The 57,671-nt window shown below is 41.7% G+C and carries 48 protein-coding genes (2 of these 48 running past the window's edge); 41 read left to right on the forward strand and 7 right to left on the reverse strand.

The window, feature by feature from the left end; translation table 11 throughout:
* Together ACP2AF_RS10020 and ACP2AF_RS10025 are read left to right on the forward strand one after the other, a co-directional pair.
* Nucleotides 1–227: the final stretch of a YkgJ family cysteine cluster protein gene (locus tag ACP2AF_RS10020; RefSeq protein ID WP_425236018.1), read on the forward strand. 274 nt of this gene lie to the left of the window's left edge; the window shows 227 of its 501 coding nt (coding positions 275–501); the start codon falls outside the window, past its left edge; it ends in the stop codon at nt 225–227.
* 111 nt (nt 228–338) lie between these two features.
* Entirely contained in the window at nt 339–3,608 is a 3,270-nt protein-coding gene (locus ACP2AF_RS10025; protein ID WP_425236019.1) for a S41 family peptidase, read from the forward strand.
* A 3-nt stretch (nt 3,609–3,611) separates the two neighbouring features.
* Here the strand turns inward: ACP2AF_RS10025 and ACP2AF_RS10030 are convergent, their stop codons facing one another.
* Nucleotides 3,612–4,865 carry an exo-beta-N-acetylmuramidase NamZ family protein gene (locus ACP2AF_RS10030; protein ID WP_425236020.1) on the reverse strand — a complete coding sequence of 418 codons (1,254 nt, stop codon included), beginning with the start codon at nt 4,863–4,865 and terminating at the stop codon, nt 3,612–3,614.
* A gap of 3 nt (nt 4,866–4,868) precedes the next feature.
* On the opposite strand from ACP2AF_RS10030, the gene ACP2AF_RS10035 reads away from it, so the two are divergent.
* The 8 genes from ACP2AF_RS10035 to ACP2AF_RS10070 all read left to right on the forward strand — a co-directional run bounded on the left by ACP2AF_RS10035 (nt 4,869) and on the right by ACP2AF_RS10070 (nt 12,445).
* On the forward strand, nt 4,869–6,110 hold the full coding sequence (locus ACP2AF_RS10035) for an ABC transporter permease (protein ID WP_425236021.1): 1,242 nt from the start codon (nt 4,869–4,871) through the stop codon (nt 6,108–6,110).
* Nucleotides 6,111–6,222: 112 nt separating this feature from the next.
* Nucleotides 6,223–7,203 carry a PLP-dependent cysteine synthase family protein gene (locus ACP2AF_RS10040; protein WP_425236022.1) on the forward strand — a complete coding sequence of 327 codons (981 nt, stop codon included), beginning with the start codon at nt 6,223–6,225 and terminating at the stop codon, nt 7,201–7,203.
* A gap of 30 nt (nt 7,204–7,233) precedes the next feature.
* The gene (locus ACP2AF_RS10045; RefSeq protein ID WP_425236023.1) at nt 7,234–8,532 is read left to right on the forward strand and encodes a M20/M25/M40 family metallo-hydrolase; all 1,299 of its coding nucleotides are present in this window, start codon (nt 7,234–7,236) and stop codon (nt 8,530–8,532) included.
* Between the two features lie 2 nt (nt 8,533–8,534).
* A complete protein-coding gene (locus tag ACP2AF_RS10050) occupies nt 8,535–9,311 on the forward strand; it encodes an aldose 1-epimerase (protein WP_425236024.1) in 777 nt (258 codons plus the stop codon).
* On the forward strand, nt 9,308–9,943 hold the full coding sequence (locus ACP2AF_RS10055; protein WP_425236025.1) for a Crp/Fnr family transcriptional regulator: 636 nt from the start codon (nt 9,308–9,310) through the stop codon (nt 9,941–9,943). The genes ACP2AF_RS10050 and ACP2AF_RS10055 overlap by 4 nt, the downstream gene beginning before the upstream one ends.
* A 194-nt stretch (nt 9,944–10,137) precedes the next feature.
* A complete protein-coding gene (locus tag ACP2AF_RS10060) occupies nt 10,138–10,728 on the forward strand; it encodes a DinB family protein (protein ID WP_425236026.1) in 591 nt (196 codons plus the stop codon).
* Between the two features lie 109 nt (nt 10,729–10,837).
* Nucleotides 10,838–11,176, forward strand: coding sequence for a YciI family protein (locus ACP2AF_RS10065; protein ID WP_425236027.1), 339 nt, complete (start codon nt 10,838–10,840; stop codon nt 11,174–11,176).
* A 3-nt stretch (nt 11,177–11,179) separates the two neighbouring features.
* Nucleotides 11,180–12,445: an RNA polymerase sigma factor gene (locus ACP2AF_RS10070; RefSeq protein ID WP_425236028.1), complete on the forward strand. Its 1,266-nt coding sequence runs from the start codon at nt 11,180–11,182 to the stop codon at nt 12,443–12,445.
* Nucleotides 12,446–12,466: 21 nt separating this feature from the next.
* On the opposite strand, the gene ACP2AF_RS10075 is transcribed toward ACP2AF_RS10070, so the two are convergent.
* Nucleotides 12,467–12,898, reverse strand: a complete 432-nt coding sequence (locus ACP2AF_RS10075; RefSeq protein ID WP_425236029.1) for an SRPBCC family protein — start codon at nt 12,896–12,898, stop codon at nt 12,467–12,469.
* A gap of 173 nt (nt 12,899–13,071) precedes the next feature.
* Between ACP2AF_RS10075 and ACP2AF_RS10080 the strand changes: the two genes are divergently transcribed.
* The 6 genes from ACP2AF_RS10080 (at nt 13,072) to ACP2AF_RS10105 (ending at nt 18,556) form a co-directional block, all read left to right on the forward strand.
* Nucleotides 13,072–14,262, forward strand: a complete 1,191-nt coding sequence (locus ACP2AF_RS10080; protein ID WP_425236030.1) for a cytochrome-c peroxidase — start codon at nt 13,072–13,074, stop codon at nt 14,260–14,262.
* A gap of 59 nt (nt 14,263–14,321) precedes the next feature.
* Nucleotides 14,322–16,052, forward strand: a complete 1,731-nt coding sequence (locus ACP2AF_RS10085; protein ID WP_425236031.1) for a SulP family inorganic anion transporter — start codon at nt 14,322–14,324, stop codon at nt 16,050–16,052.
* 98 nt (nt 16,053–16,150) lie between these two features.
* Nucleotides 16,151–17,560, forward strand: coding sequence for an MBL fold metallo-hydrolase (locus tag ACP2AF_RS10090; protein WP_425236032.1), 1,410 nt, complete (start codon nt 16,151–16,153; stop codon nt 17,558–17,560).
* 171 nt (nt 17,561–17,731) lie between these two features.
* The gene (locus ACP2AF_RS10095; RefSeq protein WP_425236033.1) at nt 17,732–17,938 is read left to right on the forward strand and encodes a YgaP family membrane protein; all 207 of its coding nucleotides are present in this window, start codon (nt 17,732–17,734) and stop codon (nt 17,936–17,938) included.
* A gap of 114 nt (nt 17,939–18,052) precedes the next feature.
* A complete protein-coding gene (locus ACP2AF_RS10100) occupies nt 18,053–18,190 on the forward strand; it encodes a hypothetical protein (RefSeq protein ID WP_425236034.1) in 138 nt (45 codons plus the stop codon).
* Between the two features lie 183 nt (nt 18,191–18,373).
* Nucleotides 18,374–18,556: a hypothetical protein gene (locus tag ACP2AF_RS10105; protein WP_425236035.1), complete on the forward strand. Its 183-nt coding sequence runs from the start codon at nt 18,374–18,376 to the stop codon at nt 18,554–18,556.
* Between the two features lie 91 nt (nt 18,557–18,647).
* Here the strand turns inward: ACP2AF_RS10105 and ACP2AF_RS10110 are convergent, their stop codons facing one another.
* Nucleotides 18,648–20,039: an exonuclease domain-containing protein gene (locus tag ACP2AF_RS10110; RefSeq protein ID WP_425236036.1), complete on the reverse strand. Its 1,392-nt coding sequence runs from the start codon at nt 20,037–20,039 to the stop codon at nt 18,648–18,650.
* Nucleotides 20,040–20,228: 189 nt separating this feature from the next.
* Between ACP2AF_RS10110 and ACP2AF_RS10115 the strand changes: the two genes are divergently transcribed.
* The 6 genes from ACP2AF_RS10115 to ACP2AF_RS10140 all read left to right on the forward strand — a co-directional run bounded on the left by ACP2AF_RS10115 (nt 20,229) and on the right by ACP2AF_RS10140 (nt 29,699).
* Entirely contained in the window at nt 20,229–21,335 is a 1,107-nt protein-coding gene (locus tag ACP2AF_RS10115; protein WP_425236037.1) for a helix-turn-helix domain-containing protein, read from the forward strand.
* Between the two features lie 118 nt (nt 21,336–21,453).
* Entirely contained in the window at nt 21,454–22,209 is a 756-nt protein-coding gene (locus tag ACP2AF_RS10120; RefSeq protein ID WP_425236038.1) for a lysostaphin resistance A-like protein, read from the forward strand.
* 53 nt (nt 22,210–22,262) lie between these two features.
* Complete coding sequence (locus ACP2AF_RS10125; protein WP_425236039.1) at nt 22,263–23,876, forward strand: sulfatase family protein; 1,614 nt, start codon at nt 22,263–22,265, stop codon at nt 23,874–23,876.
* A 25-nt stretch (nt 23,877–23,901) separates the two neighbouring features.
* The gene (locus tag ACP2AF_RS10130; protein ID WP_425236040.1) at nt 23,902–25,437 is read left to right on the forward strand and encodes a sulfatase; all 1,536 of its coding nucleotides are present in this window, start codon (nt 23,902–23,904) and stop codon (nt 25,435–25,437) included.
* 1 nt (nt 25,438) lies between these two features.
* Nucleotides 25,439–27,595, forward strand: coding sequence for an alpha-galactosidase (locus ACP2AF_RS10135; RefSeq protein ID WP_425236041.1), 2,157 nt, complete (start codon nt 25,439–25,441; stop codon nt 27,593–27,595).
* A 10-nt stretch (nt 27,596–27,605) separates the two neighbouring features.
* Nucleotides 27,606–29,699 carry an alpha-L-fucosidase gene (locus ACP2AF_RS10140; protein WP_425236042.1) on the forward strand — a complete coding sequence of 698 codons (2,094 nt, stop codon included), beginning with the start codon at nt 27,606–27,608 and terminating at the stop codon, nt 29,697–29,699.
* A 9-nt stretch (nt 29,700–29,708) separates the two neighbouring features.
* Here ACP2AF_RS10140 and ACP2AF_RS10145 read toward each other — a convergent pair whose 3' ends face one another.
* Nucleotides 29,709–30,728, reverse strand: a complete 1,020-nt coding sequence (locus ACP2AF_RS10145) for a cadherin repeat domain-containing protein (RefSeq protein ID WP_425236043.1) — start codon at nt 30,726–30,728, stop codon at nt 29,709–29,711.
* Between the two features lie 524 nt (nt 30,729–31,252).
* On the opposite strand from ACP2AF_RS10145, the gene ACP2AF_RS10150 reads away from it, so the two are divergent.
* From ACP2AF_RS10150 to ACP2AF_RS10220, 15 genes are all read left to right on the forward strand, one after another.
* Nucleotides 31,253–32,638 (forward strand): MraY family glycosyltransferase, encoded by a 1,386-nt coding sequence (locus ACP2AF_RS10150; protein ID WP_425236044.1) that lies wholly within the window; start codon nt 31,253–31,255, stop codon nt 32,636–32,638.
* A 58-nt stretch (nt 32,639–32,696) separates the two neighbouring features.
* On the forward strand, nt 32,697–33,572 hold the full coding sequence (gene rfbD / locus ACP2AF_RS10155; RefSeq protein WP_425236045.1) for a dTDP-4-dehydrorhamnose reductase: 876 nt from the start codon (nt 32,697–32,699) through the stop codon (nt 33,570–33,572).
* Nucleotides 33,569–34,684 carry a GDP-mannose 4,6-dehydratase gene (gmd, locus tag ACP2AF_RS10160; RefSeq protein ID WP_425236046.1) on the forward strand — a complete coding sequence of 372 codons (1,116 nt, stop codon included), beginning with the start codon at nt 33,569–33,571 and terminating at the stop codon, nt 34,682–34,684. The genes rfbD and gmd overlap by 4 nt, the downstream gene beginning before the upstream one ends.
* Nucleotides 34,685–35,632 (forward strand): GDP-L-fucose synthase family protein, encoded by a 948-nt coding sequence (locus tag ACP2AF_RS10165; RefSeq protein ID WP_425236047.1) that lies wholly within the window; start codon nt 34,685–34,687, stop codon nt 35,630–35,632.
* A 179-nt stretch (nt 35,633–35,811) separates the two neighbouring features.
* The gene (locus ACP2AF_RS10170) at nt 35,812–37,041 is read left to right on the forward strand and encodes a lipopolysaccharide biosynthesis protein (protein WP_425238027.1); all 1,230 of its coding nucleotides are present in this window, start codon (nt 35,812–35,814) and stop codon (nt 37,039–37,041) included.
* Nucleotides 37,042–37,052: 11 nt separating this feature from the next.
* The gene (locus ACP2AF_RS10175) at nt 37,053–38,237 is read left to right on the forward strand and encodes a glycosyltransferase family 4 protein (RefSeq protein ID WP_425236048.1); all 1,185 of its coding nucleotides are present in this window, start codon (nt 37,053–37,055) and stop codon (nt 38,235–38,237) included.
* Between the two features lie 141 nt (nt 38,238–38,378).
* Nucleotides 38,379–39,629, forward strand: coding sequence for an O-antigen ligase family protein (locus ACP2AF_RS10180; protein ID WP_425236049.1), 1,251 nt, complete (start codon nt 38,379–38,381; stop codon nt 39,627–39,629).
* Nucleotides 39,626–40,774 carry a glycosyltransferase family 4 protein gene (locus ACP2AF_RS10185; RefSeq protein WP_425236050.1) on the forward strand — a complete coding sequence of 383 codons (1,149 nt, stop codon included), beginning with the start codon at nt 39,626–39,628 and terminating at the stop codon, nt 40,772–40,774. Before ACP2AF_RS10180 ends, ACP2AF_RS10185 begins: the two co-directional genes overlap by 4 nt.
* A gap of 128 nt (nt 40,775–40,902) precedes the next feature.
* Nucleotides 40,903–41,664: an ATP-grasp fold amidoligase family protein gene (locus ACP2AF_RS10190; RefSeq protein WP_425236051.1), complete on the forward strand. Its 762-nt coding sequence runs from the start codon at nt 40,903–40,905 to the stop codon at nt 41,662–41,664.
* Nucleotides 41,661–42,842 (forward strand): glycosyltransferase family 4 protein, encoded by a 1,182-nt coding sequence (locus tag ACP2AF_RS10195; RefSeq protein ID WP_425236052.1) that lies wholly within the window; start codon nt 41,661–41,663, stop codon nt 42,840–42,842. The genes ACP2AF_RS10190 and ACP2AF_RS10195 overlap by 4 nt, the downstream gene beginning before the upstream one ends.
* A 174-nt stretch (nt 42,843–43,016) precedes the next feature.
* Nucleotides 43,017–43,736 carry a WecB/TagA/CpsF family glycosyltransferase gene (locus ACP2AF_RS10200; protein WP_425236053.1) on the forward strand — a complete coding sequence of 240 codons (720 nt, stop codon included), beginning with the start codon at nt 43,017–43,019 and terminating at the stop codon, nt 43,734–43,736.
* A gap of 29 nt (nt 43,737–43,765) precedes the next feature.
* Complete coding sequence (locus tag ACP2AF_RS10205) at nt 43,766–44,818, forward strand: sugar-transfer associated ATP-grasp domain-containing protein (RefSeq protein ID WP_425236054.1); 1,053 nt, start codon at nt 43,766–43,768, stop codon at nt 44,816–44,818.
* Between the two features lie 153 nt (nt 44,819–44,971).
* Entirely contained in the window at nt 44,972–46,426 is a 1,455-nt protein-coding gene (locus tag ACP2AF_RS10210; protein WP_425236055.1) for an MBOAT family O-acyltransferase, read from the forward strand.
* A gap of 5 nt (nt 46,427–46,431) precedes the next feature.
* Nucleotides 46,432–47,397 (forward strand): hypothetical protein, encoded by a 966-nt coding sequence (locus tag ACP2AF_RS10215; RefSeq protein ID WP_425236056.1) that lies wholly within the window; start codon nt 46,432–46,434, stop codon nt 47,395–47,397.
* Between the two features lie 238 nt (nt 47,398–47,635).
* Nucleotides 47,636–49,951: a GumC family protein gene (locus ACP2AF_RS10220; protein WP_425236057.1), complete on the forward strand. Its 2,316-nt coding sequence runs from the start codon at nt 47,636–47,638 to the stop codon at nt 49,949–49,951.
* 25 nt (nt 49,952–49,976) lie between these two features.
* Here the strand turns inward: ACP2AF_RS10220 and ACP2AF_RS10225 are convergent, their stop codons facing one another.
* On the reverse strand, nt 49,977–51,734 hold the full coding sequence (locus ACP2AF_RS10225) for a RagB/SusD family nutrient uptake outer membrane protein (protein WP_425236058.1): 1,758 nt from the start codon (nt 51,732–51,734) through the stop codon (nt 49,977–49,979).
* 285 nt (nt 51,735–52,019) lie between these two features.
* Between ACP2AF_RS10225 and ACP2AF_RS10230 the strand changes: the two genes are divergently transcribed.
* Nucleotides 52,020–53,189 carry a Gfo/Idh/MocA family protein gene (locus ACP2AF_RS10230; protein ID WP_425236059.1) on the forward strand — a complete coding sequence of 390 codons (1,170 nt, stop codon included), beginning with the start codon at nt 52,020–52,022 and terminating at the stop codon, nt 53,187–53,189.
* Between the two features lie 32 nt (nt 53,190–53,221).
* Here the strand turns inward: ACP2AF_RS10230 and ACP2AF_RS10235 are convergent, their stop codons facing one another.
* Nucleotides 53,222–53,506, reverse strand: coding sequence for a DUF2188 domain-containing protein (locus tag ACP2AF_RS10235; RefSeq protein WP_425236060.1), 285 nt, complete (start codon nt 53,504–53,506; stop codon nt 53,222–53,224).
* A gap of 633 nt (nt 53,507–54,139) precedes the next feature.
* Here ACP2AF_RS10235 and ACP2AF_RS10240 point away from each other — a divergent pair.
* Together ACP2AF_RS10240 and ACP2AF_RS10245 are read left to right on the forward strand one after the other, a co-directional pair.
* Entirely contained in the window at nt 54,140–55,315 is a 1,176-nt protein-coding gene (locus ACP2AF_RS10240) for a hypothetical protein (RefSeq protein WP_425236061.1), read from the forward strand.
* 57 nt (nt 55,316–55,372) lie between these two features.
* Entirely contained in the window at nt 55,373–56,422 is a 1,050-nt protein-coding gene (locus ACP2AF_RS10245; protein WP_425236062.1) for a GNAT family N-acetyltransferase, read from the forward strand.
* Between the two features lie 144 nt (nt 56,423–56,566).
* Here ACP2AF_RS10245 and ACP2AF_RS10250 read toward each other — a convergent pair whose 3' ends face one another.
* On the reverse strand, nt 56,567–56,812 hold the full coding sequence (locus ACP2AF_RS10250; protein WP_425236063.1) for a GIY-YIG nuclease family protein: 246 nt from the start codon (nt 56,810–56,812) through the stop codon (nt 56,567–56,569).
* 493 nt (nt 56,813–57,305) lie between these two features.
* Here ACP2AF_RS10250 and ACP2AF_RS10255 point away from each other — a divergent pair, with 493 nt between their 5' ends.
* Nucleotides 57,306–57,671 carry the beginning of a tyrosine-type recombinase/integrase gene (locus tag ACP2AF_RS10255; RefSeq protein ID WP_425236064.1) on the forward strand. The gene runs 870 nt beyond the window's last position, so only the first 366 of its 1,236 coding nucleotides appear in the window; its start codon is at nt 57,306–57,308; its stop codon lies off the right edge, out of view.

Here is a 57,671-nt window from a genome sequence, read left to right on the forward strand (position 1 = left end):
ATGAGGAGAACGATTATGTGTTGCAGCAGCTACCCTGTACTTTTTTGGGAGCGGACAACTATTGCTCCATTTATGAAGTACGGCCAAAGGCTTGTAAGGAGTTTCCGCATACAGACCGAAAAAAGTTTCATCAAATTAGCCATTTGACCCTAAAAAATGTGGCCATTTGCCCTGCAGCCTTTACTATTGTCGAGAAAATGAAGAAGTCAATGAAAAATGGATTATGACAAAGGTGTATTTCAAACATATTTCCTTACAAAACAAGACCACGGGTTTAACTTATATCCTAAACAATAACGAAAATCATTTTTTATAAACACTAAAACCAAAAGCACTCGATGAAGACAACACTACTTTTAGCATTCTTGTTTCTGTATGGAACCATAAATGCGCAGATCAATGGAAGTCTAATGCAGTATCCAGATGTCTCCGACTCCCAAATTACTTTTGTTTATGGCGATGATGTGTGGATAGTTTCAAAGTCGGGAGGTACGGCCAGTAGATTAAGTTCACCAAAAGGAATTGAGCGGTACCCAAAATTTTCACCAGATGGGACCATGATTGCATATACCGCCAATTATAACGGAAACAGCGATGTATATGTTATTGAAACAAAGGGTGGAATACCAAAACGGCTTACCTATCATGGTATGTTTGATCGCGTTTTGGGCTGGACCCCGGATGGAAAGGCCGTGTTGTTCTCCTCCTCAAGGGAAAGTGGGCGCCAGCGATACAGCCAGTTTTATACTGTTCCCGTGAATGGTGGATCGCCCAAAAAATTACCGGTACCCTATGGCGAATATGCCTCGTTTTCTCCAGATGGACAAAAGATTGCCTACACAGACAGGTCTCGGGTAAATAGAAACTGGAAACGATACCGTGGAGGAACCGCGCCCGATGTTCTTGTTTTCGATTTGAATTCCTTTCAGACCGAAAATATTACTAAAAATAACGCCAATGATGAACTACCCATGTGGAATGGGGAAACCATTTATTATATGTCCGATAATGGCCCTAATAAAAGAAACAATTTATGGCAATATGATATTGCCGGTAAGACCAACAAGCAGCTGACCAATTTTACGGATTTCGACATTACTTTTCCGGAAGTGGGCCCTTCGGATATCGTTTTTGAGGCCGGGGGCAAGCTTTATCTGTATAACCTTTCCTCAGGCAATACTTCCGAGGTCAACGTTAGGTTAATTTCAGATCAAAAAGGTCTTATCGCAAAACAAAAGAATGTCGCCTCGTTTATGCAATCCGCCACGCTTTCCCCGGATGGGAACAGGGTGGTGGTGCAGGCCAGGGGGGAATTGTTTGACCTTCCTGCAACAAAAGGTTTTGTAGCCAATTTAACATCCAGCCCTGGAACTGCGGAAAGAAAACCATCCTGGTCACCGGATGGAAAGTACCTCGCCTATTGGAGCGACGCTACAGGAGAGTACCAATTGACCTTACACAATATGATGGGTAATCAAAAGCCAAAGACGATTACTAATTTCAAAAATGGTTTCAATTATACCATTTACTGGTCCCCGGACAGCAAAAAAATAGCTTATGTAGATCAATCCATGGCCATAAACTATGTAGATATTGATACAGGCCAAATAGTGGAAATTGATCAGGGTAAATATATGTTTGAAGGTGGTCTGCGCAACTTCAGTGTTTCGTGGTCCCCGGATAGTAAGTGGCTTGCCTATAACCGAGGGACTGATAATCCTTCGACTTCTGCAATTTTTCTGTACAATATAGATGCCAAGAACGTATCACAACTTACCTCGGGCTTTTATTCCGATAGCTCCCCTACATTCAGTAAAGATGGTAAATACCTGTTTTTCAGTACCAATAGGACTTTCCAGCCTGTATATTCGGATTTGGACAATACGTTTATCTATCCCAATGCCACCATTTTAGCGGTGGGTACTTTAGACGGGTCGACGCCTTCCCTGTTGGAAGTAGAAAATGATGCCTTTGAAGCACCTAAGAAAGAAGAAGACAAGAACGGGGATAAAGACAAATCCAAAAAGAAGAAAAAGAATAAAAAAGATGAAGACCCCGAAGAAGAGGCCAAAACCATAATTAAGATCACGGGTTTTGAAAATCGCGTGGAATTGTTGGATGTGGCGCCGGGTAATTTAGATGACCTGACAACAGTTGATAATAAACTATTGTTTGTGCGCTTTCCCAATTCCGGTTCACCGGAAGGAGCATCTCCCTCGTTGGATTATTTTGATTTTGAGGAAAAGGAGGTCAATACCATTGTATCTGACGTATCCAATTATGAAGTTTCTGCGGATGGGCAAAAAGTGTTGGTTCTTCAAGGTGAAAAATTGGCCGTATTGAACATTGAGGCCGATCAAAAAGTAGATGAGACCGTTCCTACTAAAGATATGACCATGACCCTGGTTCCCAAAGAGGAATGGAAACAGATTTTTAACGATGTATGGCGATTTGAACGTGACTATTTCTATGACCCCAACATGCATGGGGTGGATTGGGCAGCCATGAAAACACGTTATGGGGCATTAGTAGATCAGGCCAACTCCCGAAATGACGTGAATATTATTATAGGTGATTTGATTGCCGAGCTAAATGCATCCCATACCTATACTGGTGGTGGTGATATTGACAATGCGGACAGAATAAGTGTCGGCTATTTAGGGGCGGATATTCATTTAGAAAATGGTCAATATCGTATCAAAAAAATCATTTCTGGGGCACCTTGGGATGCAGAAGTGCGATCCCCATTGTCAAAACCTGGTGTGGATATTAATGAGGAAGATTATATCCTGGCCGTAAACGGCGTTCCGTTGGACACCACCAAACCCTTATCCGCTGCCTTTCAAGGTTTGGCCGGGGCTACCGTGCAATTGACGGTAAACAAAACTCCATCTCCTAGCAATGCTAAAAAGGTACTCGTAGAGACCATGCGATCCGAGACAAGACTACGCCATTTGGCATGGATTGAAAACAACCGTCAACGTGTGGCCGAGGCTACCGATGGGCGGATCGGTTATATCTATGTAAGGAGTACCGGATTGGACGGGCAAAACGAACTGGTAAGACAGTTTTACGGACAGATGAGTAAAGAAGGCATGATTATAGATGAACGGTTCAATAGCGGTGGTCAAATACCGGATAGGTTCATCGAATTGTTAGATAGAAAGCCTTTGGCATTTTGGGCCGTAAGGGATGGAAAGGATTGGGCATGGCCTCCTTCCGGTAACTTTGGGCCCAAAGTAATGCTCATCAACGGGTTTAGTGGATCAGGTGGGGATGCCTTCCCGGATTATTTTAAAAAGAGAGGCCTGGGTCCACTGATAGGTACTCGTACCTGGGGTGGATTAATAGGCATCTCTGGCGCCCCTAACTTGATAGATAATGGCCGTATAACCGTGCCCACCTTTAGAATGTACAATCCTAAGGGTGGCTGGTTTAAGGAAGGCCATGGGGTTGATCCGGATATAGAGATTGTAGAGGATTTCCAAAAACTAGCCAATGGCACGGATGTTCAATTGGAAGCTGGTATAGAGGAGGTATTGAAGCTTATAAATAATGGTAAGAGTTTTAAAGCCCCGTCAAGGCCGGAATTCGAAATTCGAAATTAAGTTTTAATAAATCAGGTATTTTTTTCTGATTTTTTTGAACTTTTCCAAATCTGGTTGCCAACTTGCCTTTATTTCTTCCTCGGTGCTTCCGGCCTCGATTTGCTGTTGCAATTTTTCCGTGCCTGCATGTCTGGTAAAGCCGTTGGTGTTGAATACTTTGCTTTTATCTTCAGCGTTCATATAAGCGTCTAGTAACCATTGTAAGGAGACCTCGCTCATTTTAGGCTGTTGGGAGAGGTCTTTCCCGTAGCAAACTTCTCCATTTTCTTTAGGGTTTTTGGAACCGAAATTAGGTCGCGGCCAATATTTAAAACTGTATTGTGACTTGTCTAAAAAGGAAGCACCGTAGCGTTGAAATTGAAATTCCGTTCCCCTACCGGCGTTGATGTTGGTACCTTCAAAAAGCCCAAGACTGGGATAAAGATTAATGGCCGTATCATTGGGTAAATTGGGAGAAGGCCGGATGGGAAGACTATATGCCGTCTGATGGGTATAGTTTTCCAGAGGAATAACGGTAAGATCAGCCTGTATACTATCATTAAGCCATCCCTCTCCATTGATCATTTTTGAATATTCACCAATGCTCATACCGTAGACCAAAGGGATTTCGGTCATGCCCAAGAATCCGGTATGTGCTGCTTCCATAGTAGGTCCATCCACGTAATGTCCGTTGGGATTGGGTCTATCCAGTACGATTAGGGGAATACCATTCTCGGCGCAGGCTTCCATGACCAACTGTAACGTGGCAATGTAGGTATAGAATCGTACCCCCACGTCTTGAATGTCAAAAAGGATAACATCCAAGTTTTCAAGATGTTCCGGATAAGGTTTTCGGTTTTTGCCATAAAGCGAAATCAAGGGCAGTCCCGTTTTGGTATCCGTCCCGTCCTTTACCTTTTCTCCGGCATCGGCCTGGCCCCGAAAACCATGTTCTGGAGCAAAGACCTTTTGGATCTGTATTCCGAGCTTAAGTAAAGAATCTACCAAATGAACATGGGATTTCGTTGTTTCGTCTGCTGTTCCTTTAAACAGCACACTGGTCTGGTTGGCAACAACGGCCACTTTTTTTCCTTGTAACATTGGGAGGTATTTTTCCGTCCTGTTCGCTCCGACCACAACCGGAAGTATTTGATCGGATGCATTTTTCAAATCTGTTTCATCCGATGCGGGCTTCTGGGACTTGTCCACGTTTCCGCAGGCCGAGACAATCAAAAACCACAATAAAAATGTATTTTTGAGATTGGAGAAAATCACCATCTTTTGAATTTTGAATATTTCATTGCCAAAAGGCTCATTACCGGTAAGGAACATAAAGTTAGTATTTCCGCACCGATAATAAAAATAGCAATAGCCGCAATTGCTTTGGGCATCCTTATGATGCTGATCGCCATCGCTACAGGTCAGGGTCTTAAGGAAAAAATCCGTGAGAAAGTCTCTGCTTTTAACGGGCATGTCCAGATATATAACTACGACAATAACAACTCCGAGGTATCCGTTGTTCCTGTTTCCCTGGAACAGGATTTCTATCCCGAGTTTAAATCGGTAGAAGGAATTTCCCATATACAGGCCGTGGCCAGTAAAGGAGGAATCATACGTACAGAGGAAACTTTTGAAGGCATTATTGCCAAAGGGGTCGGCAAGGACTACAATTGGGATGTTTTTAAAGAATACCTGGTAGATGGGCAATTACCGGATTATACCGGCAAACTGAATGATGAGGTATTGCTTTCGCTCCGAATGGCCAGTCGATTGCGGTTTAAAGTAGGGGATTCTTTTTTTGCTTTTTTCTTAAAGGACGGGGATGCCTCCAAAACTCCAAATCAACGCAGGTTTAAGGTAACGGGCATTTACGACAGCGGTTTTGAGGAAATAGATAGTAAGTACATCTTTGTAGATATCCGCCATATTCAACGGATGAACAAATGGACAGAAAATCAAGTAGGGAATTTTGAGATTTTTCTGGATAGTTTTGACGATATTGACACAAAGGCCAATGAAATATACGGCAAGACGCTTTCGAATCTAGATACCCAGACCATCACCAGTAAATATTTTAAGATTTTTGAATGGATCGGTCTTTTCGATTTTAATATCGCCCTTATTATAGGTATTATGATCATTGTAGGTGGTATTAATATGATTACGGCACTATTGGTCTTAATTCTGGAACGTACCCAAATGATAGGTATTTTAAAGGCTTTGGGATCTCCAAACTGGAGTATACGAAAGGTTTTTCTTTACAATGCCGCCTATTTGATAGCAGTAGGTCTATTTTGGGGAAATGCCATTGGGTTGATTCTGTTATGGTTACAGCAGAAGTTTATGATTTTCAAGTTCCCCAATCCGGAAGAATACTACATAGAATACATACCAGTGTCTATAGATTTACCTACCATACTCATTTTGAATGTGGGAGTGTTGATATTGTGCCTTTTAATGCTTTTACTGCCCTCCTATGCCATTACAAGAATTACACCTGTGAAAGCGATACAGTTCGAATAGTTACGAGTTTTAAGGTTTGACCGGATACTGCTTTGAAATGACCTCTGAATTTGAGCTTGAACTTCACATTTGAGTTTGAGCTTGAATTGGTTCTGCTTATCTTTGGCCCCGCATGGAATACGCAAAAAATATACTAGATACCATAGGGAATACCCCTTTGGTAAAGATCAATAGACTTACCGCCGAACTACCTTGTCTGGTATTGGCCAAGTACGAAACTTTTAATCCCGGGAATTCCGTTAAAGATAGGATGGCCCTTAAAATGATAGAAGATGCGGAATCTAACGGACTCCTGAAACCGGGAGGTACCATTGTTGAAGGCACATCCGGCAATACCGGAATGGGGTTGGCTTTGGCCGCAACCGTTAAGGGATATAAGCTTATATGTGTTACTACGGACAAGCAGTCCAAAGAAAAAGTAGATATACTAAAGGCTATGGGAAGTGAAGTGCATGTCTGCCCCACGGATGTAGAACCGGATGACCCTAGAAGCTATTACTCAACAGCTAGAAGGTTGGCCCAGGAAATTCCCAATGCCTGGTATGTAAACCAATATGATAATCCGTCCAATAGCAAGGCACATTTTGAAAGTACCGGCCCGGAGATTTGGGAGCAGACCCAAGGAACGGTCACTCATTTTGTGGTGGGTGTAGGTACGGGAGGAACCATTTCCGGGGTGGGCAGATATCTAAAATCCAAAAATCCCGATATCAAGGTCTGGGGCGTGGATACCTACGGTTCTGTTTTTAAAAAATATCATGAAACCGGTATTTTCGATAAAAATGAGATCTATCCGTATATCACCGAAGGTATCGGCGAGGATATCTTACCTAAAAATGTAGATTTCAATATTATTAACGGCTTTACCAAGGTAACCGATAAGGATGCCGCGGTCTATACGCAACGCCTGGCCCGTGAAGAGGGCATGTTCTTAGGCAACTCGGCAGGTGCCGCCGTTAAGGGTGTCCTTCAGCTTAAGGAACATTTTAAGAAGGACGATGTGGTAGTAGTTCTTTTCCATGACCACGGAAGTCGATATGTAGCCAAAATGTTCAATGATGAATGGATGCGCAAGCAGGGGTTTCTGGATTAGTTTTGGTATCTTGAGTAACAAACCCATTGTATGAAAGTCAGAGGTTATCTTCCCATATTGGTGCTGGTTTTTTTGAGTCTTGCCCTACAATCCCAAAAGCTCAAAAGAACTGAAAAGAAGATTGCAGCCTCTGTAGAAAGCAACAATGCGGCTGCTATCGATTTTTTGGAAAAAGTGGTCAACATCAATAGTGGTACCCTAAATTTGGAAGGTGTACAAAGGGTAGGCGAGGTTTTTCAAAATGAATTTGATGCCCTAGGCTTTGAGACCACTTGGATTTCTATGCCCAAGGACATGAACCGTGCCGGACATTTGTTCGCGGAAACCTCAGGAAACAAGGGCAAAAAACTACTTTTAATAGGTCACTTGGATACCGTATTCGAGGAGGATAGTCCTTTTCAGCTGTTCAAAATGGTCAACGATAGCATTGCCCATGCACCGGGTGGTAATGATATGAAAGGAGGTAATGTTATTGTTCTTTATGCCCTTAAGGCTTTACAGGAGAATGGTTTGTTGAACGATGCCCAGATTATTGTGGCATTTACCGGTGATGAGGAAAGTACGGGAAAACCTTTAGAAATCAGTCGTAAGGATTTGATAGAGGCCGCAAAGCGCAGTGATATCGCCTTGGGATTTGAAACCTCCACGGGATTCAACTATGCAACGGTAGCCCGTAGAGGAGCTTCGGGATGGGAGTTGAAGACTACAGGTGCACGCGCCCATTCCTCAGGTGTTTTTAGTGAAAGGACCGGGGCGGGGGCCATTTTTGAAATGTCCCGTATCCTAAATGGATTTTATGAAGAAGTGAAAGGAGAACAGTACCTTACCTTTAATCCAGGTGTATTACTGGGCGGCACCTTTATCGATTACGATATAAAATCCGGAAAAGGTGAGGCGTTCGGTAAAACCAATGTAGTTCCGCAAACCGCATTGGTTAGAGGTGGGCTCCGATTTATGTCCGAGGAACAAAAGGAAAGGGCACGGAATAAAATGCGTGAAATCGTGGCGGACCACCTACCAAAAACTACGGCGGCAATTAGTTTTACCGATAGCTATCCGGCCATGGAACCTACCGAAGAGAATAAAAAGCTTTTGGAGCAGTTGAACCAAGTAAGCTTGGATTTGGGCCAAGGTGAAGTTTTGGCCTATGATCCCGGAAAGCGTGGCGCTGCCGATACCTCTTTTGTAGCCGAGTATGTAGATTGCCTGGATGGATTGGGTACCATGGGCTCCGGAGCACATACGCCTCAGGAAACGGTAAACCTCAATACGATCGAAGCCTTGACCAAACGTACCGCAATTTTAATATACAGATTAATAAATCAGTGAACATGATTCACCTACAACTCGAAAATCAAAGGGTCAAAATCGATGCTGGGGAACTCGTGGGCTATCAAGTGGACGGACATGAATTCATCCATCAAAAAGGAAGTCCCGGCTGGCGCAGTTCGGATACGGAAATGTTTCCGATAATCGGGCCAACTACCGAAGCAGAATTTAAAGTTGCTACTCCTAAGGGTGATGCAAGCCAAGATCAACACGGATTACTACGGGAAATGGGATATACACTTCAATCCCAATCCGATACCAAAGCGGTGTTCCAAAAGGAATACATAGCAGGTGCAACCATTAAGAATTCAAAATACCCGAAAAAATCTACGGAAGAGGAGTTGTCTTGGCCTTACAATTTCCAATTCATGAAGCATTTTGCGCTTACCAGCAATGGTTTGGAAATCACGTTTACAATCTCTGGTGATAAAGGGATGCCTTTTATGCTCGGCTATCACCCGGCTTTTAAATTGCACACAAAAAATCCGATGATCAATACAGGAGTTAAGGTCATTTCGCTACCGGAGATTCTGGCTGTAGGAAGTAGGGCATTACAAGTTCCTGATTGTAACGAAATCATGCTAAAGGACAAAAAGGAATTGCTTATTAAAACCAAAGGTTTTGGACATTTTATGCTATGGACGGAAGTCTCGAATATGGTGTGTGTCGAACCGATTACGTTTTACCCCTATGCCGTTGATCAGAGAAATTTACAACAAGGCTTTCAACAGTTGAATAGCGATAAAAAAGAATTCATCGTATCCATAATTCCCATATGATCAACGAAACTTTACAACAAAACTATGATTACCTTTTTGAGGCAGCATTGCTCCAAGAGATCAGCGACGTGGCCGTGTATAAGAAAGTAGAAGAAGGGGAACTTTTGATGGACATCGGCCAACCCATTACCCATATGCCTCTTCTGATCAATGGTGCCATTAAAATACTTCGGGAAGATGATAAGGGAGACGAATTGGTGCTCTATTATATTGAAAGAGGGGATACCTGTACCTTGACTTTTTCCTGTTGTATGGGTAAGAATACAAGCGAGATTCGTGCCGTGGCCGAAACGGATACAGAGCTTTTTATGATTCCCGTGGGTCAACTGGAAATCTGGATGGCCAAATACCAAAGTTGGCGGGAGTTTATCTTGGAGAGTTACCATATACGGGTCAAGGAGCTTCTCGAAACAGTGGATACCCTGGCTTTTATGCGAATGGACGAGCGACTACTAAAACATTTGCAGGACAAGGCCAAAGTAAACCATGATGAGGTTATCTCAACTACCCATCAGGAGATTGCTTATGACCTGAATACCTCCAGGGTGGTCATTTCCCGATTGTTGAAAAAGCTGGAAAAAGAAGGTAAGATTGAAATGCATCGCAATCAAATAAAGGTGTTGGAGCTTTAGTTTTGACTTGCCATAACTATGTGTCTTGCTCCTTCCCTTGTACAAGGGAAGGTGTCCTCCCGACAAGGGTTGGGAAGACGGAAGGGTTGGAAAATTGTATCCAGACTAACGCCCCCTCATGGTCAGGAAATAAAAATTGACATATTCTAAAACAATCTCTAAGTTTAGCTCCTGAAAAAACTATCACCTCTTGCATGAAAAAAAATTTGACTTTGCTTTTCGCTTTCATTTGCATCACTCTAAATGCCCAGAAGACCATGAATGATTCCCTTCCTTATGCGACAATCCCTAAGGCACCTGAAATAGTTACTCCTGGTACGGTAGTCTCCAGAATGATAGATGGTCTGGGCTTCCGCTATTATTGGGCCACAGAGGGACTTACCACAAACGAATTGGGCCATCGACCGGAAAATGGAGGTCGTACCATAGCGGAAACTATGGACCATGTGTACAGTCTTTCATTGACCATTTTACGCTCGGCCCAAAAACAACCGCGTGATTTCTCCGTAAAGCAACCGCAGATGGGTAATGCTGAAAAACGAAAAAAGACTTTGGAATACTTGTCCGAGGCGAGTACCCTTTTTAAAACAACGGAAGATTTAGACGAACATAAAGTCATTTTCATACGGTCCAAGGGTACTTCCGAATTTCCAATTTGGAACCTGATCAATGGACCTATCGAGGATGCTGTTTGGCATGCAGGACAGATAGCGACACTTCGCCGCATTGCGGGTAATCCGATGAATCCCAAAGTGAATGTCTTTTTAGGGAAGTCGAATGATTGATTTCAAAAAATCAAGAAAGTCGGATTGTTTCATAAAGTACTAAAGACAAATAATCAGAACAGATTCCCGTCCTAAAAATAATTCTTAGATTGTCATAAAGGAAAAGGACATGCAAGAATTCTTGTTGATACTAAAAGGTGATGGTATGAACCATCTCTCCCCAAACGAACTACAAGGTATTTTGGAGGACTACAAATCATGGGTGGATGAATTGGGGGAAAATTATTTGGGAGGTCAAAGGTTAGAAGAAAATGGCGCCTTGCTCCGATCCAAGGACGACGCGATTTTGACTGATGGCCCTTTTCTGGAATCCAAGGAAATTATTGCCGGATTTTTCCTGATTCAAGCCAAGAATCAGAAAGAGGCCAATGCAATTGCTCTTTCTTCTCCTCATCTCGGTCTATATTCCATTGAGGTACGGCCTATTGCCTTTCCCAAAATGAGCTAGGTTTTGGTCTACCGGAGCGAACAGATCGTAGAGCGCCTTTTTCGAACAGAGTATGGAAAACTTCTAGCGACCCTTACAAGACTCTTTGGTCCATCGCAAATACAATTGGCCGAAGATGTGGTCCAGGAAACATTGATTTCCGCCTTGAGTAGTTGGAGTACGGGACAGATACCTGCTAACCCAACAGGCTGGCTGGTACAAGTTGCCAAACGGAAGGCGTTGAATGAAATAAAACGCAAGCATATGATGCTAAGACATCATCATATCCACGTTTCGTCACACAATTCCGTAGAAGATATCGATGCCTTTTTTTTGGATGATGAAATAAAGGATAGTCAACTTCGGATGATCTTTACCTGTTGTCATCCCGCTTTGGATGCAAAATCACAGATTGCCCTGATATTGAAAACACTTTGCGGATTTGGTATAAAGGAAGTGGCGAAGGCCTTACTTTCAACGGAGTCTACAATGAACAAGCGCCTGTATCGCGCAAAGGAAAAAATTAGAAAAACAGAAACTCCATTTATTATTCCACAAGGGAACGAGCTTATGGAAAAATTGGATACCGTTGGTCTAAGCTTGTACCTATTGTTCAATGAGGGATACAATGCTACCGATGGAGAATCGGTTATTAAAAAGGAATTGTGCCTAGAGGCCATTCGATTGGCCAAATTATTGGTAGACCGTTACCAAGATGATCATAAACTGAATGCCCTACTTGCGCTAATGTGTCTCCATACGGCCAGGTTCGATGCCCGAATTGATGATAAGGGAACCATTATCCTATTTGAAGATCAAGATAGAGGTCTTTGGAACAAGGATTTGATTCATATTGGTATGGGATACCTCAAAAAATCACTTCATGATACTGGTATTTCGGCATATCATGTGGAAGCTCGCATTGCAGCGGAACATTGCCTGTCGGCCAGTTTTGAGGAAACCAATTGGCAGGTTATCCATGAGCACTACCTATTATTAGAAAAATTAAAACCCAACCCGATAATCCAACTAAACCTGGCTATCATTCAAAGCAAACTTCAAGGGGTGAAAAAATCACTCTCCCTCTTGGAGCATATTGCTAAAAATGACGATTTAAAAGAATACCACCTGTTGCCGGTAACTCAGGGCGTCTTTTATATGAAACTTCGGGACTATCAAAAAGCAAGGGTCTTTTTGAAAAAGTCGCTAGCCATGGGGCCTTCCCGTAAAGAGATTGTCTTTATACAGGATAAAATCAAGGAATGTGAAAAAATGCTCCCAAAGGATTGACCTGTTGGGAACTATATTTTCTTACCAGGGCTGGCCTTTACCTTTTTCACAAAAGGATACCAAACTGTCCATAAAATGATTCCAAGTTGCTTTGGTCTGCTCAAATGGTTCCTGCCCCTGCCACTTTTGATCAAAACCGGTATGGGAGAAAACAACATCGCAACCATTCGTGGATTCTCTTATTTCAGTATGTATCTTGGTACCTATCCATGCCGGATTGGGCATAGAAATGCATTCCCAAACGGCTTTTTTATGGGGTACAAGCTCCAAGGTTACAAAACCCATTTCGACCAGTGTCCCCTGTTTATCGAATTTCAACAAAGAGTTTTCCCCTTCGGATTCTCCCACGGAACAGTCTTTTGACCACCAACCGCAAATCCCGTCTTTTGTGGTAACAGCCAGATAGATTTTTTCCGGGTCGGCCTTAATGTGCAAATTGTGCGTAATGTCCATTGTATTTGATTTTGTATATACTTGTTTGACAAATGAACTTGTGGAAGTAGGACAGGATTGGATGGTTTGTAGACAAAAAAATAGGATTAAGACAGTGTTTTTAGACCTGATGGTCCTCAGGTTTTGTTCCGGTATTTTTAACTATTTTCGTTGGTAATGCTTCATTGATAAACGTGAGAAAAGCTGTTTTCAGTTTATTTTTTTTGATTTGGGTAATCCTTTTTTCGGGATGTAAGGACTCCAATGTAAAAAGGAAAAGGTCTCCAGAAAAGCCTACGGCAGTGGTTCGGTTTGCCGCCCTCCCGGAAACCATAAAATCGCCTAAGGACAATTCCACCACGCCCGAAAAGGTAGCATTGGGAAAACTACTGTTTTACGATCCCATTCTTTCGGGCAATAAGGATGTAGCCTGCGCCACTTGCCATCATCCAAATACAGGATATGCAGAATTTTTGGATATTTCCATGGGTGCCAATGCCCATGGGTTAGGCAGTAAACGCAGGTTTAATGTTCCCAATGACATCCCTTTTGTAAAGCGTAACGCCCAAACCATTATTAACACAGCTTTTAATGGTATGGACGTGTTCAATAGCTATACTCCGAAAAGTGCCACCATGTTTTGGGACGACCGCATAAAAAGTTTGGAAAACCAGGCATTGGAACCCATTAAAGCCCTTGAGGAAATGCGAGGCCATGGTTATTCCGAAGAAGGAATATTGGAGGTGGTTATGGAGCGCTTAAAACAAATACCGGAATATCAAAAGTTGTTTGCACTGGCCTTTGAGGAAAACGGTGCGATTACCGTGGAAAACTTGGGGAAGGCCATCGCTGCCTTTGAACGTAGCCTGGTCACCAACAATTCCCGTTTTGACCAATACATGCGGGGGGATAAGGAGGCCATTCTTATTTCCGAGCAAGAGGGTTTTGAACTGTTTCAAAAAGTGGGCTGTGCCAATTGCCATAGCGGTCCCATGTTCTCAGATTACAAACCCCATGTCCTTGGGGTTCCGGAAAACAAGAAATTATCCGTTCCTGATACGGGAATCGGGGACAGTTTTGCCTTTAGGACCCCTACCTTACGCAATCTTCGTTTTACCGCTCCCTATATGCACAATGGCAGTTTGAAGAGTTTACAACGTGTACTCGAGTTTTATGAGGACATTGCCAATGGGAAAGAACGAAATCCTCATGTGCCCAAGGAAGACTTTGATCCTTTTGTTCGCGAGCTGAAATTGAGCGTTAAGGAAATGTCGTTAATTATTTCCTTCTTGAACACCTTGAACACCTTGAACGATGATAATTTTGACAAGAAGATCCCCCGATCCGTACCGAGTGGCCTTCCCGTTGGTGGTAACATCCACTAAACAAATGCATCGGTAACATGGGTTACTGGGCATTGTTCTTTTATTGGTACATTTGATTCATGCAACGCTTCTTCCCGTTCTTGCAATGGTTTTCTGGTTACAGCAAGAGTTGGCTGGCCAAGGATTTGATGGCCGGACTTACGGTGGGTATTATTCTAATTCCTCAAGGTATGGCCTACGCCATGATCGCGGGCCTGCCACCGGTTTATGGACTCTATGCCTCCTTGGTACCAGTACTGGTATACGTCTTTTTGGGAACTTCGAGGAAATTGAGTGTCGGTCCGGTGGCCATGGATTCCCTATTGGTTGCCGCCGGTCTTGGTGCCCTTTCCATTAGCGGTCTGGAGAACTATATTGCCATGGCTATCTTTATGGCCTTTTTGGTAGGGACCATTCAATTGATTTTGGGGCTTTTGCGTATGGGTTTCTTGGTGAATTTTTTGTCCAAACCTGTAATTAGTGGTTTTACATCGGCCGCAGCTCTCATCATTATTTTTAGTCAATTGAAGCATCTTCTGGGCATTTCGGTTGAAAATAGTAGCCATTTTCATGAGTTGGTTGGCCGCATTCTGGAAAAAGTAATGGAGACCAATCCCTTGGACTTCACTATTGGTGGTCTTGGTATTGTGATTATCTTATTGCTTAAAAAATGGAACCCAAAAATACCTGGGATTCTCTTAGTAGTGGTACTGGGTATTTTAGCGGTCTTTGCACTGCAATTGGAGCCTTATGGGGTTCATATTGTTGGGCGTATTCCCAAAGGGCTGCCCAATTTTCAGATGCCACAGATTAATCTAAATAATCTCATGGACCTATGGCCTATTGCACTCACCCTGGCCTTGGTAGGTTACACGGAAACTATTTCCATTGGTAAATCCCTGGAGGGGAAAAGCGGGAGGGAAACTATGAACGCCAATCAAGAATTGGTGGCCTTGGGTTCCTCAAATATAGTAGCGTCATTTTTTCAGTCATATCCCATTGCGGCCAGCTTTTCACGCTCGGCGATAAATCAAGAGTCTGGGGCAAAAACCAACTTGGCATCCATGTTCAGTGTGGTTTTGGTTGTAATCGTCCTCCTTTTTTTAACGCCAATATTCTACTATCTACCCAACGCTGTGCTGGCCAGTATCATCATGGTCTCGGTTTTTGGTCTTATCAATGTATCGTATCCCAAAGAGCTTTGGACGTATCGCAGAGACGAGTTCATGGTTTTAATGGTAACTTTTTTGATTACACTTTTCATAGGTATTCCCCAAGGTATTTTGATCGGTGTATTGTTTTCACTGGTACTGATGGTCTATAAAAGTTCCAAACCTCATTTTGCGGTTTTGGGTAGAATCAAGGAATCCGATTATTACCGGAACATAGACCGATTTAGCAACGAAATTGAGGTGCGTGATGAACTGCTGATCGTTCGTTTTGATGCACAATTGTACTTTGGCAACAAGGACTACTTTAAAAAACAGTTGTTCAAACATATTGAGGCCAAGGGCCAAGGGCTAAAAGCCGTGATACTTAATGCTGAACCTATAAATTATATAGATTCCACAGCCACTCAAATGTTGGTACGGATAATTGATGAATTACACCAAAAAAATATTCAATTTTATATGGCACGGGCTACTGGGCCAACCCGGGATATTATTTTTAGCAGTGCCCTTATTGATGTACTTGGAAAGGAATTTCTCTTCGCGCGCACTACTGAGGCGGTCGATCACTTTGATCATATAAGGATCCCAACAGAACTTGAAGAGAGAGTAGCCTATCAAAATCTAACAAAGCGTAACTAAGGTTACGAAAGATTCGCGTAAATCGCCGTACTTTTATATCAAGGATTGTAAAAAATCAATTTCAATCCTTAAGAAACCAAGAATAGAAAATTGACACTATGAACATAGAACAGATTTACACCGGTTGTTTGGCCCAAGGCGCCTACTATATAGAAAGCGATGGTGAGGTTGCCATTGTGGATCCCCTCAGAGAGGTAGAACCTTATTTAAAAAGGGCGAAGGAAGACAATGCACAGATCAAATACGTTTTTGAGACCCATTTTCATGCCGATTTTGTAAGTGGCCATATTACCCTAGCCAAGGAGTCCGGTGCCTCCATTGTATACGGACCAACGGCCAAGCCATCGTTTGATGCCATAATAGCCGAGGACGGGCAAGAATTTCAAGTAGGAAAATTGACCATTGCCGTTTTGCATACCCCAGGCCACACCATGGAGAGTACAACTTATCTTTTAAAAGACGAAAAGGGGAGGAACCATGCCATTTTTTCCGGGGATACCTTGTTCCTAGGTGACGTGGGAAGGCCTGATCTTGCCCAAAAAGCAGCGCATATGACCCAAGAGCAACTGGCCGGATTGTTATATGACAGTCTTCGTGAAAAAATAATGCCATTGGCCGATGAAGTTATTGTATATCCGGCCCATGGTGCAGGATCGGCCTGTGGTAAGAACATGATGAAGGAAACCGTGGATACCTTGGGGAACCAAAAGAAAGTGAATTATGCACTCCGTTCGGATATGACCCGGGAGGAATTCATAGAGGAGGTAACCGAAGGACTACTTCCACCTCCAAAGTACTTTCCCCATAACGTTAAGATGAACAAGGAGGGGTATGAGGATATTGATGAGGTATTGGAGCGGGGGACCAAGGCGCTTTCACCGGAGGCCTTTGAGGCCACGGCCAATGAAACTGGGGCCATGGTCTTGGATGTACGTCATCAAGATGAATTTATAAAGGGGCATATCCCGCGATCTATATTTATAGGGTTAAATGGTGATTTTGCGCCTTGGGTAGGGGCTTTGATAGCGGATACGGCCCAACCTATTCTTTTGATAATACCGGAAGGAAAGGAGGAGGAAACCGTTACAAGATTATCCCGTGTGGGCTTTGATAAGACCTTGGGGTATTTGGATGGCGGTTTTGAAGCTTGGAAAAAGGCCGGAAAGGAATTTGATACCATCACTTCAGTATCTGCGGATATGGCAAAGAAAAATCTTGAGAATAACGAAACACCCGTTTTTGACGTCCGAAAGGAAAGCGAATATAAATCGGAACATGTGTTGAATGCGCAAAATGCACCCTTGGATTTTCTTAATGACCATATGGCTGAATTTCCCAATGAGGGGACATTTTATGTGCACTGCGCAGGCGGGTATCGTTCGGTAATTGCGGCATCGATTCTAAAAAGTAGGGGTATCCATAATTTAGTAGATATTGCGGGCGGATTTGGGGCGCTAAAAAAGGAAGGTGCGGAGGTAACGGAATATGTTTGCCCCACTACGCTTTAGAATAAGTTGGCTGTGGCATGATGCGCCTCATGGTATTCCTTGACCGGAATCTATAATTTGTGTTCATGAAATTAAACCAAGCTGGTAAAATTTTTTTGGTTTGCCTTATATGTGTTGGTATTGTTACCGCAACGGTATGGGTAGTTGAATCATTAACAAAAACAATTTGAGATGAAAAAAAATATGGGAGGTACCGATAAGGTCGTTCGTATTCTATTGGCCATAGCGGCCGGACTTTTGGTCTATTTTGAGGTGGTACAGGGAACATTTTCCTATATCCTATTGGCACTGGCGGCCATTTTTGTTTTGACCAGCCTTGTCAGCTTTTGCCCGTTGTACGGTATCTTTGGATTAAATACCTGTGGCCTTAAAAAGTAAATGATCAAAATGGGAAAGCTATATCGGGAGAAAATCTTGTTAGTTGATTTATATCATGTTTTAAGAAATTCTCCTGGTTTATTTTAGCCGGCAGAATAATCTAAACCTTTAAAGATGCAAACACTACTTCCTTTGGTGAACTGGAGCAACGGTATAGTTATGATAGGTGTCTTTGCCCTTGTGGTCATTGCTTTGATAGCTATTTTGGTAAGCCTTATGAATAGCGGTAAAAAAGATGAGGGCCAAACTTAAATCCTTCTTCATATCCGTTCATCTAAGCTTTCATTTTTTCAGCCCATTCTATTTCTTTTTATTGGAATGCATTAATTCATAATCCGTATCTTTCCGAATCCTCTAAATGTTAATAAAATCTTAATGTTATAAGGGAATCGCAGCAAACTAATACGTATCTTTAACAGGAATTACTTTACTTGAATGTTTAAAAATTTTATTGAGCGGGTAGGGGTGATGAATTGTATATTACTTCTTGTAGTACTTTCCATTATCGTTGTCTCGGAATATCTATTTCTAAGCGGAAAAAAATTGGATGCCATTTTTGTGGCATTCTGGGCACCGACCATATTGGGTTTTATGAATTATTTAAAGTATAAAAAGTAGTGGATTTTATTTTGATATATTCCATTTTTGTGGCCGTCATATTTATGATATGGCTCCTTTTTATAATTCGCATGTATCGGAAAATGGGAGACTAGACTCGGGTATTTTCGGTGAAGTAAGATTCCACCAACGTGTTTCCTTTCATTTTGTTTAAAAAAGATGTAAGGATGCCTTTAACTTCCAAGGTGTCTTTCTGGGGCAATAGAAAGGTTTCCAAATCCTCGAACGAGCTTATATCCATATCCTTTGCAACAAACCCATAACCTAGATAGGTATCGTTGCGCACTAAAACAAAGGCATCTTCCATAGGGGTTCTTCCTTTTTGCTTTATAATGAAGTCCGATTTTTTTGAACGAATATGCATCAGGGCCGCTTGTACTTTGTCATTATATTCGGATATAGATTCCGTTCCCCTACAGACTCCGTCACAGGATGTAACACGGTAGTGGGAACAGCTGTTTACATTTTCCTGCAAATGGCAGTACTTGGGACAAAGACCAAAGGTCTCGCATAACTCCTCCAAATACAATCTGCAGTCCGTTGGACTGTAAAAAGTGGACAGGGCATTGGGTACCATTTTCAGATGATTAAAGGCCAAATGTAGGATACCCTTTCTGTCCTCATAACTAAAAATGCCATAGGGGCGCAAATTTCTTTTTTGGGACCGATTGTACTCCGGAAAATGTTTTTTTATGGCGGCAGATTCCATAAGAAGCGCTAGAAGGTTACTACCGGAAAGTTCAAAATCGATATGGTTGGTCTCTTGGCACATTTGCACTTCCTTGTTGGCCTTGTCATAAAAATGGCTCAACACCCTTTTTTTGATATTTATGGCCTTCCCCACATAGATGATTTTTCCCTTGGCATTTTTAAAATAATAGATACCGGGTTGGGTAGGCAAATTTTCAAAAACATCTTTAGGTAGGGAAGGAGGTAAGGTAGCTTCTTGTGAACGGGCGTTGAGAAATGTTTTGAAAACCTTTTCCGCTCCATGGGCACGTAGTAATTTTTGAAACAATAAAACAGTGGCATGGGCATCTCCTCTTGCCCTATGCCTGTCTTTTAAGGGAATATTGAGCGAAGTACATAATTTTCCCAGACTGTAGGAATGGTAACCCGGGAACAGTTTTCTCGAAAGGCGTACCGTACATAGTTTTTTTCGGACAAAATCCAGACCAATTTCCTTAAACTCGTTTTTAAGGACATTATAATCAAAATTAACGCTATGGGCCACAAAAATGCAATCCTCCGTAAACTGTAAAATAGTTGAAGCCAAAGCTTCAAAAGTAGGTGCATCACGGACCATTTGATTATCAATTCCGGTTAGCCCGGTGATAAAATAGGGAATCTCACATTCCGGATTTACCAATGAGGTAAACTCGTCCACAATGGCATAACCGTCATACTTAAAAATGGAAATCTCGGTAACCTTGTTTCCCTTTATCCCGTTTCCGGTAGTCTCTATGTCTACTATGGTATACACTAATTGTTTTAAAAAATTCCCTATCACTGGGAGTTTTGGTGCTCAGTTTTCCAACTGTGGCCCCGCAGTTATCCTTGATGAATATCTCGCGGCGGGATTTAGTAGTTAAAAATAGTCCATTTTCCACATACCTACCCGAACACGGAAATCATTTTTTACATTTGTTTCATTACGAACCACTTTTCGGACATGGACCTAATCCTAGTGCTTACCGTCATTTCCGTTACCCTTTTCACAGTGCTGGGCCTCTTTCTTTTGGTCACCCAGAAAGGGAATAAACGGGCGAATAGACTTCTGGGCCTCTTCTTTTTTCTTTGGGCACTTGATTTTTTGGATGGTGTTTTACTACTTAAAGGGTTTTATCTCAACTATCCCAATTTTGCACTATGGGCCGAGCCTCTCATTTTATTATATGGTCCCCTGTTATATTTCTATACGCTACAGCTTACATCGCCCAAGAAACGACCAAATTATTTTCAACTTTTACACTTGATTCCCTTCGTTGTCGGGATTCTTGCAATGATTCTGGTCTACCATATACATCCCGTGGATCAGAAAATGCAAATATTGAAGGGCATCGTAGGTATGGAACAGGATTTTAGATCTCTACTGGGCTTCGCATTGGTCTATGTTCACCTTTTCTATTATATCCACATTTCCAAAAAAGAGATCAAGCGCGTAACCAAGAATGTGGAATGGTACTTTTCCCAACGCTATTTGGTTTGGTTGGATAAATTATTGAATGCCCTGGTCGTTGTCCTTCTGATTTCCATTGTGAACGGAATCCTGCAGTATAGTGCCCTAAAGTTTTATTTTGAAATAAGTCTGATTGTAATTCTGGTATTGGTCTGTCTGTTTATAGTTAGGCTAATCCTCAATGCCCTGGACGAACCTTTTATTATCCCCAAATTGGATGGGGTAAAAAGAAATTCTGGAATCCCACTGGATCTAAAGGAGTCTGAAGAGATTTTTACCAAAATTCAAGTTGCCCTAAAAGAGAAACGATTGTTCATGGAATCGGACTTGACCTTGGGCCATCTTTCCGAAGCAATTGGGTGTTCCAGTAGAAAAGTATCCCAGGTAATCAATGATAGCATGGGCCATAGTTTTTTTGACTTGATCAACACCTATCGCATAGCAGAGGCGCAAAAAATTTTCAAGGAACGGAAAGACCCTAAACTTACGGTCTTGGAAGTGATGTATGAGGTGGGCTACAATTCCAAGTCCTCTTTTAACACGCAATTCAAGAAAAAAACGGGTATTACCCCATCAGAGTTCTTAAAGTTGAATACCTAACGTTCAACTTTCTACATATACAAAATCGAACCCATAAAAAAGGGTTCGACTTCATTTAATCGGTCGCTAGATTTTATTGCATACTTGAAATTTGTGGTAAACCATAAAACAAGTATCCATGGAAAAAATATTCAATTTAAGCGAAGATCAGATTACTTTAAAAAGACAGTTGTGGTACCATTTTTATCCAGGTATAGCGATAACCTTGGTATACATTCTCATTAGCAAATACCTGGTAGATTTGGGCTATCCGGGATTGACCGCCCTTTTGTTTGTGGAAGTTTTTGTACTGGCTCCCATTGGTATGGCACATTTGGCACGTAAGGGATATCGATTGAACGGAAAATTCTCCCTGAAAAATGTCATTGCCTTCACACAAAGACTCTCAAGATGGCAGTACTTAAAATGGACATTTATCGGTATTTTGGGATGTACCCTAATTTATGTGCCCCTCTACCCTTTGGGATTATTTCTAAAGGATAATGTATTCCAATGGTTGCCACAATGGTATTTTGACCCCGGCTTTGGCACATCCGATATAGATCTGATCGCCAAGGTTTTCCTGTTCGGTATTTTTATTGACGGTATCGTGGGGCCGGTTGTTGAGGAGCTGTTCTTTAGGGGGTACCTTTTGCCCAGAATGGCCTATCTTAAAAAATGGGCCCCGGTCGTAAACGGCACTTTGTTCGGGCTTTACCACTTCTGGCAACCCCACAACTATTTGGCGATTGTTGGAGTTGGTATTGTAATCAGTTATGTGGTATGGAAAAAGAAAAATGTATATCTCGGGATAACCATTCACTGTACGCTTAACATTTTGGGGGCCTTGGCCGGTTACCTTGCTGCGAGTGGGGGTGAACTAATTGTACGTTAGAAAAATGGAATGATAGGGAAGGATTATGTATTTTTAGGCCAAATCCAACACAGATGAATTTAAAAAAGTATGGTATTCTTAGGTTGGGGTGCCTTGGTTTGCTGTTCTATTCCATCTCATGTAAGGAGAAACCGGAACCTAGGGTCGAAAACCCGGAAACTCCACCGAATATCATTTATATTCTTGCGGACGATTTGGGATATGGTGATATAGGGGCCTTCAATCCGGATGGAAAGATAAAGACCCCGAATATTGACAAATTAGCTCAAGCCGGAATGAAATTTACGGATGCCCATAGTCCCTCCGCAGTTTGCACACCCACCCGTTATGGAGTCCTTACCGGGCGTTACAGTTGGCGTAGCCCGCTTAAACAAGGTGTATTGACCGGAAAATCCAACGCTCTAATCCCAAAAAACAGGACCTCGGTGGCATCACTCCTAAAAAAGGGAGGCTATGAAACCGCTTTTATCGGAAAATGGCATTTGGGTTGGAACTGGGCAGTAAAGGATTCCAATGTCATTGAAGGTGACGGTTGGAACCCGGAGGATTTTGACAACCTGGATTTCACCAAGCGGGTGACCCACACACCTAACGATCTCGGCTTTGATTATGCCTATGGCCATTCAGGCTCTTTGGATATGGCACCGTATGTATATGTTGAGAATGGGAAGATTACCTCAAAAGTCGATTCTATCACTGAAGATACCGGAAAATATACCTGGTGGCGCAAGGGACCCACGGCCTCCGATTTTGTACATGAACAGGTAACACCCAATTTTTTCCAAAGATCTATTGACTACGTAAAAAACAGGTCCGGGAATGATGATTCTTTTTTCCTCTATTTGGCCCTGCCTTCCCCACACACCCCAATTTTGCCCACTGAGGAATGGTTGGGAAAGAGCGGATTGAATCCTTATGCCGACTTTGTGATGATGATCGACGACTATGTAGGAAAGCTAATGCAGACACTTGCCGAATCTGGAATTGAAGACAATACCTTGATTGTTTTTACGAGTGATAATGGCTGTTCGCCACAGGCGGATTATGAGATTCTGGCAGAATTCGGACACGACCCAAGTTACATATATCGCGGTCATAAAGCCGATATTTTTGAAGGAGGCCATCGGGTGCCCTTTATCGTAAAATGGCCGGGACATGTTGCTCCGGGTTCCGTTTCGGACAAAACAATTTGCCATACGGATTTATTGGCAACCTGTGCGGATTTGATTCAACTGCCTCTACAAGGTGATGAAGGAGAGGATAGTTATTCATTGATTCCTTTGCTGAAGTCTCATGAAAATGAATATACCCGAGAGGCTACCGTACATCATTCCGTAAATGGAAGTTTTGCGATTCGAAAGGGGGATTGGAAGCTCATTTTTTGTCCCGGATCGGGAGGGTGGAGCGACCCAAAACCCAATTCGGAAGGAATTAATGACCTACCCAAGTTTCAATTATATAACCTTGCCGAAGATGCTGCTGAACAGAAAAACCGATATCTTGATAATCCTGGAAAGGCAGAAGAACTGCAGAAGCTTATGATATCCTATATAGGGCGTGGTAGGAGCACACCTGGGGAAAAACAACTCAACGCACCCCATGATTTAAAAGGTAAGCCATGGAACCCGTTGTCCGTGGATACCAAGTTTGGGATTCCCGAGCCATAAGATTTAAGGCGATAAAAACAAAAGAATGATTCGTAAAGTAGTACTGTGTTTAGGTGGTCTGTCCATGCTCTTGGTTTCTTGTAAATCCGAAGAGTTAGCTGAAACCCCTCCAAATATCGTATTATTCCTGGTAGATGATATGGGTTGGCAGGATACCTCGGTTCCATTTTGGACGCAAAGCACCCCGTTCAATGCCCGTTACAAAACTCCTTCTATGGAACGTTTGGCACGGGATGGGATGAAGTTTACTCAGGCCTATGCCACCCCGGTCTGTTCACCTACCCGTATTAGTTTAATGACCGGGATGAACGCTGCGAGGCACCGAGTGACCAACTGGACATTGGAAAAGGATTCCATAAAGCGAATGGAAAAAAATCATCCCGACTTAGTTTTTCCTTATTGGAATGTGAATGGCATGAGCCCGGTTTCCGGTGATAGTCTTGCCGTACATGCCATGCCCCTGCCCCGAGCTTTGCACGACAAGGGATATTTTACAATTCACGCGGGCAAGGCGCATTTGGGAGCTATCGGGACACCGGGAGAAGAACCCTTGAATTTGGGGTTTGATGTAAATATTGCCGGCCATGCCGCCGGTGCTCCTGAAAGTTATTGGGGCACCGAAAATTTTGGCAACGGGAAGGAAGGCAAGGAAGTTTGGGCGGTTCCCGGTCTGGAAGCCTATCATGGCAAGAATATCCATTTAACAGAAGCCATAACCCTTGAAGCTTTGAAAGCTATTGATTCCGTTGCGACCACTCAACAACCTTTCTTCCTCTACATGTCCCATTATGCAGTACATACCCCCATAATGGCCGATGACCGCTTTATACAGAAGTATTTGGAAAAAGGATTGGATTCCACCGAGGCCAAATATGCCTCCATGGTCGAGGGCATGGACAAAAGCTTGGGCGACATCATGGATTATTTGGAGCTTAAGGGACTCGAGGAAAATACCATAGTCTTGTTTATGTCGGACAACGGCGGATTGAGCGCACATGCACGTGGCGGGGAGCCCCATACCCATAACAGACCTCTGGCCAGTGGCAAAGGCTCTATGTATGAAGGGGGAATCCGAGAACCCATGTTAGTGAAATGGCCGGGAATAACAAAGCCTGGATCAATGACCGATTATCAAGTAATCATTGAGGATTTTTATCCCACTATTCTGGAAATGGCCCAAATTGATAGCCTACAAACGGTACAGAAAATAGACGGGGAAAGCTTCGTAGAAGTATTGAACGGGGAATGGGAATATGAGGAGATCCGTCCCCTGTATTGGCATTACCCCAACGAATGGGGTCCGGACGGTCCAGGTATTGGCGCAGCCAGTGCGGTGCGCAAGGGGGATTGGAAATTTGTCTATTTCCACGCGGATAGGCGCATGGAATTGTTCAACTTGAAAGAAGATATCGGAGAAACCAAAAACGTGTTCGGTGAGAATCCCGAAAAGGTCAGGGAATTGGCAGAGACCTTAACCAATCACCTAAAATCGGTTCAGGCCCAAATGCCCATTGACAAAAAAACAGGGGAACAAGTAGAATATCCGATCGAACTGCTATAGTATGAGTAAAACTTGTCTTCTGTTACTTGGAATGTTCTGGGTCATTTCTTTGGCCGGCTACGGCCAGGATGAATTAAAATCCAAGGATTGGCTTATCGAAAATGCGGTTTATACCGCCGAAGTCGTTAAAAAAGGGGACCGTATTATTTTGGACAATGGGCTGGTACGGCGTGAAATTAAAGTAACACCGAATGCGGCCACGGTGGAATTCAAAAATTTAACTACAGGTGAAACCCTACTCAGAAGCCTACAACCGGAAGCTGAGGTTACCCTAAATGGGAAAACATACGCCATTGGCGGATTACATGGCCTAAAGGAACATGGCTATCTTTTGGAGGAATGGTTGGAGAATTTGAATTCGGATGCGGATGCCTTTCAGTATCAAAACCACACGATTCAATCAATAAGACCCAAGTTAAAATGGAGCGGCCAAAAACGCCTTCATATGGCCGAAAAAATTGTTCCGACCGGAAAAGAGCTGATTTTGAGGTTTCAACATGCTTCTCCGGAATTGGAAGGGGTAGTTGTTGATGTGCATTATGAGCTGTACGATGCTATTCCCTTGGTTTCAAAATGGATTGTGGTCAAGAATATTTCTTTGGAAACTTTAAGCTTGGATAGCTTTAAAAGTGAGCTTTTAGCCAATCCGGAAGTGGAAAACCCGGTAGAAACCCCAAATACATGGAAACGCCCGAACCTTCATGTTGAAAGCGACTATGCTTTTGGAGGGTTTACTTCGGGAGAATCCAATGTAACCACCTTTTGGGAAACGGATTCCACCTATACCTCTCAGGTCAATTGGAAAATGGAGACCCCTTGTTTGCTAATAAGTAGATTACCCGTTGGGCCGAATATCGATTTAAAAAAAGGTGCCACCTTTGAAAGTTTTCGTACTTACGAACTTCTATTGGAAGGAACCGATCGTGAGCGAAACACCTTGGCCATGCGAAAAATGTATCGCCTACTGGCACCGTGGTCTACGGAGAACCCCATTTTTATGCACTTGACCACTACGGATGAGGATAAGGTCAAAAATGCCATAGACCAATGCGAGGAAACGGGTTACGAAATGGTGATATTAAGTTTTGGCAGTGGCCTTAATATGGAGGACAACAGCCCGGAGAATATTGCAAAATTCAAGGCTCTGGCAGATTATGCCCATGGCAAGGGCATTGAATTGGGCGGGTATTCGTTGTTCTCCAGTAGAAAAATTGCGGATTCCATTGATGTAATCGATAAGGAAACGGGTAAGCCCGGTGGAGCCAAATTTGGAAATGCACCTTGCCTGGCCTCTGAATGGGGGTACGATTATTTGGAGAAAATCAAGTATTTTTTGGAACGTACTGGCTTTGACCTTTTAGAGCATGATGGCCCTTATCCTGGAGATTACTGTGCTTCCACTACCCACAAGTATCACAAAGGATATGAGGATTCCCAATGGCAACAATGGAGCATGACTCAGGAATTCTATCATTGGCTACGCGAAAGGGATATTTACCTAAATGCCCCGGACTTTTACTTCCTACAGGGATCCAACAAATGTGGTATCGGATATCGTGAGGTCAATTGGTCCTTACCCCGGTCGCAACAGCTGGTTTTGGGAAGACAGAACATCTATGACGGCACTTGGGAAAAAGCGCCTTCGATGGCATGGACCTTTGTTCCGCTCACCGAATATCACGGGGGCGGTGCGGCCGCTACTTTGGAACCTTTAAAAGATCATTTGTCCGCCTATCAGGCCCACATGATCCAGAATTATGGGTCTGGAGTGCAGGCCTGTTATCGTGGCCCTAGGCTTTATGATACCGAGGCTACCAAGGCACTAGTAGTAGAACAGATCCAGCATTATAAGAAGTATCGTAAGATTCTCAATGCAGATCTTATCCATTTGAGGAGGCCCAATGGTCGATCATGGGACGGTTTTATGCACGTTGACCCAAAAGGGGAGCATAAAGGGTTTGTGTTATTGTTCAATCCTACCCAAAATGATATTCAAGAAAAAATAAAGATTCCCTTGTATTACACGGGCTTAACGGATTATGCCACTGTATCGGATGAAGATGGAAAAGAAAAAAAATATGAATTGGGTAGAAATTTTGAGATTACTATGGAAGTTACAATTCCAGCGGCAACATCTACTTGGTTTGTGGTACGCTAAAAAGATGAATATGAGGATACATCGATTTTTATTATTGTTTGTGTTTATCGGGACTATTTCATGCTCCCGGGTACAGCCACCGACACCTATTGGTCCCACTCCTTCCGCACGGCAATTGGCTTGGCAAAATTTGGAGTACTATGCCTTCATCCATTTCAACATGAATACCTTTACGGATATGGAATGGGGTACGGGCGGAGAATCCCCAGCTCAGTTCAATCCTTCGGAACTGGATGCCATGCAATGGGCCAAAGTGGCCAAGGAAGCCGGTATGCGCGGGATTATTATTACGGCCAAACATCATGACGGCTTTTGTCTGTGGCCTACCAAGACCACTGAACATTCTGTTGTGAATTCCCCTTGGAAAAATGGTCAGGGCGATTTGTTAAAAGACCTTTCCGAGGCCTGTAAGGCCTATGGACTTAAGTTTGGGGTATACCTTTCCCCATGGGACAGAAACCATAAAGATTATGGCAAACCGGAATATGTAAAAGTTTTCCATGAGCAGTTACGGGAATTATTAACCAATTATGGACCGATTTTCGAAGTCTGGTTCGATGGTGCCAACGGAGGCTCAGGTTTTTACGGTGGAGCCAATGAAACCCGAAAAATTGATAATAAAACGTATTACCAATGGGACAAGGCCGTGGCCTTAGTAAGGGAGCTGCAGCCAGACGCCGTTATTTTTAGCGATGGCGGTCCCGATATCCGTTGGGTGGGCAATGAGGAAGGTTGGGCGAATACGACCAATTGGAGTATCATGCGCCGAGATGAGATTTATCCCGGATGGCCCAGGTACAAGGAATTGCGTTCCGGTCATGAGGACGGAACACATTGGTTACCGGCAGAGGCCGATGTTTCCATCCGTCCGGGTTGGTACTATCATCCAAGGGAAGACCATCAGGTGAAGAGTTTGCCCCATTTGCTGGATATATACTACAAATCGGTCGGGAGAAATGCGTCCCTATTACTGAACCTTCCCGTGGACTATAGAGGTCTTGTCCATGAGACAGATGTTCAGCAATTAATGGCCCTTCGCACCCAATTGGACAAGGACTTTGCGACTGAACTTGCAGAGGGCCAACAAATATTGGCTACGGATGAACGCGAAAATAGCTCCGAGTTTTCGGTAGAAAAAACCATTGATGGCAACCCGGATACCTATTGGTCTACCAACGATGGTGTTACCGGTGCATCAATAACCATTGGTTTTGATAAACCGACCGAAGTGAACCGCATTTTGCTCCAAGAATACATTGCCCTAGGCCAGCGTGTACAAAATTTTAGCCTGGAGGCCGAGGTAGATGGAACGTGGATGGAGATTGATCGACAGACGACGATAGGGTACAAACGTATCTTGCGATTTAAAACGGTGGAGGCAACGGGGATTCGAATTAATTTCTTAGAGGTAAAGGGACCACTGGCCATCGCTAATCTGGAATTGTATCGCGCGCCGAATCTTTTGGTGCCGCCCCAAATTAAAAGGAACAAGAACGGCTTGGTGACACTTGAAGTCCCGGACGATGCCGTTGAAATTCGGTATACCTTGGATGGAAGCGAACCCTCCAAAACTTCCACAAAATATTCAGGTCCATTTCTTCTCAGTACCCCCGCTTCTGTCAAGGCAATAACAGTTGACCCCAACATCGGGGACCATTCTGCGGTTGGGACAAAGCATTTTGACATTGCCAAAAAGGATTGGAAGGTACTACATGTCTCATCCGGAGATTTAAGCCGGGCCAGTACTAGTATAGACGATGACTCCGATACATTTTGGGCTACTGAGGAAGGAAGTAGCACTCCTCAAGAAATTGTTATCGATTTGGGGAAAGTATATGACCTAACCGGCTTTACCTATTGGCCCATTCAGGAGCGTTACCCCTTTGGTATTGTTACGGTCTATGAATTTTCTACAAGTAGGAACAGTGTAGATTGGAAAACCACTGCTACGGGAGAATTTGGCAATGTGGTCAACAATCGTATTGAGCAACGGGTGGATTTTACCCCTGCAAAGGCAAGATATATTAAGTTAAAGGGAGTCCAAGTGGATGGTCCTGATTTTAGGACTTCTTTTGGTGAGATAGGGGTTTTGACGGTAGAATAAGCATCTATTCTATCTGTTCGCAAGAATTATTTCCGTAAGCCGCTCTTCCACCAGGTTTCCGTCAAGTTCATTCGGCATATCCGGGTGGTAATAGTAACTAATAAGCTTTCGGTCCACTTCTGTAAAATCACGACCTGCCAAGCCAACGCCTCCGCACATAATGCTGTTATTACTACCGAAAGCACATTGACTTTGGGGAGAGTGCGCCAGCCCGATCATATGACCCATTTCGTGCTTTAACGTGGGCGCATTATGGGCATAATCGGCAATCCAGATTTGATCACCGCCCGCAATACCCCCAAGTCCGGGATTGTCCAGGGCAAGCTCATAGAATTCTGGCCATTTATCGGCCAAATCCTCCACACTACTGGAATAGAGTTGTACGTTGGCAGCTAGGGAGTCCGTTGTAATGCCTATTTCAAAACCATCCGAAAACATAGCGTTGTATTCGTTAACGCTGGTCTGTGTAATATTTTCCAAAATAGGGGTTACCGAACCGGACAAAAAGATTTCCGCTTTTTCCGTCCGTTTGAACAATGGAAATTCCGTATCATCGAACAATATTTGAACTATAAAACTTTCCACGATGGCTTTTTCCGTATTGGTAAGGGGCCCATCATCCGTATCCTCGATTACCAAGGTAATCTTCGCCATCCTATTGGTTCTGCCATCGCTTACCGTAACATTGAATTCGAATTCTACATTGGTCTCATAATCGGCGATGGGGCTAAATGCTGAGAAACTTAATTCCCCGGTAGCTAAATTAAGTTCCAGGCCTGGGATGTCCGGATTTAAAAATTGAAGTGCATCACCGTCCGGATCAGAGGCCACTAGTGTGCCAATAACCGTACCGGATCCCGTATTTTCCGTAACAAAAAAAGTCTGGTCCGCAAAGGATGGGGCCGTATTGGTCTCAACCATAGGGTTTTCCTCTGGGGCTTTAGTATTGGTTGACAAGTCTGAACCGGAATCTCCGGAATCACAGCTCATAAAAAGAATTCCGATGAGGTAAGGTAAAAATCGTTTCATAGCATAGTATAAGTTTGGTAGCCCTTCTTATTACGGGAGATTGGAATAAATATAGAAAAAATTAGGTTATGAATCTCCCGAAATATCCTACGGAAACCCCTTTGCTATCGGCATATTTGGGAGAACCGGGCCGCAACAACAGCATTGATAAAACGGTTTTGATACCGAAATTCGAGAACAGTAGGTGATAGATTAACCGATTGTAAGCCTTTTCATAACTTTTTGATAACTATTTTGTCTTTAACGGAAAAAAAAGATTTCTCGTTATAGCTTTCGTAATATTAGTAATCAACTATATACGTATTAATAAAATCGTTGAAATGCATGGTAATTTGGTCACAAAATGTTCAAATAGTAGTATTTTTAACCACCGAGAAGGAAGATGTTTTAACGCCCCAATGATTACCACATGAAAATGAATACCTCGCTTTTCGGAAAGCCACTTAAGGTGGAGAAGGAACATAGCAATGTTCGGCCAATAAATATGAAAATGATACCCACAACCGCTGTAAATCCCACAATCTATGGCACAAATCCCCTATGTATTTGATAACCTTTACTTTCTAACTACATGCTCGGTTGCGGTAACGCTATTGATTTCCTTTCGGTTGTATCCCATTATTATCTATGTGGTCAACAGAAAGGGATTGATGGATGATCCGGAGGAGCGTAGTGCACATACCAACAAGGTGCCTACCTTAGGGGGTATGGGACTATTCATTGTGTTTTCCCTAACGGTGATGTTGTTGGGCGTTTTGGCCGATTTGTCAAGACCGGAACTGCTTCAGTTGGTGTCGCTGTTGGCCGGGACCCTGCTCCTTTTGATTATGGGGGTTAAGGACGACCTGGTACTCATGTCGCCCAAGAAAAAATTAATCGGACAGCTTTTGGCGGCGAGTATGGTAATTTTCCTATCCGATGTGCGCATTGCCCACTTTCAAGGACTTTTGGGTATTGGGGAGCTACCCTATTGGGTTTCTGTTTTCTTTACTTTTTTTGTGTTTATCCTAGTGATCAACGCGGTAAATCTTATCGACGGAATCGATGGGCTGGCCGGGTCCATTGCCATAATCTCCAGTGTTACTTTCGGTATTTTCTTTTTGCTGAATGAGCAGTATCTGCTATCATTGGTTTCTTTTGCCTTGATCGGTTCTGTAATCGGATTTTTATATTACAACCTGTCCAATACCCAAAAACTCTTTATGGGCGATTCCGGTTCCCTGCTTATAGGCTTCTTATTGACCTATCAAGGAGTTGCTTTTCTTGGGGTCAATGAAAATGCCCTGGCTTCCCTAGCGGTTTCGAATGCCCCTGTGCTCCTTTTGGCCGTTTTATCCTATCCCTTGTTGGACACCTTACGGGTTTTTAGTATACGGGTTTGGCAAAAACGGAGTCCGTTCAGCGCCGATCGCAACCATATACATCACCGTCTTTTGGATTTGGGGAATGCCCATGAGCAGGCCACCTTGATTATTTGCGTTTGTAATATTTTTGTCATAGGCTTAGTCTTTTTGATAGGCGGTTTGAATATAAATCTTCAATTGATCATTAGTGTTGTTATAGGCTCTTCCTTATACCTGGTCCCATTTCTAAAGGTTTTTGATAAACAAGCACTTTATCTCCCTGAAAAAGCAAAAAGAATTGACGTCTTGAATGGCGAGATCAAAACTACCACAGAGGATCAAAAACCACATTCAAATGTACCGGAGACTTCCGGGGTGGTTCAAATGGAAAATGCAACTCGGGAAAAGGAACCGACCCCGTTGGATTTGTCCGACCCTAATCCTTACTTTAGCGGAATCAAGGAGTTTGAAAAACAAAAAGTGCTCTCGAAGCGATTATCGGATTTCAAAAAGTCGGCCACAATAGATTTCAAAAAGGTGGGAAGAAGTATGCGAAAGCAATCCTAAAAACCTCATAGGACTCTAGCTAAAGAACACAGAAGATATAAAAACCTGATTACTTGATATGAAAACAATTTGGGTCATAGGGGCAAACGGGCAATTGGGTTCTGAGATTCGGGAGTTGGCAGCTTCCCAAACGGGAAAGACCTTTGTTTTTACGGATGTTAACGAACTGGATATTACGGACCACGCAGCTGTAGCGCGTTTTGTCGTAGAGAACAAGATTGATGCGCTGATCAATTGCGCAGCCTACACCGCTGTGGATAAGGCGGAAACCGAGGTGGAAAAAGCGGATGCCATTAACCATTGGGCCGTGGCAAATTTGGCTAAGATCGCCAAAGCAGAGGATTTGACCTTTGTGCATATTTCTACGGATTACGTTTTTGAAGGCACTGCCTCTAAGCCCTATACCGAAACGGATACGCCAAATCCGCAAAGTGTATATGGTAGAACGAAACTGGATGGCGAAAATGCCATCCTCAAAATTAATCCGGCGCGTACACTGATCATTCGGACCTCCTGGGTATATTCCAGTTATGGTGCCAATTTTGTTAAGACCATGCTACGGCTGGGAAGGGAAAGGGAGGAACTCAATGTGGTTCATGATCAAGTAGGCCGTCCTACCTATGCAGGAGACCTCGCTGAAGCGGTACTTCAACTACTTCCCTTGCTAAAAAATAAGGATGTAGGCATTTACCACTACGCTAATACCGGACAATGTAGTTGGTACGAGTTTGCGAACACCATTTTTAAAATGGCACAACTACCGGTTATGACAAACCCAATACCTACCACCGATTACCCAACGCCTGCCCAAAGGCCCATGTATAGTGTGTTGCATACGGAAAAAATTAAAAAGGATTTTGGATTGGAAATTCCGGGGTGGGAGGAGGCCCTAGAACGATGTTTGTTAAAAATGCAGTCAAAAACACTACAATGAACAAGAAAGCTTTTATTACGGGAGTAACAGGACAGGATGGGGCCTATTTAAGCGAGTTTTTATTAAAAAAAGGATACATCGTACATGGTTTAAAAAGAAGATCGTCTTCATTTAATACAGATCGCATAGACCATCTGTATCAAGACCCCCATGTGGAAGACCGAAATTTTATCCTGCACTACGGGGATATGACGGACAGTACCAATTTGATTCGCCTCATTCAGGAAATACAACCGGATGAAATTTATAACCTGGCCGCTATGAGCCATGTTCAGGTTTCGTTTGAAGTACCTGAATATACGGCAAATGCGGATGGTATAGGCACCTTGCGCATCTTGGATGCCGTACGGTTATTGGGGCTTGAAAAGAAAACACGTATCTACCAAGCTGCTACGTCGGAGTTGTATGGCAAGGTACAGGAAGTGCCGCAAACGGAGAAGACACCTTTTTATCCCCGTAGTCCATACGGAGTGGCCAAATTGTACGCCTATTGGATAACGGTCAACTACCGGGAAGCCTATGAAATGTTCGCCTGCAACGGTATCCTTTTTAATCATGAATCGCCTATCCGTGGGGAGACTTTTGTAACCCGAAAGATAACCAGGGCCGTTTCCCGGATTGCTATGGGCCTTCAGGATACCTTGTATTTGGGAAATTTGAACGCCCAACGGGATTGGGGACATGCCAAGGACTATGTACGGATGATGTGGATGATCCTTCAGGCGGAAGAGCCCGAAGACTGGGTCATTGCCACGGGAAAAACCACCACGGTACGAGATATGGTGCGTATGGCTTTTGGCGAGGTAGGCATTCAATTGGAGCTCACAGGAGAAGGAGCAGAGGAAAAAGCTTTGGTGGCATCCTGTGAAAATGTGGACTATCAACTGCCTATTGGAAAAGAAGTAGTACGGATCGATCCCCGCTACTTTAGACCTACGGAAGTAGACCTTTTGGTAGGCGATGCTACCAAGGCCCGCACCAAATTGGGATGGGAACCGATTTATGACCTAAAGGCCATGGTAAAGGAAATGATCCAGAGCGACCTTAAGCTCATGGAAAAGGACAAGCATCTTAATCACGGGGGGTTTACGACCTTTAATTATTACGAATAAATGAAGAAAGACTCCAAAATATATATCGCTGGTCATACCGGCATGGTAGGTTCAGCTATCTGGCGTACACTAAGAGAGTTAGGTTATGCCAATCTTATCGGTAAGGTCAGCGATGAACTGGATTTACGAAAACAAGAGGCGGTTGCCGATTTTTTCCAAAGGGAAAAGCCTGAAATTGTGGTGGACGCAGCGGCCAGGGTGGGGGGTATTTTGGCCAATACAAAGGATCAATATGGTTTTTTGATGGAAAATATGTTGATACAGAATAATCTGATTCATGAGTCGCATAAAAGCAAGGTAGAAAAGTTCATATTTCTAGGGAGTTCCTGTATCTACCCAAAATTGGCACCTCAACCCTTGAAGGAAGACTATTTATTGACAGGTCCCTTGGAACCCACCAATGAGGGATATGCAATTGCCAAGATCTCCGGGGTAAAATTATGCGAGGCGTTGCGCCAGCAGCATGGTAAGTATTTTGTAAGTCTTATGCCTACCAATTTATATGGCCCCAATGATAATTTTGATTTGGAAACCTCCCATGTCCTTCCGGCGATGCTCCGAAAATTTCATGAGGCCCAGGAAAATGGAAATAAGCCAGTAACCCTTTGGGGTAGTGGTACCCCCTTACGGGAGTTCATGCATGTAGACGATTTGGCCAAGGCTGTGGTCTTTTCCTTGGAAAACGAATTGCCCGGACATTTGTACAATGTAGGTACGGGAATTGATATTTCCATTAAGGACTTGGCATTATTGATACAAAAAGTGGTGGGACATTCTGGTGAAATTCTATGGAATCGTGAAAAACCTGATGGTACCCCACGCAAATTGATGGAGGTCTCCCGCTTACGGGCCTTGGGTTGGGAGGTACGGATAGCTTTGGAAGACGGGATTAGGGAGACGTTTGAGTGGTTTTTGGAAACTAAGGACGAATTGCAAGGGAATGTTTAGAAATTTATTGGAATTCTTGGGTATTAAGAGTGAACGTACTTTTGGGATTACAAAACATATTTTTTGGTCATTTTTATTTAAGGTAGGGCATCTGGCTTTCACTTTTTTGATTATTCCGATGACTTTAATTTTAGGTAATAATGTTTATTAAAACCAAAAGATTTACATTTTTGAAAAAAATGCTTATTAGTAAGGTAGAATTTTCGAAGCTAATAAGTATTCTTTTAGATCAGGGTTTTACAAGTATAGTATCATTTTATACGACGGTGGTCATTAGTAGGGTATCTTCTATTAGTGACTATGCTGAATTTGTTCTTCTAATGTCAATCTCTGTTTCAATACTTGGTTTTCAAAGGGCATTAATATCTCAACCATACATTATCAACCGCAACGATTTTAAAATAAAAGAAGCCAAAGAATACTTTTATAGTAATCTCTGGTTTAAAAGTATTTTTACTTTGGCTCTTGTGGTTTTAATTCCTTCTTTGATCTGGATAGATAAGTCAATTGATTCGTCAAGACTAATATTGTTGTTCACTTCGTTTATTATTTTTTATAGCTCTTTTTATTTTGTTAAGGATATGTTACTGGGCAATAGGGAAACACTACTCAATTTAAAATTTAGCTTGTTTGTAAATTTTTCGTTAGCAGCGATTTTGTCATATATTTTGATAAAAGGCGAAGACAAAATTTCGTTTTTTCTTATCGGTGCCAGCGTAGTATACTTGTTGGCTTACGTTTTTTTTAATTTAAGAAACAGGAGTTTTCTTAAGTTTAACCGCTCTAAATTACTTACCATGTTTAAGTTGAATTGGAAAGTGGGGAAGTGGATTGCGGGATCAAATCTATTGTTTACAGTAAGCTCCCAAATATATCCATGGTTGCTGCTTTGGTTTATGTCAAAAAGTGATATTGCAATTTATGGAGTTTTGATAAGTATTTCAAGTTTAGTAAATCCAATTTTGGCAAGCCTTAAAGCATATTTATTACCAATTTTTTCAAAAACCAGTCGTAATAAATTCAAACTAAAAAAGTTGGTTTTAAAATGGGTAGTATTTTTTTGTACAATGTCTTTTTGTTTGATATTAGTTGGAGAACTATTGGGTGAGCAAATAATCGAATTGTTTTTTGGCAAAAAATATTCTGGTTTGGGCTATTTAGTTTTACTGCCATTTTTAGATCAGGCAATAAGCATTCTTTTTCAGCCTTTGGATATTGCTTTTAATGCTTTAAAAAGAACTGATATTGGATTTCGCCTTTTAATTTTTAGGAGTGCTTGCGCTTTAGTATTAGGTTTTATTTTGGTGAAGCAATTTGGTCTTGTTGGAGTTTTTGCCACACGTATTTCGGAGAACATTTTGTATCAATGCGCAAACCTAGTTTTATTTAAAAGAATAATGAAAACATGAATATTTGTTATGTGGCACGCGAGTATCTCGGGTCTAAACGAGCTGGAGGAATAGCGACTTACATTCATGAAGTCAGCAAGATTATGGCGCAGATGGGACATAGGGTATATATTATCTGCGCATCTGACGAAGTCAACAGGAGTAGAAGAGAAGTAATTGGTGAAATCACATATATATACCTAAGTGGAGCGGATTACTTTATTCACTCTAATAGATACCTTCAATTGCTTTTTACAAAAATTAGAGAAGTACTATTTTATAATTCTTATAGAAAGAAAGTTGTCTTTGCTATCAATCAGCTCCAGAAAGAAGTTGGTCTTGATTTAATCGAATTTCCAGAATTTGGAAATGAGGCCAAATACTGGTTGAGGACAGAAAACCGGAATATAACTACGATTGTAAGATTTCATGGACCTAGTGGTCATAACCGAGCTACAAATGTCATTAATACAAGAAGTAAACGTGTAAAAAATGAACTGATAACCAGTTTTAAAGCTGATGGAATTTCGTTTTGCTCTCGTGCCATAAGGCATTTGTTATTGGATAACGATTTTTCATATACACTAATTTCAAATTATGAGGGAACTCAAAAGGTAATTTTTAATCCGGTAGTTTTGGGCAATACTATTAGTTTCAAGCCATCGAATACAAAATTTATTTTTGCAGCAGGTTCGTTTGTAGAAAATAAGGGCTTTAAAGAACTTATTGAAGCATTAAAACTACTTAATAAGGATAATCATATTGAATTAGTAATTGCCGGAAAATTAGGAAGACTTGGTATAGAATATCTGAAAAAAGCTCAACAAGAAGATGATTATAAAGATTGGTTAAATATTCTAGGACCAATAGATAGGAAATTGCTTTATAGCTATTATCGACAAGCTGAAATATGTTGCTTTCCTTCTTATTGGGATAATATGCCATTAACCTGCTTGGAAGCAATGTCTGTAGGTGGTTTGGTTTTAGGAAGCAGTTCAGGAGGTATGAAAGAGATTATCGAAAATGGGGTTGACGGTTTTTTAGCAAGACCAAAGGATATTATTTTACTTAAAAACAATATTGAGATTATTTTGAATCTAAAGAAACCGCAGAAAAACTCTGTTAGAAAGATGGCTATAAATAAAATAGAAAATAATTTTTCTTCACAAGTAATATATGAGCAGATGTTTAGTTTCTACAATCAGCTAAATAGTTAAAATACGTATAGACTCATGAGCTGGCACATATTTACTATTTTCCTTACGGTTTTTCTTATTTTCATAATTGCCACAACTAAATCATATAAACTAAATGTTCTATACTTAGCAATATCTTCCTTATACAATATTCCTCTATTTATGCTTGGTAATTCAAGTAGTTCTGGGGTATTTGTTTTTGACTTAATTCTATTCGTATTTGTAGTAAAGAACTTAGTCTTGAGAGCTTTTTCAACTTATAGAGTTTTTAGATTATCTACTAATTCAATCTTTTTAGTACTTCTTGTATACGTTTTCTTTAGGACAGTTTTTGCCTTGGTAGAGGATTATGGCTACTATAACAATTTTATATTATACGGTTTTTATCGGTGGTGTACCTTTGGATTGTTTCTATTTATTGTTTCCTACAAGAATTGGAATTATATAGAAGTGATAAATGTTTTAAGAAGATTTCACAAAATACTTCTAATTTACTTTTTTTTTGGAACACTGCATCAACTGGGCTTTTGGGATTTGTCTGGGTATGAAGCCATGGGGATGGATGAACTTTTCTTCGAAAACGAGGAGTATGCAGATTTTTTCTTTAGAACTTATTTGGGAAATGTTTCGGCTTCAGTTGGATTTATAGGTTCACTAGGTGTATTTATTTCGCTTTTTTTAATTAGAATAAAAGTCGATTTGAAATACGCTCTTCTTGGTCTGTTTTTGTCTTCCTTCGTATTAATAGGTTCTTGGTCAAGATCAGATTTGATAGCTTTGATGATTAGTCTTTTACTATCCGTAATTATTGGTTACAAAAAAGTTTTTGGAAAGTTGGTTTTAAAAACTTCCTTAACTCTCATATCAATATTCATAGTCTTCTATTCTTTCCTTTCATTTAATGATGAAGATCATTATATTTCCGAAAATAGGACATTTCAGAGATTTTTTAAAACAGAATATACCAATCAATTGAGGGGAGATTCTGACGGTACTTTGGCTTTTCGAGTTCTCGAACAAAATAATGCACTTAATCACATAGTGGAAAATATCGAACTTTTACTTTTTGGATATGGTCCTAATGGATATAGGATGTTTATGGTTAATGGAATTAGTAAAATGGGTTTTGGCCATAATATATTTTTGCATACAATTGGTGAATTGGGCTTGATGGGAGGGTTTCTTCTTTTTGTTTTTTTAGCTCTTCTTTTTTATGATATTTACCAAAAGCAAAAGTTGGCACCTAATCTCATCAGAATTTTATGCTTTCTTACTTTTTTTATACTCTGTCAACGATTTATAGCAGGTTTTGCTGTGGACACTTTATTTGCAGTAGATAACATATTGCCAATGACCATTATCTTTTTATTTGTAACAATAATAATTTCTCGAATTAAATATGGAAAAGTATGAAAATAACTTGGGTTACCAGAAACTTTTTGGATTATAGAATACCTGTATTTGAAGCGATTAACAAAAATTCCAATAATAATCTCACTCTTGTTTATAATTCTGATGTTGTACCCGATCGATGCATTACGAAAATTAATCAAGTATTAGGGGAAAGGGCTATTGGATTATCCGGTGAATTGTCGATTGGCAATAAACATGATGATTTGGAATTTGCAAATACTACTCTAAGAGTTCCAATTCAAAAAGGACTTATTAAAACAGTAAAGAAAACAAAACCAGATATTATCCTTGCAGATGGGTTTTTTCAATGGACCTATGCAGCTTATTGGTTAAAAATATTTTATAAAATTCCTTTAATTATGTTGTATGAAAGAACTTTTCATACCGAAAGGATAGCACCATGGTGGAGAACGGGTTTAAGGCGCATTGCTTCAAGATATATTGACAAAATAGGGTGTAATGGCAGGTTGACTTTTGAATACGTTGAAAAAGGAATAAAGTTCCCCAAGGAAAAATTATTTTTAGGCAATATGGCAGCTGATACTTTTGGATTGGAAAAGGAAGTATCCGTACACAGACAAACGAAAAAAAATAAAAGAGAAATAAAAGATTTAACAATTTTATACGTAGGACGTCTTATTGAATTAAAAGGAGTTCGAGAAATGCTTTTGGTTTGGAAGGACTTTATTAAAGAAGACATGAATGTTAGGCTGAAAATTGTTGGTGGGGGAGATCAGGAAGAATATCTAAGAGAATTAGTTGAAGAAGAAGGCATACAAAAAGTACAAATAGTAGGAGGGATAGATTATTCGGAAGTATCTAAAATGTATGCCTTTGCCGATGTGTTTATTATACCGACCTTGGAGGACAATTGGTCTCTTGTAGTTCCTGAGGCCATGTCCTGTGGTTTACCGATTTTATGCTCAAAATATAATGGCTGCTGGCCTGAACTCGTGACATCAAAAAATGGGTGGGTATTTGATCCCTTGGACTCCCATAATTTTCTAAAAATATTGAATTCAGCTTGGGAGAGTCGGAAACATTGGAAGGAAATGGGAGAAAGCTCATTGCAAATAGTTTCCGATTTTACCCCTCAAAAAATTGGAGATAGGATTTACAAAGCTATTTTAACGACTATAGAATAATGCTTAAAGGGATAAAAAGAAAAGTGTTATTTTTTTTAAGATGGATTACATCGGACAGACTATATTATCAAATTCGTTATTTCGTCGCTTTCAAGCGACCACTTGACCTAAAAGAGCCTGATACCTTAATGGCTAAGATTATTTGGCTTAATCTCAATGATCGTAATCCTATATACACCCATTTGGTGGACAAATACGCCGTACGGGAATATATAAGTCAAAAAATTGGGACTAAATACCTCAATACATTGTATGGGGTATATGAACAAGTAGAGGACATTGATTTCACTACCTTGCCCAAATCCTTTGTTCTTAAAGGGACCCATGGGGCTGATATGATCTTGATTTGTAGGGACAAATCCCAATTTGACATTAGCAAAGCTAAAAAAACCATGCGAAAATGGTTATCTACCAATTTTTACAAACTATGGGGCGAACATGCTTATGATAAGGTACCGCCCAGAATCATTTGCGAACAATATCTGGCTAATACAAATGAAAGTGCACTGGTAGATTTTAAATACCATTGTTTCCATGGCGAACCCAAACACATCCAGATTGATCGGGATCGCTTTGTAAACCATACACTTAATTTCTATGACTTGGAATGGAACCGGCTTCCCTTCGGATTGTGGTATCCTCAGGCAAAAGAAGATTTGCCCAAACCCAAAAATCTGGAAATTATGACGCAATTGGCGCGGACCTTGGCCCAAGGATTTAAGTTTGTCCGAGTCGATTTCTATAATGTGGTGGGTCATATCTATTTTGGGGAGATGACTTTTTATCCCTGCAATGGTTTTGGTGTTTTTGACCCGGTGGAAAAGGATTTTGAGTTTGGAAGCTGGTTACATTTAGATAAAGACAATCCCAATTATTCGTTAGACTATTGAAAATACTCTTTATCCATAACAATTATGCCAGCAATACCAGTGGCGAGGAACAGGCCGCCGAGGCCCTTAGGGAAGTCCTTGTGGCTCACGGGCATCAGGTGAAATGGTTTCGGCGGTTTTCGGATGTTATCAGAGATTCTTTTTGGAAGAAAGTACAGGCCTTTTTTTCGGGCATGTACAATCCCGGAGCCGTAAAGGAGCTTAAAGGTATTTTGGATGAGTTTCAACCGGATATTGTTCAGATACAGAACTTATATCCCTTTATTTCCCCAGGCATTATCCGAATTATAAAGCGGAGGCGTATTCCTTTGGTGATGCGCTGCCCTAATTACCGGCTGTTTTGTCCTACTGGCCTGCATTTAGATCGGAGAGGAGATATTTGCGAACGATGTTTAAGTGGACTAAGGGAATTAAATTGCATAAAGAAGAATTGCGAGAATGATCTTCCTAAAAGTTTTGGGTATGCTTTGCGTAATTTTTTAGCCCGTACCGTTTGGGGGGTTACCAAGACCATGGACGCCTATATTGTTCAAACTACTTTCCAACGTCAAAAATTTATTGATAATGGAATTCCTCCACATAAACTCTTTATCATATCTGGTTTTTCTTCGATGGCAAAAAAAACTGCAAATAAATACGAACCAAAGTATGTTACCTTTATTGGTCGAGTATCAAGAGAAAAAGGGATTGAAGAATTTTTAGAAGTAGCTAAAGATTTGCCAAATATACCATTTGCGGTTGTGGGGGATGTTCGGGGACATGGTATTTCTATCAAACTGAACTCACCATCTAACATACTGTGGACTGGATTTCTAACAGGAGATAAATTAGACGCATTTTTTCAGTATTCAAAAATAATTGTAGTACCAAGTAAATGGTATGAAGGGTTTCCAAATGTTATAGTTAATGCAATGAAACATGGCAGGCCTGTAATAAGCAATAATTTGGGAGCTATGTCAGATATAATTGATCATAGAAAAAATGGCATTTTAGTTGAAACGGGGAATGTTGAGGATTTAAAAGGAGCTATCAGAAAACTATATGACGACGAAATAAATATCAATTTTTATGGATTAAATGGGAAAAATAAAGCTGACTTACTATATTCCTCTCAAAGCGTCTATAATGATTTAATAAATCTGTATTCTAATTTGATAAAAGAAAAGTCAAAAGTGTAATACATGAACCTTTATAGTATTGACTTACAAAATATATGTAAATCATTAAATTAATTAAGGAAAACTTGCTTTCTGAAATTGTCAAATATTATATTTTTTGGGCAGTTTGCCAGTTTGAACTACTTCTAGTAGATTATTTAAAAGGATAAATTATTTCTAATTTCTTGGGTGAATATGAAGCTTTTAAGTTATGAAGTAGCGGTAACTTATCCCAAGTTGCCACCAAATAAAAAAATGATCATCAATACCCTAAACCCCCATAGCTACTGTATGGCCCGTAAAGACCATGTATTTGAGACTGCCTTACGAGATTCGGATCAGTTGGTGCCTGATGGTATCGGGATAGTTTGGGCCGCCAGAGTACTAGAGAAAAAGAAGATAGAAAAAATTGCCGGCTATGATATCTTCATCCATATTATGGAACATCTAAACAAAATGGCAGGTTCTTGTTTTTTTTTAGGGGCTTCAGAAGAGACTCTAATCTTGATCCAGGCACGTGCCCGGCAGGAATATCCCAACATCCGGGTACATACGCATTCCCCACCCTATAAACCTAAATTTGATCGGGAGGAAAGCCATGCCATGTGTGCCAAAATTAAGGCCTCCGGTGCCCATGTGTTATTTGTAGGGATGACGGCCCCAAAACAGGAAAAGTGGGTATATCAGAATAAAACTGAACTCTCCCCGGCCATTATTTGTTCCGTAGGTGCCGTATTTGATTTTTATGCAGGTACCGTAAAACGATCGCATCCTTTTTGGATTAAACTGGGCTTGGAATGGTTGCCCCGTTTCCTTAAGGAGCCCAAGAGGTTGGCAGAACGAAATTTAGTCTCTACCCCAAAGTTTATCTTGGAAGTATTCTCATATAAATTTTTAAAAAAGGGTCTGCTCTAATCAAAAAACTTGGCCTTAGTTCGTATACAATGAAAGTAATCCATTCCCTAAAATCGATCCTAAGCAAAGCGGAAACTTACCGGTTTCACTTTTTGCACAAAAAGGAGGCAAAAGGAATACTACGGCAAATTGAGAAAGAAAAAGGCAGACTTTCCCCACCCCTGAAGAAAAAAGCTATGGAATATGCCCAAGACATTTTCGGGGCTAAGCGTTATGCCCCCTGGCTATATGTGTATTCCGCAGCAAGCGGGACCTTTAAGGAAGGTTGGATTCCGGATAATTATTACGGACAGGTGGTGGTCCCCAAAATACAAGGTGCCTATGGAAAGCTATCGTTTGCTAAATTGTATAGCAATGCCTTCTTTAAAACCGATCGGTTTCCCGATCTGGCCTATTACGTAAACGGGCAGTGGCTTTCCAAAGATTTAAGTGTAATGGATCCTAGTGCAGTACAAGAGGTCATCTTTTCGGAAAGTGACCAGGTGGTGTTTAAGAGGGACCAATCGTTTCAGGGAAAAGGGGTCCATCTCATCCAAAAGAATAATTTTAAGACCAGCTACATTGAGCAGTTGGGTAATGGGGTATTTCAAAAGCATATACGGCATCATCCTTTTTTTAACGATTTTGGAATGGCGGCCACGGCCACTCTTCGTATAACCACGGTGTTGAATACCAGCCGCCAGGTTTTCGTTAGGGCTGCCTATTTACGAATGGGCCGATCGGGAGAGACCCATGTACAATCCCGATCCCAAGTAAAGGTAGGCATTGAAATCAATACGGGTGAGCTTGCCGAATACGGACATTTGAACGATTGGAGGTCTGTCCCTAAACATCCGGATACCCACATGGCCTTCACCCATAAAACTATCCCCTATTTTGATGAGGCTATGGCCTTATGCAAGGAATTGCATGCTAAGGTGCCTTATATCGGAAGCATAGGCTGGGACTTGGCCATTGATGCAAAGGGGCAGTTACAAATTTTGGAATGGAACGGTTACAATAATGATATTAAATATTCCGAAGCTACCCAAGGCCCCTGTTTTGCGGACTTGGGTTGGGAGCAACTATGGAAAGGCAATTGAGCGCCAAACCAAAATGTTTTTTGCCTTAAATTTCTCCTTTTTATTGGTAAACCCAGGGTATTTGGGTTTATTTGCAGCTTGGAAAAAGAAAGTTTTGGAACCCCCCTTGAACAAAGCTTGGCAAATTTTTAGTAGCATTAAAAGAATTTCCAGGTGCTTTTTAACTCGGTACAGTTCGCACTTTTTCTACCCATAGTCTTTCTATGCTATTGGGTGATAACTAAAATACGCCCCAAAGCTCAAAACCTCTTTTTGATAGCCGCGTCTTACTTCTTTTATGCGTGGTGGGACTGGCGATTTCTTGGCCTGATTATTTTTAGTACTGTTGTGGACTATGTGGTAGGCCAACGCATTTATGTGCAAGTGGATGACCGCAAAAAGGCCAAGGCCTGGCTCATGGTGAGCGTTATGGCCAATTTGGGGCTGTTGGGTTTTTTTAAATACTACAACTTTTTTGTGGACTCCTTGGTGGACGGCCTTCAGGCATTGGGGTATACCTTGGGAAGTACGTATACCTTGAACATCATTTTGCCGGTAGGAATATCCTTTTATACCTTTCAGACCCTCTCCTATTCCTTTGATATCTATTATCGCCGATTAAAACCCACCACCAATTTTGTAGCCTTCACCGCCTTCGTCTCCTTTTTTCCACAATTGGTTGCAGGACCCATAGAACGGGCATCCAACTTGTTGCACCAAATAGAACGGCCAAGAATGTTTCGATATAAACAGGCGGCTGATGGACTTAAACTTATCCTATGGGGCCTGTTCAAAAAGTTGGCCATCGCAGATGCTTTGGCACCTATGGTGGATGACATCTTTGCCCATTATGGTACCTATCCAAGTTCTACGCTTATTTTGGGCGTGGTAATGTTTAGCTTTCAGGTTTATGGGGACTTTAGCGGCTATTCCGATATTGCCATTGGGACCGCCAAACTTTTTGGAATAGAGTTAATGTCCAATTTTCGATTTCCCCATTTTTCGAGAAATGTGGCGGAATACTGGCAACGCTGGCATGTATCCCTTTCCACTTGGTTTCGGCATTATGTCTACATCCCCTTGGGGGGTTCCCGGGTAAGCAAACGGCGGGCGGTTTTTAATATTGCCGTGGTGTTTTTGGTAAGCGGCCTTTGGCATGGTGCCAATTGGACCTTTGTTTTTTGGGGCGGTTTTCATGCGCTATTGTTTATCCCGGTATTCTTATTGAAACGAAATCGGATTTATATGGACAGTGTTATTGGACAGAACACCTATCTTCCCTCTTTGAAGGAGACAGGGCAAGTGCTGTTGACCTTTGGTTTGGTTACCTTTTCACGTATTTTTTTTCGTTCGCCCAACCTTGCGGATGCCTTTGCCTATATACGCGGAATTTTTACCGATTTTCAAATGGAGTGGTATACGCATCCCCTCGGTTACCGCATGGTGGATTATTACCTTTTGATGTTACTTTTTGTGGTGTATGAATACCGGATTCGGAAAAATGAACGCAGTCCGTTCCATTTTAAGTCGCCTTTTGTAAGGTTTGTGCTCTACGTGTTGGCTATCTTTGGCATATTGTTGTTTTATGATGATGGTATTAATAGGTCGTTTATCTATTTTCAATTTTAACAGGAATGAAAAAGTTTATTTTCAAAACGGTAATATACTTTGGATTGATTCTGATGGCGTTGGAGCTGTTAGTAAGGGCCTTTCATCTGCATGCGGACAATCCCCCAAAAATGATAGATGAATTTGGCGTAGAGAAGCGGGTACCGGGAAGCACGGGGCATTACGTAAAGGGCAACCGTAGACAGAATTTTACCCATTTCTCGATCAACAATTCCGGTTTTAATTCCTACCGGGAGTTTGATCCTTCCGAAAGCAAGTATGAAGTGGCCCTGGTGGGGGATTCCTTTATCGAGGGGTTTCATCAGGATTTTGATAATTCCTTGGGGAAAAAGATTGAACGGTTGCTGCCGGAGTTGGAAGTCTATGAATATGGTTATACCGGTTCAACCATGGCCTATCAGATGCATCTGGTCAATGCATACCAGGAAGAGTTCCGGAATATAGATAAGATTATTTTGTATATGAAGTTTAAAAATGACTTCGATACCCATGAGCATGAAGCGAATTATGAATTGATACGAACACTAAATACACTTCCCTTCAGGATACGAAAAAATTGCAAGCTATGGGTGTATGGATCCAATTATGGCATGACGATGCCCATAAAGAGTATTGCAAGCGCTATCTGGAAAGGGTTTATTTTTTTAAGGGGAAAGGGCAATCTGGAGGTTGCCGTTCCCGAAATGGAAGCTACCTCGGTAACCGACCGTATCGAAAATTTTAAAAAATTGATAGCGACTTATGGACTGGATACCCAAAAGACCGTATTGCTGCTGGATAGTCGGGTTACCGATAACCGGTTTTTAGATTTTTGTAAAGAAAACGGCATAACGTACCTTGATTTTTCGGAAGCGTTTCAAAAGGCTCTGGACCCCGTGACTTTGATATATGACATGCATTGGAACGATTACGGCCGTCAACTGCTGGCCGAAAGTATCGCAGATTATCTCCAAAGGGAGATCGACCGTTAGAGGCGTTACTGTTTTTGTCCCTTCAAAGATTAAACACTCCAAGTCTCCTGGAATATCAATTTTTGTTGAAAAGGAGATGAGTCTTGACACACTTCCAAAAATATCATGGATATGAAAACCACTTGGCATATAAAGGACTATGGATGAACGGTGCGGTAATCGACCTTGAATTAAAGTTTCCAGGCTATCTTTTCAAGATTGTTTCCCTATTTTTACCAAAGTTTTTGAATTGCAAAAGATGTCGGAATCACCCTTCAGTTTAGACTATGACGAGGCAGAGGAATCTGTCAATATATGGGAGGTCGCCCGAAAATATCTTCGGTATTGGCCTTTGTTTATAATGGGAGTTTTGATTTGCCTGGGTTTGGCCTATGCCTATATGCGCTATGCCCCTATAGTCTATGAATCGGCCGCCAAGATCAAGATTATAGATGAGGCCAAGGAAATGGATATCACTGTTGATCCCTTGGCTATGCTTAGCGGAAATAGAGGGATCAACTTGGACAATGAGATACAGGTCCTAAAGTCGTATCGAATTCTTCGGCAGGTGGTAGAGGCCCTACATCTGGATGTGTCCTATTTCCATAAAGGGAATATAAAGACCACGGAAATTTGGAACCCCCCTTTCGCCATTACAAAACTGATTGCTGAGGATAGTATAGGAAATGCAAGGATTTATGATATTACCATGGATGCCTTTGAAGCCCAAATAACGGATGGGAACGGCAAAACGACTACCGTTGGTTTTGCCGAAAAAGATACACTGCCGACAGGGCTTCCCTTTAACATCACGTTTTTGGAAAGTGCCCAACCTACGGAATACGAGGGTATAGAATTTCGGATCATCTTAAAATCTATCAAGGATGCGGTGTTCGATCTGTCCGAAAAATTGCAAGTGTACCCTACCGATAAGAAGAGCGAGGTACTTTCCCTTTCCATAAAAGGACAAAGTCCGGATAGATCGGAAACCGTAATCAATGAATTGATCAATAAATTTAACCAAGATGGCATTATTGATCGGCAGTTGATTTCCAAACGCACCCTGGAATTTATTGATGAACGGTTTGTTTACCTATCCGGGGAACTGGATTCCATAGAGGTAGGAAAAGAAAGTTTTAAGCGGGCCAATGCATTGACCTATATTGAATCCGATGCCGATTTTTCCTTACAACGAAAAGCGATAACACAAGATGAAGTAACCAACTTGGAAACCCAGATTTCCTTGGCTTCCCTTCTTAAAAATGCGGTAAGCGGGCAATCGGCCTATGGCTTGTTGCCCGTGGATGTAGGACTGGAAAATAGCGGTATTAATTCCTTGGTAGCCGAATACAATGAAATGGCCATACAACGAGAAAAATTGGTGGCTACCGTTGGTGAAAATCACCCTACCTTGGTGACGCTGTCCGGTCAATTGGAGAATCTAAAGGTCAATATCCTACGGTCCCTAAATGTATACCAAACCCAATTGAAGTTATCCTTAAGAAAACTGAATCGGGAAAAGAGCCAAGCCAATAGTATGTTTTCCCAACTTCCTGAAAAGGAAAAGACCTTGAGGGCCATAGAGCGTCAACAGAGTATAAAGGAAAACCTTTTTCTTTTGCTGTTGCAAAAAAGAGAGGAAGCTGCTATGAATTATGCCACCACAGCGCCATCGATTAAAGTAGTGGATTATGCATTGACAAACAATCAGCCTTTGTCACCTAAGAAGCGTATTGTTTATCCTATAGGCTTGCTGATGGGTTTGGTCCTACCTTTTGGACTTCTATATCTTAGGTTTTCCATGAACAATAAGATTATGGGACGTTCGGATATTGAAAATAGCCCATCAGAAATTTCGGTATTGGGTGAAATTCCCCATTTAAGAAAAATCAAGAAGTTCCATAACGCCCATGACCGATCTGTTTTGGCCGAATCCTTTCGGATTTTAGCCACCAATGTGAACTATTTTTTACCGAAACCAGATAAACCAAAGGGCAGGGTCATTTATGTCACCTCCTCTATCGAGGGGGAAGGCAAAAGTCTGTTGGCCTATAACCTATCGGTGGCCTTTGCAAGTCTGAACAAGAAGGTACTGCTACTGGACGCTGATTTGCGAAGTCCTACGCTCCATGATTATTTTGGTATGGGCAAAAGTACCAAAGGGTTGGCGGATTATTTGAAAGACACTAGGACACATTGGAATGAATTTGTGTATCCTGGATTGGAGAATAATAGATATCATAAAGTGTGCCTAAGTGGGCCTGTTCCCCCCAACGCTCCGCAATTGTTGTCCGATGAAGGTTTTGAAACTTTTATCGATTCCGCCAAGGAAGCTTACGATTATGTGGTAGTGGATACCGCCCCTACGATGTTGGTGGCCGATACACTGTTAATATCAGAGTACGCAGATGTAACCTTATATGTAATGCGATCCGGCCTTACCGATAAAAAACTCTTGAATTTTTCCAACGACTTGCACAACAAAAGGAAACTTGCCAATATGGTTTACGTGCTTAATGATGTGAGTCCCAAAGATTCAAAACAATATGGCTACGGATATGGGAAAAAAACCTGAGGCAATAAAATTCATTGATTATAGTTTAATATCCTGGGTTTTGAACAGCACCGGGATTTAGGTTTATTTCCACTTGGGGAATGGGCCATATATATTCATGGGCCTGGTAGTCCTTAAAACTTTGGGCATTGTTTTGATTAAAGCTATCGATGACGCCTTGCAGGTTTTGCGTCCGGATAAGATCGTCCTTTCGAGCGCCTTCATAACATAGTTCAAGCCTTCTTTCCTCTAATAATACCTCTAAAAATTCCTGTTGATCCAACCCTGGTGCTACGTCATTTTCGGTATTGCCAAAAGCCCTTCGTCTTACTTGGTTAATGGCATCATAAGCCAGGGCAGTAGGGCCGTTAACGGCATTTTCGGCTTCGGCCAACATCAAAAGCACGTCCGCATATCGCAAATACGGAAAATCGAAGGACTCCTCATTTGGATTCGTTGATAATGTTATATCCTTTTGGAACTTGTAGGGTCTCCAGTTGTCGATTTCCTCCTCATCTTCCATAGTCCCGTTTTGAAGGGAAAACGTAGCAATGTTTTGAAAAAATCGGCTATCCTGGTTCTCTATGGGAAAAGTGACGGGACTAGTTACCGCATCCGGCATCGTAAAGTAGTACTCTGGAAATCCAGGAACAAGCCATAGGTAGTCCTGTTGTGAGATTCCAAGAGGACCCCAGTTCACCCCATAATTGCCACCGTTTTCCATAGCAAAATCAAAATCGATACTAAAAATGACTTCACCATTGGTTCCTTCATTCGCCAGACTGAAAATATCCGAATAATTGGTTTCCAAGGCGAATACCCCCTCCAGTTTTTTGAATTGGGTCAAGGCTTGGGCATATTTATCGTTCTGTAGTAATGGAAATCCGGCCATTTGTAGGTATACCTTCCCCAATAAGGCTTGGGCCGCGGCAATGGATGCCTGGTTGGATGGGCCTGAAGCGTCTAGGTTGGCTTCAGCAAAAAGTAGGTCTTCTTCAATCAGTTCGTAAACTTTTAGGGGGTCTTGTACCGTTTCCGGCGGATTGTCCAGATCTATGATGGTGGAGGTTACTAATACTGGATTGCCATATATTTTGACCAAATTGAAATAGAGCACGGCCCGTAAGAATCGAAATTCACCTAATACAATACTTTCATTGATTCCCTGATCCGAAACATAGTCCATATTTTCTATGGCTTCAATGCCCATATTGCATAAGCGAATGGCCCGGTAATGGTCCGTCCAAACATCTTCAATCAATCTGTCACCTGGGTTGAGATTATAACGATCCAGATTTACAATATTTGTTGTTAAAGAGGGACTGCCATAAAGGATATCGCTACCAATGTCACCCCAATAGTAGGAATACCCAGTGGCATCAAATAGGTTGGGCCCCTTTAAGCTTTCGTAACTCTGCTGTAACAGGAAATCAATGTTTAATGGAGTTGGTTCAATAGGGTCGGGCCCCGTGATGATTTCTATTCTAGTGGTGGTGCCAGCTACTACAGTAATCGTTTCTATAGTCGGTATTACAAATGCCGGAAGCAAAGCTGAAACTTCGTACTCGCCTATGTTGATGTCCCTGAACAAAACCGTTCCAAGCGGTCCAGTGGTCAGTTCTTCCGTTTGGGGAAAGGTGGTTACTATGGCCCCTTCCAAGGGTTCGTTGTCCGTTGAAATCACAAGAACCTCCAGATTTCCGACGGTTAGGTTTGCTTGTTGCCCATCCGGATTATCATCGGAACAACTTAGGGAAATTCCTAAAACAAGTAGTGTGAGATAATTTCGTATTTGCATTTTCATGATATTGTATTCGACTATAGCATAACAGTGAATCCTACTATTTATTTTATACAGAGGACAAATGTAAACCAAGGACTGCGAATAGGAAACCGGATAGCTGGGGTTTAAGGAAAACGGATATTGTTTGGTATCGGGGGAAGTGGAAATCGTATATCACAAAATAGCTTCTGAAAAATGGTTTTCTTGAACATAAAATGAAGGAAAGCCAAAGTTCCAATAGTGATGCGAAAAGAAATTCCTTAATTTAGAACGAACCGTATATAAATACTTAAACGAACAAAGCTTATGGAATATGGCAGGCGCAATTTTTTGACAAAAGGGGTTTCTTCGGTGGCGGGAATCGCTGCTGCTTCAATGATACCGACTTCATTATTTGGGCAGAATTTACCCACTATATCGCAACTCCAAGAAATTGTCATAAAGCCCCAAAAACGGTCCACGCCAAAACATACCATTCGATTCTCGGTAATAGGGCTTAATCATGGCCATATCTATGGGATGGTCAATTCGTTGTTGGATGGAGGTGGAACTTTGGTGGCCGTATATGCCAAGGAGCCGGATTTATTGCAGAGCTTTACCAAGCGATATCCCCAAGCGACCATTGCCAAGAGCGAGGATGAAATAATTGAGGACACCACTATACAATTGGTAGCCAGTGCCTCCATTCCCGTAGAGCGTGCCCCGTTGGGGATTCGGGTTATGAAATCGGGCAAGGACTTTATGGCGGATAAACCCGGTATTGTCACTTTGGAGCAGCTGCGTGAGGTAAAGCAGGTACAAAAGGAGACCCAACGTATTTATTCCATTACCTACAGTGAACGTTTGGCCAATCCCGCTTCGGTTCAGGCTGGGAAACTGGTGCAGGATGGGGCCATTGGTAAAGTGGTTCAACTTATAGGCCTAGGCCCTCACCGTATGCGGCCCAAGAGCAGACCGGATTGGTTTTTTGAACCAGATCGAGCAGGGGGTATATTATGCGATATCGGCTCCCACCAATGTGATCAGTTCCTGTACTATACCAATTCCAAACAGGCCGAGGTTAGTTTTGCACAGACCGGAAATTTCAATATTCCCGACTATCCCGATTATCAGGATTTTGGGGACATGAGCGTTCGGAGCAAGCATGCTACCGGTTATATCCGGATAGACTGGTTTACCCCGGAAGGTCTGGGAACCTGGGGTGACGGGCGTACCTTTATCTTAGGTACGGAGGGGTATATTGAAATGCGAAAGTATATAGACATAACGGGTCGCGAGGGCGGAAATCACTTATTTCTGGTCAATCAAAAAGAGACCAAATACTACGATTGTAGCAACGTATATATGCCTTACGGCGAACAATTGGTCACGGATGTGGTGGAACGTACGGAAACGGCTATGACACAGGGCCACTGCTTCCTAGCTGCGGAATTGGCTATTACGGCCCAGGAAATGGCATTTCAGCTAAATACTTGATTACTTTTGGATTAGGATTGCGGTGTTTGATGCTAATCGTCATAGTTAATCCGGTCTCGAATCCCGCCGCTAGTGCGGTGGATAATGACATCCGCCTTGTATTTTCGAGCCAACCTTTTGGCCTTATTGATGGCCGTACTCTGTTTTCGGTGTTGGCTGGTTATCCGTTGGTTCCCTTCGCGACGTACGGCCCAGCCTTCTTTATAGGGCACCACATGTTGGTGCCAGGTTCGGCCGCGTTTGTTGCGTTGCGCGCTATTCAAAAAGACTTCAATGAGATCTATAAGGGTTCGTAACCAAGAGGTGCCTTTGGACATGGAGTTGTATCGTTGGTTTCGAAGATAGGGGTATTCGCTGAATTTCTACCTATAAAATGTCCTCCAAAGTTACGCATATATCGCATAGCAAGGGAGAGTGCTGTCCATCGGAGACGTCCCAACGTTAACAAAATCCGTTAGACGGTTTTGGTACTTGGACCACTTTACCATTCTTTGCTTGCAGCTGCAAAATGTACACCACTTTTTTTATTTTTACTGGAAACATATGCTTTATTTTTAATCGCCGGTGTCTGACGGAAAAATCTTATCCTTACGGATTCTCCTTGTAATCGTCCATCTACCATTATCTGGAAAAGTTATATCCTGATTTTCGAAAAATGAAAATTTAGAACCAACAAATTAAGAAAACCATTAAAAAATATGTCTTAATTTATGGTGTTGATAAATCAATCTTACAGATACCTTTTTTTACCCATGTAGCTTTTATTGTTAAAATTATCTGAAATACAGAATTATCTTATCGGAAATTAAGGATGCTTTATCGATTAATTCTTATAGAGTATCCTTTCTCATACTATATTGGCCCCCAATGCATTTGGCCATCAGTCTTGCTCTTTGGTTTTGATTTTGGTGGACCTCATAGTTAAAATCGGATATTATAGTATTAGAAAGATGCGTAAATCACTAGAAATTTCTTCAATTGCCCCTTTGGATGCCGCTAACGATGTGTTCACTACAGCATTGGCAAATCGTTCTGAAACGGAAAACAGTAGAAAATTAGCTCCTAAACTGGTAGCACATCTTATAGAAACGGGACTATTTAGGATGGGTCTACCCAAATTTCTTGGTGGTTGGGAAGATGACCCGGTAGAAGTCTTAAAGGCCTATGAGATTCTAAGCAGTGGGGAAGCCGCTGCTGGATGGAGTGTATGGAACAATCATTTGGCCTGTACCTTTGGTCGTTTTCTCAATGAGGAAAGTATGTATGAGGTATTTAATAATCCATCCCATGTTTACGCCAATTCCGCCCGCCCAGAGGGGGTGGCCCAAATTGTACCCGATGGTTATCGGATAAATGGTAGATGGACTTTGGTTTCCGGCTGTGAGTTGTCCGAGTGGTTTGTACTGCGTTGTTTGGTTACGGGTGAAGGTCTACCGACCGCCCTTGGGCCCGGTGCAAAGTTGAAACTTTTCTTTATGCCCAAAGAGGCTATTGAAATTGTGGATACTTGGCATGTTGGGGGATTACGAGGCACGGGTAGCCATGATGTTATTGTTAAGGATTGGTTTGTTAAGGAAAGTTACGCGGTAGACTTTGAAAGTCCTGTAGTTATAGACAATGACTATAGCCGTTTACCAATCGGGTGCTATAATTCTGCCGGTAACGCTGCAATCGCACTAGGCATATTCAAGGCGGCCATGGACGATTTGGTGAACATCTGTTTTGAAAGGATAACACCCGGAAATGGTCCAGATTTAAGAGACCGGGAACGTGTGCAAAATGTTATTGCCAAAAGCAAGGCATTGCATAAGGCAATGAGAAAACAGTTACATGACACCATGGCCGTTATCTGGGAAGAATCTAAAAAAGGCAATCGCTATACCGATGAGCAGTTAGCGGATGTATGGTCTTCTTCGGTTCAGGCCGCGGAAATCTCCAGAGGTATGGTCTCCGAAATTTATGCTGCCGCGGGAACCGTTTCCTTGTACAATGAAAATAGAATAGAAAGGGCACATAGAGATATTCATGCCGTTCTTCAGCATGGAATTATTCAACCCCATTGGCTTAATCAGGCAGGTATGGCTTACTTGGGCATACAACCGAAAGGCGCCATGTTCAGAATTTAATTTGTTAGACGGAATTTCAAAATATTTTCCCCTAATCAAATTTATAATTCGCAAAAAATGATTGAAGCAATTACATGTAAAACCAAATGGCAAGAGTTACTGTCTTTGGCGGAAAATCCCGATTTTTATTATACGCATAGCTATCATCAAGTTTCCAAGAGCACTAATGAACATCCCGTACTTTTAAATTATACAAATGGGAATTCATCGGTATTGTTACCCTTGCTGATACGGGATATCGAAAATACGGGATTAAAGGATGCAACTTCCGTTTACGGATATGCAGGTCCCTTAACTATAAATTTAGATTCAAATTTTGATCAAGAAAAATTTGGAAAGGAATTGGACGCATTTTTTAATGAACATAATATTGTGTCCGTCTTTTCAAGATTACACCCCTACCTGGAACATCAAGAGACTATTCTTGAAGGGCTAGGTCATGTAAATACACTTGGAAAAGTGGTAAATATCGACTTAACCGATACGATTGTAGATCAAAGGGCTAAATTTAATAGAAGGCTAAAAACATACCTTAATAAATCACGTAAGTCCTGCACGGTCATTAAAGGAAATATAGAGGAACATCTGGATGATTTTATTCGCCTCTATCACCAGAATATGAATCGGGTAAATGCCGGTGACGACTACTATTTTTCTAAAGACTACTACAAATCAATATTGACCAGTGATGAGTACGAGTCAGAGTTGTCCCTTTGCGTATGCAATGAAACAAAAGAAATCATCGCAGCCTCAATGTTTATGAAAAAAGGGAAAATTGTTCAATATCATTTGTCCGGATTGAGTGAGGCCCACTTTAAATTAAACCCAATAAAGCTCATTATCGATGAAATGCGGATAAAAGTTACCAATGAGGGCTATACCTATTTTAATCTTGGTGGTGGTTTGGGCAGTAGGGAAGATTCACTCTTTAGATTTAAGAGTGGTTTTTCCAAGGATTTTAGAGAATTTAAGATATGGAAATATATCGTTGATGAAGAGGTATACAGAGAACTTAACAGTACCATGTTAAATGGACAAATCAATGGCAATACTTCGGATTACTTCCCCCTATATCGGCTAAAAAATAAAATGACACTTTTAAGCTAAATTAACCTTCTTCATCTTTCAGCACTGCTGAGAGGCTTTAAAAGGTCATTTAGGCCTTTTTGGCCTTCCACTTCGCTAAGGGTAAACTTTAGCGCGAGCTGGCGTGCTAGCCTTCGACGCCTGGAGGATTTGGCCTATGCACTTCTACACCAATCGCTTGTTCCTGAATGCAATACCAGACCCAGATTTCAAGTATCGTTCAAAGTCGTATGCTTTTTTCTTGTCTACAAAGCAGGAAACATGAGCTAATTGAATAGGTAATTTGTCCTTAGTAAAATGAACTTCCCCGTTTTGATGAGCCTTTAGTCTCTTCTCAAGATTAGCTGAAAAACCAGTATAGTACTGTCCGTTTGCACATTTTAGAATGTACACCGCGTAGGGTAGGGTCATAATTGATTTATTTTGAAGGGAATATAGTGATTCTCCTTCGCTTTTCGCTGTGCTCAAAGCTTCGGAGAATGTGGATTGTGGAACGTGGTCCATGAGCCTTGGTCCGCCGTAGCCCGACAGTATTGATATGGTCTTACAAATATTCAAAAGGCCCTCCTTCGCTTCGTGCTGCGCTCAAAGCTTTGGAGAATGTGGAATGTGGACCGTGGTCCACCGAAGCTCCCCGAGTTTACATAGGAATATGTATATGGGGTAACTTTGTTGCTTAAAACGAAAAAGGCTCCCCTTCGCACAAGGCTTCGGGGAGCGTAGGTGGAGCCGGAGGCTATCCTTTCTTATAATTTCCATTATTCAGTTTTAATATGTATGTTTCTATAAAACAGTTATTTACGCTCGATTTTTATGACTGTTTGTAACTTTTTTTACTAAATAGATATAACATTTTTGTCAACGATTTTGTCAACGCGTTGACAAACTGAATTTTTTTGGAATTATGAAATGTACCTTTTTTCTCCGGAAATCAAAAGCTGAGACCGAGACCTTAATTATGTTTTCTTGTTACTTCAATCAAGAAAAAAAGAAGTTTGTTTACTCCACGCAGAAATCCATTTTACCCAAGCATTGGGATTTTGAAAATAAACGACCATTCAAAACCGGTAAAACTGTAAGTCATAATCAGCCGTCGTTATCAAAACGACTGCGGGATTTTGAAGATGCCTTCCATTTGATTAGATCGCGTTCGGAGTTGGGTGAAATGCGATTTGATAGCCATGCCCTAAAAGAGCACTTTGATAGGGTATTTGAAAGGGTCAACAAATCAAGCTCTTTTTTTGAGGTATATGATAAGTTCACCCAGGAA

The organism is Ulvibacterium sp. (assembly GCF_965248315.1).
Classification (GTDB): domain Bacteria; phylum Bacteroidota; class Bacteroidia; order Flavobacteriales; family Flavobacteriaceae; genus Ulvibacterium.

What these genes read in the sequence shown, in the direction of transcription:
- ACP2AF_RS10140 (WP_425236042.1), top strand. Translation starts at nt 27,606, where the DNA reads ATGAGGATACATCGATTTTTATTATTGTTTGTGTTTATCGGGACTATT.
- ACP2AF_RS10040 (WP_425236022.1), top strand. Translation starts at nt 6,223, where the DNA reads ATGGAATACGCAAAAAATATACTAGATACCATAGGGAATACCCCTTTG.
- ACP2AF_RS10100 (WP_425236034.1), top strand. Translation starts at nt 18,053, where the DNA reads ATGCAAACACTACTTCCTTTGGTGAACTGGAGCAACGGTATAGTTATG.
- ACP2AF_RS10200 (WP_425236053.1), top strand. Translation starts at nt 43,017, where the DNA reads ATGAAGCTTTTAAGTTATGAAGTAGCGGTAACTTATCCCAAGTTGCCA.
- ACP2AF_RS10050 (WP_425236024.1), top strand. Translation starts at nt 8,535, where the DNA reads ATGATTCACCTACAACTCGAAAATCAAAGGGTCAAAATCGATGCTGGG.
- ACP2AF_RS10145 (WP_425236043.1), bottom strand. Translation starts at nt 30,728, where the DNA reads ATGAAACGATTTTTACCTTACCTCATCGGAATTCTTTTTATGAGCTGT.
- ACP2AF_RS10085 (WP_425236031.1), top strand. Translation starts at nt 14,322, where the DNA reads ATGCAACGCTTCTTCCCGTTCTTGCAATGGTTTTCTGGTTACAGCAAG.
- ACP2AF_RS10250 (WP_425236063.1), bottom strand. Translation starts at nt 56,812, where the DNA reads ATGACCCTACCCTACGCGGTGTACATTCTAAAATGTGCAAACGGACAG.
- ACP2AF_RS10115 (WP_425236037.1), top strand. Translation starts at nt 20,229, where the DNA reads ATGGACCTAATCCTAGTGCTTACCGTCATTTCCGTTACCCTTTTCACA.
- rfbD (WP_425236045.1), top strand. Translation starts at nt 32,697, where the DNA reads ATGAAAACAATTTGGGTCATAGGGGCAAACGGGCAATTGGGTTCTGAG.
- ACP2AF_RS10170 (WP_425238027.1), top strand. Translation starts at nt 35,812, where the DNA reads ATGCTTATTAGTAAGGTAGAATTTTCGAAGCTAATAAGTATTCTTTTA.
- ACP2AF_RS10095 (WP_425236033.1), top strand. Translation starts at nt 17,732, where the DNA reads ATGAAAAAAAATATGGGAGGTACCGATAAGGTCGTTCGTATTCTATTG.
- ACP2AF_RS10240 (WP_425236061.1), top strand. Translation starts at nt 54,140, where the DNA reads ATGCGTAAATCACTAGAAATTTCTTCAATTGCCCCTTTGGATGCCGCT.
- ACP2AF_RS10075 (WP_425236029.1), bottom strand. Translation starts at nt 12,898, where the DNA reads ATGGACATTACGCACAATTTGCACATTAAGGCCGACCCGGAAAAAATC.
- ACP2AF_RS10060 (WP_425236026.1), top strand. Translation starts at nt 10,138, where the DNA reads ATGAAAAAAAATTTGACTTTGCTTTTCGCTTTCATTTGCATCACTCTA.
- ACP2AF_RS10045 (WP_425236023.1), top strand. Translation starts at nt 7,234, where the DNA reads ATGAAAGTCAGAGGTTATCTTCCCATATTGGTGCTGGTTTTTTTGAGT.
- ACP2AF_RS10030 (WP_425236020.1), bottom strand. Translation starts at nt 4,865, where the DNA reads ATGGTGATTTTCTCCAATCTCAAAAATACATTTTTATTGTGGTTTTTG.
- ACP2AF_RS10205 (WP_425236054.1), top strand. Translation starts at nt 43,766, where the DNA reads ATGAAAGTAATCCATTCCCTAAAATCGATCCTAAGCAAAGCGGAAACT.
- ACP2AF_RS10120 (WP_425236038.1), top strand. Translation starts at nt 21,454, where the DNA reads ATGGAAAAAATATTCAATTTAAGCGAAGATCAGATTACTTTAAAAAGA.
- ACP2AF_RS10220 (WP_425236057.1), top strand. Translation starts at nt 47,636, where the DNA reads ATGTCGGAATCACCCTTCAGTTTAGACTATGACGAGGCAGAGGAATCT.
- ACP2AF_RS10215 (WP_425236056.1), top strand. Translation starts at nt 46,432, where the DNA reads ATGAAAAAGTTTATTTTCAAAACGGTAATATACTTTGGATTGATTCTG.
- ACP2AF_RS10125 (WP_425236039.1), top strand. Translation starts at nt 22,263, where the DNA reads ATGAATTTAAAAAAGTATGGTATTCTTAGGTTGGGGTGCCTTGGTTTG.
- ACP2AF_RS10105 (WP_425236035.1), top strand. Translation starts at nt 18,374, where the DNA reads ATGTTTAAAAATTTTATTGAGCGGGTAGGGGTGATGAATTGTATATTA.
- ACP2AF_RS10165 (WP_425236047.1), top strand. Translation starts at nt 34,685, where the DNA reads ATGAAGAAAGACTCCAAAATATATATCGCTGGTCATACCGGCATGGTA.
- ACP2AF_RS10245 (WP_425236062.1), top strand. Translation starts at nt 55,373, where the DNA reads ATGATTGAAGCAATTACATGTAAAACCAAATGGCAAGAGTTACTGTCT.
- gmd (WP_425236046.1), top strand. Translation starts at nt 33,569, where the DNA reads ATGAACAAGAAAGCTTTTATTACGGGAGTAACAGGACAGGATGGGGCC.
- ACP2AF_RS10025 (WP_425236019.1), top strand. Translation starts at nt 339, where the DNA reads ATGAAGACAACACTACTTTTAGCATTCTTGTTTCTGTATGGAACCATA.
- ACP2AF_RS10180 (WP_425236049.1), top strand. Translation starts at nt 38,379, where the DNA reads ATGCTTGGTAATTCAAGTAGTTCTGGGGTATTTGTTTTTGACTTAATT.
- ACP2AF_RS10185 (WP_425236050.1), top strand. Translation starts at nt 39,626, where the DNA reads ATGAAAATAACTTGGGTTACCAGAAACTTTTTGGATTATAGAATACCT.
- ACP2AF_RS10090 (WP_425236032.1), top strand. Translation starts at nt 16,151, where the DNA reads ATGAACATAGAACAGATTTACACCGGTTGTTTGGCCCAAGGCGCCTAC.
- ACP2AF_RS10150 (WP_425236044.1), top strand. Translation starts at nt 31,253, where the DNA reads ATGGCACAAATCCCCTATGTATTTGATAACCTTTACTTTCTAACTACA.
- ACP2AF_RS10235 (WP_425236060.1), bottom strand. Translation starts at nt 53,506, where the DNA reads ATGTCCAAAGGCACCTCTTGGTTACGAACCCTTATAGATCTCATTGAA.
- ACP2AF_RS10130 (WP_425236040.1), top strand. Translation starts at nt 23,902, where the DNA reads ATGATTCGTAAAGTAGTACTGTGTTTAGGTGGTCTGTCCATGCTCTTG.
- ACP2AF_RS10225 (WP_425236058.1), bottom strand. Translation starts at nt 51,734, where the DNA reads ATGAAAATGCAAATACGAAATTATCTCACACTACTTGTTTTAGGAATT.
- ACP2AF_RS10135 (WP_425236041.1), top strand. Translation starts at nt 25,439, where the DNA reads ATGAGTAAAACTTGTCTTCTGTTACTTGGAATGTTCTGGGTCATTTCT.
- ACP2AF_RS10055 (WP_425236025.1), top strand. Translation starts at nt 9,308, where the DNA reads ATGATCAACGAAACTTTACAACAAAACTATGATTACCTTTTTGAGGCA.
- ACP2AF_RS10065 (WP_425236027.1), top strand. Translation starts at nt 10,838, where the DNA reads ATGCAAGAATTCTTGTTGATACTAAAAGGTGATGGTATGAACCATCTC.
- ACP2AF_RS10230 (WP_425236059.1), top strand. Translation starts at nt 52,020, where the DNA reads ATGGAATATGGCAGGCGCAATTTTTTGACAAAAGGGGTTTCTTCGGTG.
- ACP2AF_RS10190 (WP_425236051.1), top strand. Translation starts at nt 40,903, where the DNA reads ATGGCTAAGATTATTTGGCTTAATCTCAATGATCGTAATCCTATATAC.